Raw genomic sequence first — 56,714 nt, forward strand, 5'->3', positions numbered from 1 at the left:
TCGTGCTGTTGATGGCCGGGCTCGCTCACCGCGCCGAATTCGCGGCCGCCCCCGCCGAATAGCGCTTCAGCTCCTCATAGAGGAAATCCGCGACGCGGCGGATGCGCACGCTGGTGCGCACGTCGCGATGCATGGCCAGCCACACCGGCAGGCTGGGCAGTGGCAGGCCGGGCAGCAGTTTCTCCAGCGACGGGTCGCTGTCCGTCAGCGGCTCCTGGCCAAGACCGACGCCGTTTCCCGCCCGCAGCGCTTCCCACAGAACGATCTGGTTATCGGTCCTGAAGCGGAAACTGCTTCGGGTGACGGGGATGCCGGCCTGGGTAAAGCCCCGGATCATCTCGTCGCTGCGGTCGAAGCCGATCAGCGGATGGTCGAGAAGGTCGGCGGGCTTGAGCGGGCGTCCGTGCCTGTCGAGATAGGATTTCGCCGCGCAGCAGCAGAGCTTGATATCGCAGACCTTGCGCGCCGTCAGCTCGTTCTGCGCCGGCTTGACCATGCGGATGGCGATGTCGGCATCCCTTCGCAGCAGGTTCTCGACCTGGTTCGAGGCGACGATCTCGACCTCGATGCCGGGCTCCTCGATGCCGAGCCGCGCCGTCATCCTCGGCAGCACATAGGCCGCCACCACCTCGCTGGCCGCAATGCGCACCGTGCCTTCGATCGCCTCGACCGAGCCCAATGCCAATAGTGAGAACGCGCTCGCCTGCTCGCTCACCGCTCTGCCGCGTTCGAACAGCGTGGCGCCTGCTTCCGTCAGCGCATAGCCGCGCCGCCCGCGCCGGAACAAGGTGACGCCCAACGCCTGTTCGAGCTCACCGATGTGACGCCCGAGCGTCGGTTGGCTGGCCGACAGTTTGCGCGCCGCGGCCGACAGGCTGCCGGTCTCCGCCACGGTGACGAAACTCTTGATCAGGTTCCAGTCGATATCTTCCATTCAATTATGAATAACAAAGCTGCATCCCTAGTCAATTTTCATTCGCATATGGAGGCATCATATTCGCCGTGCAAACACAAACACGGAGAAGAAAATGACCAAGATCGCAATTCTAGGCGCCAATGGCCGGCTCGGCCGCGTGGTTGGCAAGGCCTTCATCGACGCCGGTTTCGACGTCCGCGCCGTCACCCGCAGCGGCAAGGTCCCAGCCGAACTCAAGGGCGCCACCGCCGTCGCCGGCGATGCGCTCGACCGCGAGGCGCTGATCCGCGCCACGCAAGGCGTCGACATCATCTTCAACGGCCTCAACCCGATCTACACCGACTGGGGCAAGTGTCTGCCGATGGCGGAGAACGTCATGGCCGCCTGCCATGCCAATGGCGCGCTGCATCTTTTCCCCGGCACTGTCTACAATTACGGCTCGCCGATGCCTGAGGTGGTCACCGAAGACACGCCATTCCGTCCGACCACCGAGAAGGGCCGCATCCGCTGCGCCATGGAAGCGCTGTTTCGCCGCGAGGCCGATGCCGGCCGCGTCCGCACCATCATCCTGCGCGCCGGCGATTTCTTCGGCGGCACCGGCAGCGGATCATGGTTCGACCTCGTCGTCGCCGCCAAGATGAGCAAGGGCGTCTACACCGCGCCTGGCCCTGCCAACCTCGTGCACGAATGGGCCTATTTGCCGGACTTCGGCATCGGCTTCGTCGGCCTGGCGCGTAATCAGGGCAAGCTCGGCTTCTTTGAGGCGCTCAACTTCCCCGGCCACGCCGTCACCGACATGGACATAAAGGCCGCGGCCGAGAAAGCGTTGGGACGTCCGCTGAAACTGACCTTCATGCCTTGGTGGGTGCTGCGCGCCGGCAGCCCGTTCGTGGCGATGTGGCGCGAGATCGTCTCGATGTCCTATCTGCGCTTCGAACCGCACCGGCTCGTGTCCGACCGGCTGGAAGGCATCATCGGCGAAGTCCCGCACACCCCGCTGGACGAGGCCGTGGCCGAGGCCTTGAAGGACATCGGCATCAGCCTCGACCGTGCAAAAGACGCCGCTTAAATGCATGTCGCCCAGAAGTGTGCGCGGTTCTGGGACAACGACATGCATCAAAACAAAGACTTTAGACAAAAATCTCTCTCGCGGTGCTGGCCCAATCGCTGGAAATCAGCAACCGGATGGTCATTATGAGGAGACTGTTTATAACGGTCGGCGAGATCACCATCACCAAGGGGAGACGATGCGTTACATACGTCCGCTTTCAATCGAAGACGCCGTTGGCCTGCTGGCCGACGCTTCCGGCACATCAGCCATTCTCGCTGGAGGCAGTGACCTCCTCGTTCGGATGAAGGGCGGGTTTGTCGATCCCGACCTGATCGTCGACATCAAGGCGATCGAGGGCTTGAGCGAGATCAGGGAGACGGCCGACGGCTTCAGCATCGGCGCCACCGTCCCCTGCGCCGTCCTGGGCGAGAGCTCGGTTCTGAAGAAGGCCTGGCCCGGTGTCGTCGAAGCGTCGAAGCTGATCGGCTCGAAACAGGTCCAGGGCCGCTGCACCATCGTTGGCAATCTGTGCAACGCCTCGCCGGCCGCCGACAGCGTCCCGGCCTTGGTGGCCGCCGCCGCAAAGGCCGTGGTTGCCGGTCCCTCGGGCAAGCGCACCATTCCTGTCGAGGCCGTGCCGATCGGGCCCGGCAAGACCTCGCTCACCAAGGGTGAGATCGTCGAGGCGATCCTGCTCGGCAAGCGGGAGCCGCGTTCGGGCGACGCCTATCTCAGGTTCATTCCGCGCACCGAGATGGACATCGCCGTGGTCAGCGCCGGCGTGAAGCTGTCGCTCGACGAGCATGGCGTCATCACGGCCGCGCGCGTCGCGCTGGGCGCCGCGGCCCCGACCGTGCTTCTGGTGGAAGAAGCAGCCGAGGCTCTCATCGGCAGGAAGCTGGATGAGGCGGCACTTGAGCGGCTCGCCAAGGTCTGCGCCGGGGCCTGCCGCCCCATCGATGACAAGCGCGGAACGATCGAGTTCAGACGAAAAGTTGCGGGCGTGCTGGCCGGACGGGCCGCGACGACCGCCTACGCACGCGCAGGAGGCAAATGATGGCCGGTGTAGCAGTTTCAACGACAATCAACGGCGATCACGTCGAATACCTTTGCCAGCCCGACGAGACGTTGCTCGACGTCCTGCGCGATCGCCTCGGGCTGACCGGCGCCAAGGAAGGCTGCGGCACGGGCGACTGCGGCGCCTGCTCGATCATCCTCGACAACCGGCTGGTCTGCTCGTGCCTGGTGCTCGGCGCTGAAGCCGAAGGCCGGCATATCGAGACCGTCGAGGGCATGGCGCATGGCGATCAGTTACATCCGCTGCAGCAGAAATTCCTTGAGCATGCAGCGCTGCAATGCGGCATCTGCACGCCGGGCTTCCTGATCGCGGCGAAGGACCTTTTGGCCAAGAACCCCGATCCGACCGAGGAAGAAATCCGCTTCGGCCTCGCCGGCAACCTCTGCCGCTGCACCGGCTACGACAAGATCGTGCGCGCGGTCCAGGACGCGGCCAATGTGATGAAGGGAGCGCACGCATGAACTTCGATCCACGCTTTTCGGGCCGCAAATTCTCCTCCGTCGGCACGCGGCCTATCCGTCCCGACGGCGTCGACAAGGTGACGGGCCGCGCCCGCTACGGCGCCGACTTCAACATGGCGGGACAGCTGGTCGGGCGTGTCCTGCGCAGCCCACATGCGCATGCCAGGATCCTCAAGATCGACACTTCGAAAGCGGAAAAGCTCGCCGGCGTGAAAGCGGTGATCACCGCCGCCGACCTGCCCGATCTCACCGATGGCGACGCCGCCATGTACGACGTCCTCGACAATTGCATGGCGCGCGGCAAGGCGCTCTATGACGGCCACGCCGTGGCCGCGGTCGCCGCCGTCGATGCCCGCACGGCCAGGCAGGCGCTGAAGCTGATCGAGGTCGAGTACGAGCTGTTGCCGCATGTCACCGATGTCGACGAGGCGATGAAGCACACCGCGCCGTTGATCAACGACACGATCTTCACCGAGGGTCTCGAGGAAAAGCCGGCAAAGCCGTCCAACGTCACCAAGCGCAGCCAGTTTGGCCATGGCGATGTCCATCAGGGCTTTGGCCACGCCGATGTCATTGTCGAGCGCTCCTTCAAGACCGAGCAGACGCATCAGGGCTATATCGAGCCGCATGCCTGCGTGGCGAGCGTCTCGTCCGACGGCACCGCCGACCTCTGGGTCTGCACGCAGGGCCATTTCGTCTACCGCCAGCATTGTGCGCAACTGCTCGGGCTGGAAGCCTCCAAGCTGCGCGTCACCTCCTCGGAGATCGGCGGCGGCTTCGGCGGCAAGACCCATGTCTGGGCCGAGCCGGTGGCACTCGCTCTGTCGCGCAAGGCAGGACGGCCGGTGAAGCTGGTGATGACCCGCGACGAGGTGTTCCGCGCCTCGGGTCCGACCAGCGCCACCTCGATCGACGTCAAGATCGGCGCCCGCAAGGACGGCACCATCACCGCCGCCGAAGCGACGCTGCGCTACACCAGCGGCCCCTATGCCGGCACATGGGCCGAGATCGGCGCCATGACGGCCTTCGCCTGCTACAAGCTCGATAACGTCAAGACGGTCGGCTTCGAAGTGCTGGTCAACCGGCCGAAGACCGCGGCCTATCGCGCACCCTCCGCACCGATGGCGGCGTTCGCGGTGGAAAGCGCTGTGGATGAGCTGGCCAAGGAACTCGGCATGGATCCGGTCGAGTTCCGCATCAAGAACGCCGCGCAGGAAGGCACCCGCTCCTCCTACGGTCCGGTCTACGGCCCGATCGGCATCGGCCCGACGCTGGAGGCGGCCAAGCACCATCCGCACATGAAGGCCCCGCTGGGCAAGAACCAGGGCCGCGGCATGGCCTGTGGCTTCTGGTTCAACTTCGGCGGTCAGACCTGCGTGGACCTGAACATCGGCATGGACGGCTCGGTGTCGCTGGCCGTCGGCACGGTGGACGTCGGCGGTTCGCGCGCCTCGCTGTCGCTGGTGGCGGCGGAGGAGCTCGGCATCGACTATGCCCAGCTCAAGGCGGTGGTCGCCGACACCTCCTCGCTTGGCTACAACGACATGACCGACGGCAGCCGCGGCACCTTCTCGTCCTCGATGGCGACGATCTCGGCCGCCCGCAACGCCATCAAGATCCTGCGTGAGCGCGCGGCGCAGACGTGGGACATCCCCGTCGACGACGTGGTCTGGGAAAACGGCCACGCCATCGCCAAGGGCGAGAAATACGGCAATCTTGCAGCCCTGTCGCTGAAGGAGATCGCCGCGGCTTCCGGCAAGACCGGCGGCCCGATCGCCGGCCACAGCGAGCTCGTCGCCGACGGCGCCGGCGTCTCCTTCGCCACCCATATATGCGACATCGAGGTCGACCCCGATACCGGCTCGACCAGGGTGATCCGCTACACGGTGATCCAGGATGCCGGCAAGGCGGTGCACCCGACCTATGTCGAGGGCCAGTACCAGGGCGGTGCCGCGCAAGGCATCGGCTGGGCGCTCAACGAGGAGTATATCTACGGCAAGGATGGGCGTCTCCAGAACGCCGGCTTCCTCGACTACCGCATCCCGGTCTGCTCGGACCTGCCGATGATCGACACGCAGATCCTCGAGATCCCCAACCCCAACCACCCCTATGGCGTGCGCGGCGTCGGCGAAACCTCGATCGTGCCGCCGCTGGCAGCGATCGCCAACGCAGTGTCGAACGCAGCCGGTGTGCGCATGACCCACATCCCGATGTCGCCGCCAAGGGTCCTCGCCGCGATCGAGGCGGAACGGGGAGCATGAGGGGGCTAAAGTGCGCAGCGGTTTCGGACACGCTCCAATGAGGCTCTGATGGTCGAAGTCACGCTCTGGGGCGCGCTCGGCCAGCTCGCCGGCGGCCAGAGCAAGGTCGAGGTCGAAGCCAAGGACATAAGGGAGCTGTTCAGGAAATTGGCTGAACAGTATCCCGGCATCGAGCCCTGGATCGAGAAGGGCATCGCGGTGGCGATCGACGGGACCATCTATCGCGATACGTGGTCGAAGGAACTGCCGCAGGGGGCGGAGATTTTTCTGCTGCCGCGGTTGGCTGGGGGGTGACGGGGGGTGTCGCCCTACGTCCCAGAGCGGACCGGCATCCTCGGTCTGCGAACTTCAAGTGCAATGTCGGTCCTCGCCTAGATGCCAGTTTTGCTGACCGCGTCTTATCGGCGGCGGGTTGGCCAACAATCCAGAGAACCTGATCCGCTGGATTACTATCGACAAGGGACATCAGTCCGCACACGGCTCTGAAGTGACTCGAGCGGGTCACCGTTTGACGGACAACACCGGCCCCTTTCTGGAGAGGCCGGCTATCGTTGATCCAGGATCATCAAGCTAGGTTTGGCGCTGAGACGTATCGGAAATTCGTTCGCGCACGGCATGCTCGGTCTTGTCTGCTGTGGACTTCACGATCTCGCCGAGCTGATCGGCTATCGTGTCTGCTTCCATATCTTGCCGGCCAGCTTCCTGCTTGATGGTCTCATAGGCGTCGGCGGCGACCTGCTTGGCCTCATCGAGGCCCCTGTCGAGCAAAGTTTCGGCGGAATCGCGAAGCTTGTCGCCATAGGCGCCTAGTTGCTCGTCCTCCGTTGCGGTATGGGGCAGCATTGCACCTATAGCGGCGCCGATGGCGAGACCGACGGCCGCTACGGCCAAGGGTTGATCCTCCAACAGATCTTGCGCGGAGCGGCTGGCTTTCGCCGCCATGTCCCCAGTCGTCGAGCTTGCATTGGCAGCGCTTCCCGTCAGACCCGCCGCAGCGGCTCTTGCGGTGCTCGATATGGTGTCGCCGACGCTGGCAGCGCTCGAGGAGAGCGATTCCGCGGCGTCGGAGAGCGTGCCGCCCAAGCCGCCGCGCTCCCCTGCTACATCATGTCGTCCTGGCGCTGAAGGCAATGGATAGCCAGCCGAACGGTGGGCGGTGTTTGAGGTACCGCTGCCGAACATCAGCCAGGCCAGACCTGCGCCCACCATGGTGACCGGCAAAGGATTATCTCGGACCTGCGTTCTGAGATTGCTGAGCATGGCCGCGCTCTCCCCTCCCGAGAACAGCCCGGTGAACTCATCCAGCAATTGTCCAGGCGTCATCTTGCCTCGAATGGATTCGGCGGTCTCCATCACCCGAGCGCGAGCAGCCTCGGCCTCGCGTTCAAGTTCGGCTGCGGATTTCTCGTTCATCTCACCTGTTCCTTAATCGCGCTCGCGTCGCGCTTGAGCTGTCCCTGGGTCCGGTCGGGGGTAAGTTCCGAAGGCGCCATGCTGGCCGTCCCGGTCCGCAGCAGGATGACGCCGAGGACCGCCACGACCACACCGACCAGCAGGGAAGACCACCCCGCGCCAAGCCCTGCCCGCGTCAGCGCGATAATGAGCGCCTGCAGCAACACCAAGAGCGCGGCGAGCAGGCAAATCGCGCCGCCCAGCACTTCCGCGGCACCTGCTCCGGCTTTGGTAAGCTTTTCAGAGAGCTCGGCCCGAAACAGCCTCGCCTCGGTTTGCACCAGAGTGGTGACATTCTGGGCCAAATCGGTGACTAGCCCGGCAAGGCTGGGATTGTCCTGGTTGTTCATCTGTCCTGCTCCGCGATCTGCGTGGCCCCATCATCGCCGACCACGCCAAAATCTTGTGGACGATCAGCGGACCAACCCTGTGGCTGATCGGTGTGTGATCTGAGGCCTCCCGGAGCGGCCTCAGAATCGGGCGTTGCCGGCGGAGAAGCCTTGATGAACCGCCCGAGAGCCAATCCGGCCAACACCGATCCCGCAAGCAGGACACCGGGATTTTGCCGGCCGAAGGACTGCACGTCATCAAGGACTTGGCTAAAGGGCTTCTGTTTCAAGGACGATGAAAGCCGCTCAAGGCCACTGGCAGCATCCAAAGCGAACTTCGATGCGTTCCTTTCATCGTTGCTGGCAAGGTGATCGCTGGCCGCTCGCAGTGCACCACCCAACGCCGCCAAGCTCGATCCGATGTCGCGCTGCGCCTCCTCCGCCTTGTCGGAGATGACCTGCGTGGCTTCAGATGCATAGTCGCCAGCCTTACGGGTCACCTCGTCCCGCGCGTCGTGAAGCAACTCGCTGGCACGCTCATTTTCCTGGCGAAGTCTTTCGGAGACGTCGCTTTGCGCCTTGTCGAATTCGGTGGGCTGTCCGCCCTGATCCTTCTCATGCTGCATGAGGCCACCTAGTGAAAACCGAGGAAGGAGAGGACCGCGAGCACGACGACGATAAGGCCGATAAGATAGATTACACTGTTCATGTGCACGTCCTCCGTAGCTTTCCAACTTCGACGAACCTGCGATGTTCCGTAAGTGAGAGCATTTATCTCAGCCGAAACGAAGAGCTTCGTCAGGCACGCACCCAGTCACCAGTGAGTTGCCCTGTCCCTCGTGCGGAGCGCCAGTTGCTCCGTCCGAACGGGTGCGCCCGACCCTGCGGGAACGAGTGCCGGCTGCCTCCTCTATTGCAATCTTTGCCTATTCGGCGACCCCGCCTCGGCGTACCGGCGACCAAGGAGAACTCTCCCTTGCCATCAATTGACGGTCCGTCGCTCCAACGGCCCCGCGCTGGTTCGGCACCTTCAACGAAGCAATGATGAAGGCATAGGATACGGCTTGAGGGGCAAAGCGGCTTGTCATGCATGCCTGAGCTAGGCTACTGGCGAACGCGTCTCCAAGGCCAAGTCTCTACTTTGCAGAACGCCTCCCTACGCCCCCAGCGTCGGCTCCGTGTTCACCTCCAGCGCCTCTTCCGCTTCATCCTCTTCACCCAGCACCTCGCCATGAACCCCCAGCGGCCGCCCGATCCAGATCGGATCGACCAGATGGTCGCGCTTGGGGTTGGTGGTGTTGGGGTGGATGAGGATGCTCAGGCCGCCATGGTTCAGCATCAGCCAGGGGACGAGTGTGGCGAAAATCTCGGTGGCGAAGGAGACTTGGTACATGGCCTGTTCGTGCGGGCCGACCGGCTCGTCGCGCCAGTTGCCCAGGCGCACGCGGAAGCGTTCGCCGATGCGCAGGCGCAGCCATTCGGCGTGCTGCCGCTCGGCTTGCCCGTCATAGTAGATGTGGGCGTGATAGCTGGCGATCTCGGCGAGAGGCCTTGGCGGGCTGGCGGTGTTCACCTTGATGGCTCCCTCGGTGATTGTCGTGCGGGCAGCGTATACGCAAGGGTGCGGGGTGGCCAAGGGGGCACAGCGTGTGCTCGTCATCTCGATTTCGGGCCAATCGCATATGGCGCTCCCGCACTCCGTCTCGGCTTCGCCGAGCCACCTCTACCCCCACATTCGTGGGGGAGAGGAAATGCTAACCGCCGAGGTCGCTGCCTTGAAAAGCTTGGCATTTCCTCTCCCCCATGGACATGGGGAGAGGTGGCCGCGCAGCGGCCGGAGTGGGGGTTGGCACCGCCGTGTGCTTATTGCCAGCGCTTCATCGGGAGAGGAAACGCTGATCGCAGAGGTCTCCTGCCACGATCAAACCCTGCCCATCAGCACCAGGATCAGCAGCACCACAAGCACAACGCCGACTATTCCGGACGGCCCATAACCCCAGGAGCGCGAATGCGGCCAGGCCGGTACGGCGCCGATCAGGATCAGGATCAGAACTATGATGAGAATGGTGCTGACGGTCATAAGAGTCCCTCGCTTTGCTCTTCAGATGCGAGGGGACAATGCAAAAGGCCGCCCGGTTGTTCCGGACGGCCTTTTGTCTGCCTGGGGAAAGCTGGGCTATTCCGCGGCTTTGGGGAAGGCGATTGCCGGCTCGTCGAGCGGACCCGGTCTTGGCCCTGCGGGCGCACTCGGCTTCTTGTCGCGTCCGAACAGCCGGCGGAAAAAGGCGTAGAAGCGGCTGTTCTTGCTGCGCGTGAAGATCATCAGCATGGACGGCGTCACCACCAGCGTCAGCAGCGTGGCGAAGGACAGGCCGAAGACGATGGCCGAGGACAGCGAAATCCACCATTGCGTCGACGGCGCGTTGATCGTCGTCTCGTGATGGAAGATTTCAAGGCCGAGGCCAAAGGCGATCGGCAGCACGCCAAGGATGGCCGAGACCGCCGTCAGCACCACCGGACGGGCACGTTCGCGGCAGGTCTGCAGCACCGCCTCCATCTTGTCCCAGCCCTCTTCGCGCAGCCGGTCATAGGTGTCGATCAAGACGATGTTGTTGTTCACCACCACGCCGGCCAGCGCGATGACGCCGATGCCCGACATGACGATGCCGAAGGCTTCGCCGGTCAGCAGCAGCCCCAGGAACACACCGATCGTCGCCATGACCACGCAGGACAGCACCAGAAGCACGCTGGTGAACTTGTTGAACTGCATCAGCAGCACCAGGAAGATCAGGAAGATCGCCGCGCCGAAGGCCTTGCCGAGGAAGGCGCTGGCTTCGGCGCTGTCCTCGTTCGACCCCGCCAGCTTCCAGCGTATGCCGCTGTCGAGCTTCATGTCGGTGACCGCCTTGGTCACCTCCGCCTGCACCGCCGCAACCTGGTTACCGGCGGCGACGTTGGCCTGGACGACCACTGTGCGGGCGCCGTCGATGCGGTTGAGGATGCCGACGGTCGGCTCCGGCTTGCGCACGACGAAGTTCGAGATCGGCACCGAGCCTTGCGCGGTCTGCACCCGGAGCTCGTCGAGCGTCGATAGCGTGCGCCGGTCTTCGGGCAGGCGCAGGCGGATATCGACGGCATCGTCGGCGCCGGCCGGCCGGTACTCGGACAGCTTCAACCCATTGGTCACCAATTGCACCACGGTGCCGACGGCGGTCGGGCTGATGCCGTACTGCGCCGCCTTGGCGCGGTCGACCTCGAGCGCCCAGTCCACGCCGGGCGGCGGCAGGCCGTCGGAAACGTCGATGACACCGGGCACCTTGGCGATGCGCGCCGCGACCGCACGGGCCTGGTCGTCGAGCCCTTTGGGATCGATGGCCGAAAGCCGGAGCTGCACCGCCTTGCCCGTGGGAGGACCGGCCTCCGGCACGCGCACCTCGACATCGACGCCGGGAATGCCGGCCATGACGGTGCGCAGCTCATCCAGGATATGGTTCGCCGATTTGCGCTCGCGCCAGTCGATGAACTCATACTGGATGACGCCGACGACATCTTCCGGCACGTCCTGGCCGCCGCCTTGCGTCTTGCCGACGCGGGTGTAGACCGATTTGACGCCGGGCCAGCCGAGCAGCCGGTTTTCGGCGATCCTGGTCGCCGTATCCATTTCGGCCAGCGAGAGATTGCCGCGGGCATGCACATAGAGCAGGCCGTAATCGGGCTCGACGCTGGGGAAGAACTCGACGCCGGCGCCATACTTCGAATAGGCGAAGCCGACGCCGGTGAGCAGCACGGCTGTGAGCACCAGCACAGTGATGGGGAAGCGCACCGCCTGCTTGACCAGCGCCATGTACCAGCCGTCGCGATTGTGTTCCTCGTGATGCTCCGGCGCCTTGGCGAAAAGCGCGCCCAGCGTCGGCGCGAACACCAGCGCATAAAGCATCGAGGCCGACAGCGTGACGATCAGCGTGATCGGCATGTATTTCATGAAGTCGCCGATGATGCCGGGCCAGAACAGCAGCGGCGAAAACGCCGCGATGCGGGTCATGGTCGCGGCGATGACCGGACCGGCCATGCGCTTGGCGGCCAGCGTGAAGGCTTCCGCCTTCGGCATGCCTTCGCCCATGCGCCGTTCGGCAAATTCGGTGACGATGATGGCGTCGTCGACCAGCATGCCGACCGCCAGGATAAGGCTGAACAGCACGATCATGTTGATCGTGTAGCCCATCATCGCAAGCAGCAGGATGCCGATCAGGAAGGATGACGGAATGGCAAGCCCGATCAGCAGCGAGGCGCGGCCCGACAGCGCATAGAGGATGACGATGAACACCAGGATGACGGCGATCATCACGTGGTTCTGCAGGTCGCCCAGCAGCTGGTTGACGAAGACAGACTTGTCCTGCGTGTAGGTGATGTTCATGCCTTCCGGCATGGTCTTGACGTAGGCGTCGGACACTTCCCGCACCTTGGCCAGCGTGTCGATCAGATTGGCGCCGATGCGCTTCTTGACTTCAATGGCGATGGCCGGCTTGCCGTTGAGGCGGGTGATGGTCGTGGCATCGGCAAAGGTCGACCGGATCGTGGCGATGTCCTTGGCCTGGACGACGGCATTGGGTCCGGCAACCACCGGCAGCGACGCCACATCCTCTGGTGTTTCGATCAGCGACGGCACCTTGACCGCGTATTTGCCTTCCGAACCCTCGATATTGCCGGCGGCGACCAGGCTGTTGGAAGCGCCGACCGCGCCGATCAACTGGTCGAGCTGCAGGCCGTAGGAGGACAGCTTCATCGGGTCGATGACGACTTCGACAAGATCGTCGCGCGCGCCTTGTATGGTGCCCTCAAGAACGCCCGGTACTTCCTCGATGCGGTCGCGCAGTTCGCGCGCCGCCGCCGTAAGCACACGCTCGGGCACATCGCCGGACAGCGTGACGACCAGGACGGGAAACTCGGAAATGTTGACCTCGGTAACAACCGGTTCTTCTGCCGCTTGGGGCAGGTCAGCCTTCGCGTCCTGAACCTTCGAGCGTGTATCTGTCACCGCGGTGTCGACTTTTATAGACGGCAGAAACTCAAGAAAGACAAAGGCGCCGCCCTGATAGGCGGATGATTTCATCTCCTTTAACCCCTTAAGACTCTTAAGCTTTGCCTCCAGCGGCCTAAGCAGAAGTCTTTCAGCGTCTTCGGGCGCAATGCCTTGATAGGCGACATTTATATAAACATAAGGGGTAGGAACGTCGGGTTCCGCTTCCTTCGGTGTCGACTGATAGGCGACCCAGCCCGCCAGCAGCAGGAAGACCAGCACCGCAATGGTCAGCCGGGCATTGTTGATCGCGAGTTTGACGATATCCATGGCCTGTTCTCAAGATTTCAGGAGCCGCATTGCGGCGGGGACGGCTCCGGCCGGGGCCGCTCCGGCGCTACTGCGTTGTCGCTTCGCCCAACAGTTTCTGGATGGTCGCCTGGTCGGCCTCGACCGGCTTGACGACGTCGCCTTCCTTGACCAATTCCTGGCCGGCGACGATGACGCGGGCATCGGCGGGAATGCCGCCAAGCACGAGCCCCTTCGGCGAGTCGTCGACCAGGTCGATCGGGAAGAACACCACCTTGTTGTCCTTGTCGACGGCACGGATGCCGAGGTCGCCCTTGTCGCCCAGCGTCACCACGGAGCGCGGCAACATGACGGCATCGGTCGGCTGCGCGCTGAGCGAAATCTCGGCCGTCATGCCCGCCGGCACGGAGCCATCGGCATTGGGGACGGCGATCTCGACGCGGAAGGTTCGGGTGGCCGACGAGGCGTCGCGGCTGATGTAGCGCACGGTGCCTTCGACGGTCTGGCCGCTGACCAGCCGCACAGCAGCCTTGTCGCCGAGCTTGAGATAGCCGAGGTCGCGTTCGCTGACTTCACCGCGCGCAATCACCGGATCGAGCTTGAGGATGGTTGCCACCTCGCCGCCCTGCATGATGGAACTGCCGAGCTCCACCGGCACCCGGTCGATGACGCCGTCGAAGGGCGCCTTGACCTGATTGCGGTCGAGTTCGGCCTGCGCCGTTTCCAGCTGCGACTGCGCAGCGGTCAGGTTCGAACGCGCCGTGTCGAGCTGCAGCTTGGGCAGATTGCCGGTCTTCATGAGCCGCAGCGATGCGTCGAGTTCAGCCTGGCGCTGCGCGACGAGCTGCTTGGCACTGTCGACCATCGAGATCTTTTCTTCGGCCGCCAGCATCAGCACCAGGTCGCCGGTCTTGACGTGATCGCCCTGCTTGACCGGCAGCTTTTCGATGACGCCGGCGACGCGCGTCGCCAGCACGGCGCGCTTGTCGGCCTCGGTCAGCCCGGAAATGCGGATGGCGCGGGCATAGGTCTTGCGCGGCGGCGTCACCACAGCGACGGTCCGCAGCGGCGCCTTCGGTTCGGCCTCGGCCGCCTTGGCTGCATCCGGCGCCTTGGCCTGATCGCCCGGCTTGGCCTGATCGCCTGCCTTGCCAGCACCTTCGACAGCGGCGCTGCCGACCGACGAGAACGCGCCTGTTCCCATCCAGGCGGCGAAGCCGATGAGCACGACAATAGCGGCAAGCTTGTGAAACCTGATCTTCGGCATCATTGTTTTTCCACTGCGGGGTTCGGCCAAGTCGTTATCCAACAGGAGTCCGTCGTCTAACAGCTACCGTGTCTTCCAACTCGGGCGCGTCGCCGATATGGGTGCGCGCCAGGCCGTGTTCAATTTGCCGTGAACGGCGAAGCCGCGCTTCTACATCAAAGTTGCATCGCAATACAGTCGAAAAGTTGCAGGAACAGTGTGCCAGGCGATGTAGTGTGGCCAACGGGAAACGGTTTTGTCAGCGCCCCGTCAGGCGGCGGAACCACAGCCCCGGCGCCGCACGGATGCTGGAGCCGACTTGTTTTCAAGGCGTTACGAGCGCTGACATCACCCTGTGCCCCCACTAGTTTTTGACGCTCAAATGTGGGCGCGACCTGCGTAGCCACTCAGTGAATGGCAGCAGGCGTCAGTATGATTTTGTATACCGTCACACGCAACGGTTGTTCCGGGACGGAAAGTCATCGGCGCTACTCCGATTTGCCGAACACTTCGCTGATCGTCTTGATCGATCCGGGCGGACTCAGGCCCGCCGGCGTTCCGCCTCCGGCTTCTTGCGGGCGGCGAGGAATTCCTTCACCCGCCGTCCCGGTGCCGGCCCGCGCACCGGTTTGAAGCCGTCATCGAGTTCGCCGGAAAGATCGAGCGTCGGCCGCTTGCCGACGGCGTCGTAATTCTCCTCCAGCCAGTCGCTCGCCGCTATGCGGCCAAGGTCGCGCAAATAGGTCAAAAAAGCCCATTCGGCGTTGACCTTGGATGACGCCGACAGATCCTTGAACGCTTCGTCGGCATCGATGCGGTGCATGCGGATGTCGCGGTATTCGCCAGGCGGCAGCCGGCCGGCGGCGATCAGCTCCTTGACGAAGGCGATCGAGCGGAATTCGTTCAGCAGCCCGGCATTGAAGGTGATCTCGTCGATGCGGTTCTGGATTTCGTTGGCGCTTTTCGGCGTGCCCTCGCGCACCACCGGATTGATCTGCACCAAAAGCACATCCTCGGTCGCCGCCGTCTTGAAGAACGGAAACAGCGCCGGATTGCCGCCATAGCCGCCATCCCAATAGGGCACGCCCTTGATCTCGACGGCGCGGAACAATTGCGGCAGGCAGGCCGAGGCCATCACCGTGTCGAGGTCGATCTCGCCATCGGAAAAGACGCGCAGCTGGCCGGTCTCGACATTGGTCGCCGAAATGAACAGCTCCATCGACTTGCAGGCGTGAACATTTTTGAAATCGATCTCCTGCTCGACCACGTCGCGCAGCGGGTTCAAGCCCAGCGGATTGGCGACATAGGGCGAAAACACTCGGGACATGGTGTCGAAGAAGAAATAGCCGGGCGTGTTCTCGATCGACCAGTTGCCCCAGGCGACGTCCCACGGCATGCGCTGCACCGGGCTGAAGCGGCCCTTGGCCGCCACCGCGCGCCAGAAGTCGTCGAGCTTTTGCCGTGCACCCTCGACGCCGCCGCGCACAAAACCATCGGCCAGCGCCACCGCATTCATCGCGCCGGCGCTGGTGCCGGACACGGCTGAAATGTCGAGCCTGCCATCCTCCAGCAGCCGGTCGAGTACGCCCCAGGAGAAAGCCCCGTGCGAGCCGCCTCCCTGCAGCGCAATGTTGATCTTCTTCGTTTCCTCCGCCTTGCCGTTTTTGGTCATGGCGTTCCTGTTCAGTTTGGTCGCTGCTGCCTCATTCCGCCCGGAAATCGGGCGGGTTCGACGGCAGCGGACTTATATTGCAGTGCAGCATATAAGGGATGACCAAGGCAAGAACACGAACACGGTCGCGTGATCACATGAAATTTTGGTCATGGGGAATGGTCCTCCACGCCCAGGTCTTCGCCCTACGAATACCCCCACCCTTGATCCCTCCCCACAAGGGGGAGGGAGACTTGGTAGACGCTGATCTCAGCAAACCACCGACGTTTCGGCGGCGCGCGCCAGCTGCCCTCCCCTTGTGGGGGTCCGAAGGACGGGCGAGATTCGTGGCTCGCCCCGGCAAGCTAGGGTGGGGTCCTCTTCGCAACAATCTGAACTTGGAACCTCAGGCCACGAGGTCCGGCACCGGCCCGACATAGCGCGACTGTGGACGGATCAGCCGCCCCGTCGTCTGCTGTTCGCGCGCATGGGCGATCCAGCCGGCGACACGTCCGGCGGCAAAGACATTGCTGAACGCCTGTGGCGGAAAGCCAGCCGCCTCAAGCACAAGCGCTGTGTAAAACTCGACATTGGTCTGCAGCGAGCGCTGCGGCTTGGCGATCCGCAGCACTTCGAGCGCCGTGTGCTCGACCTGTTCGGCGAAGGCCAGGCGGCGGCCGGCTTCGCCCTCGCTGCCGAGCTGCCGCACGACGGCTTTCAGTACATCGGCGCGCGGATCGCGCACGCGGTAGATACGATGGCCGAAACCCATGATGCGCTCGCCATGCGCGACCTTCTCGCGCAGCCAACCGGCCGCGTCGCCATGCGCCTGGATTGCATCGAGCATCTCGATCACCGGGCCGGGCGCGCCGCCGTGCAGGGGCCCCTTGAGCGCGCCGAGCCCGGCCAGCACCGACGATGTCAGACCGGCCAGCGTCGATGCGACGACGCGGGTGGCGAAGGTCGAGGCGTTGAGGCCGTGATCGCAGACGGTCACCAGATAGGTGTCGAGTGCCCTTGCCAGCGCCGGCGACGGGACGGATCCCTCGAGCATCCTCAGCATGTCGGCGGCATGATCGGCCTTCGCGTCAGGTGCGATCGGCTGCTCGCCACGCGCCACGCGCAGCAGAGCCGGCGTCAGCACGGCGGGCGCCGCGATCAGCCGCAAGGCGTCCGTCGGTGTCTCGCCATCCGGCAGCAGCGCCATGCCGGCGCGCATGGCGCTATAGATCTCAAGCGGTGCGAGCAGCGGCAGCGAGGGCGCAAGCCGCTCGAACACCTCGACGCGAGCCTTGCCCAGCCTCGCTGCCAGTTCGGCATCGCCGGGAAGGCCGTCGAAGAAGCCGTCGAGCAACAGGCGAACCACTTGCGCATAGCGCCAGCGTCCCGCCAATTCCGGCAGCGAATGACCGCGGATCGTCAGGCGGCCGCCAAGGCCATCGACATCGGAGAGCACGGTCTCCGCCGCCACCACATCATCGAGCCCGTTCGCCATATCTCATCTCCTTGCAGCTTTTCTGCATGGGAGATAAGGGTTAGGCTGCGCCTCGATCAATCTTGATCAATATAATCAATGTATGGGCTGAAAATGTCCGAATGGCTGTCGCGGGAAGAGGCGCTGGAAAGGCTCAAGGTCCGGCCGCAGACGCTCTACGCCTATGTCAGCCGTGGCCGCATCGGCATGCGGCCGGATGAGAGCGACCCGCGCCGCAGCCAGTACCGCGCCGACGACATCGCGGCATTGGCGACCCGCCGGGCGCGCGGCCGCAGTCCCTCGGCCATCGCCGAGAGTGCGATCGCCTGGGGCGAACCCTCGATCGCAACAGCAATTTCAACCGTTCTGCACGGGCGCCTCATCTACCGAGGGCAAGACGCCGTTGCGCTTTCCAAAGCGGCGACGCTGGAGGAAACCGCTGCTGTGCTCTGGGCCTCGCCTGAACCGGTGGCTTTCAAAGCTCCGTCATCTGAAGCGCCTCATCCAGTCGGCCGCGCCTCGGCCTTTGCGCAGCTTGCCATGCTTGCAGGCCACGGGCGGCCTTCGCTCGGACGCAGCGCCGCCTCGCTGTGCACCGAGGCCGCGCGCACAGTCGGAGCGCTGGCGCAGTCGCTGGGCGCTGAAGCCGGCACAGCGCCCGTCCATAAGCGCCTGGCGCAGGGCTGGTCGGTGGATGATGCCGGCGCGGAAGCGATCCGCTGCGCCCTCGTCCTGCTCGCCGATCATGAACTCAACGCATCGACCTTTGCCGCCCGCGTCGCAGCGTCCACAGGCGCCTCGCCTGCCGCATGCCTGCTGGCCGGCTTGGCAACGCTGTCCGGCCCGCGCCACGGTGGCGCCGGCGAAGCGGCGATGCAACTGGCTGAAGATGCAGCAGCCCACGGCGCGGATGCGGCGATCCGGCGCTGGCTCGGCCATGACCGGCCCTTGCCGGCGTTCGGCCATCCGCTCTATCCCGACGGCGATCCCCGTGCCACCGCACTTCTGGAAGTCATCCCTGTCGACGAGACGCTGCAACAGCTGCAAAAAGCCGCCATGGCGGCGACCGGCGCGCACCCCAACATCGACTTCGCCTTGGCCGCTCTGACGCGCGGCCTTGGCTTGCCGCGCGATGCACCGTTCCAGCTGTTTGCGCTCGGACGCAGTGTCGGCTGGGCCGCGCATATGGTCGAACAGATCATTAGCGGCAGCATCATCAGGCCGCGTGGCCGCTATGAGGGACGCGTGACTTAAGCCGACCTGGCCGTGTTCCCGAACCGCGCACGGTACGCGACGGGCGTCGTGGCGAATTGCCGGCGGAAGTGATGCCGCAACGTGCCTGCCGCGCCAAAGCCGGCGGTCTCGGCAATCCGTTCGATCGGCATGGCGGTGTCTTCCAGCAGCGTGCGCGCCCGCGAAAGCCGTTCCGACAGCAGCCAGCGCGCCGGCGTGACGCCGGTCGCGGCCGCGAACCGGCGCAGGAACGTCCGCTCGCTCATCCCGGCAAGCTCGGCCAAGATGGCGACGGGATAGTCGGCAGAAATATCGGCGCGCATCCTGTCGATCAACGGTCCAAGCCGGCTGCGCTCATGTGGCTCGGGTACGGAACTCTCGACATACTGCGCCTGGCCGCCGTCGCGATGCGGCGGCACGACCAGACGGCGCGCCACCATGTTTGCAGCCTTGGTGCCGAAGTCGCGCCGAACCAGATGCAGGCAAAGATCGATGCCCGCGGCACTGCCTGCCGATGTCAGCACATTGCCCTCATCGATGTACAAAACGTCCGGAATCACGGTGATGTCGGGGTACATCTCCGTCAGCTTCTCGCTGTAGCGCCAATGCGTGGTCGCTCTTTTGCCCGCCAGCAGGCCGGCGGCGGCAAGCACGAACACGCCCGAACAGATCGAAAGAATGCGAGAGCCGCGCTCGTGTGCCTTTCGAAGCGCCTCGATCAGCGCCGGCGGCACCGGAGCCTCCGTTCCGCGCCATCCCGGTACGATCACCGTGCCGGCCTGGCCGATCAGATCGATCCCGCCGTCGGCAACAATACGCACGCCGCCCAGCGCGCGCATTTCACCGGTATCAATACCGGCAACCGCAAAACGGTACCAATCCTCACCCATTTCCGGCCGGGGCAAGGCGAAGATCTCAACCGCCACGCCAAACTCGAACGTGCACAGCCCGTCATAGGCAACGGCAACGACAAGAGGGTTGGCAGGGCGCGGATTCGCAGAGGATGGCATGATCTTGACGATATATGGCAAAGCTGCCAGCTGCAATCGCCCTGCTTCCTGTCTTATCTATCCGTCGCATCAGCAATGGAGATACGAGGATGAGCCACGTGACAGACATTCCGGCGGCATCGCCGGATATCGCCCGCGACCATTTTCTGCGCCGGCTTTCCGTCGAGACCGACTGTTCCGACGTCGCCGCCGCACTGCGTGCCGGAGAGCCGGACTTTGTTCTCCTGCATGTGGTCGGTTCGCCGGAAGCCTATGGACGCCGCCATGTGCCGGGCGCGCTGCATCTGCCCCACCGCGAAATATCGGCCGGGCGGATGGTGCAATGGCCCGAAAGGACGCTGTTCGTCGTCTATTGCGCGGGACCGCATTGCAATGGCGCGGATCAGGCGGCCTTCAAGCTGGCCAGCCTCGGTCGTCCCGTGAAGATCATGATCGGCGGCATAACCGGTTGGCAGGACGAGGACCTTCCTTTCGCTTCAGGCAAGGAGCCCGGTGTCTTGCACGCGTGAGGCCACGCGATATGGTCGGCCTTGAAGACTGAGCAAGCATGCAGAAGGCGATGGTTAGAATTCGTCCATTCGAGCGCCAGGATGTCGGTGCGGTGCTCGCCCTCATGCGGGCGCTAGCTGTCTTCGAGGGTTATGACGACAAGCTTCGCGTCACCGAAGCGAACCTCATCGAGCACGGGCTGGGGCCATCGCCCCGGTTCGGCGTGTTGGTGGCGGAGCGAGAGGGCGTGATCGTCGGCATCGCCGTCCACTACCTCATCCCCTGGACCTACGACCTGAAGCCGGTTGTCTGGCTGAAGGAACTCTACGTCACTGAAGCGACGCGCGGCATGGGGGTCGGCCATGCGCTTGTTGAACAGCTTCGCCAACACGCTTTGAGCATTGGCGCCTCCGCCATCAAATGGACGGTGCTGAAATCCAACTCGCCGGCCAAAGCCTTCTACCGCTCGCTCGACGGCCAGCCCGACGATATCTGGGAACCGTGGCAGCTGAAAATCGACCCGTGACGGCCGCCTCGACCAACTGAGGGCGGTCGACCATGCGGCGGTCGCTTACGACATGGTGTCGAGCTTGCGCTGCATGGCGGCGATCTGTTGCTTCAGTTCCTGAAGGTCGTCGCCGCTCTTTTCCGGGACATCCTTGCGGGCCGGCTCGGGTGCAGCCGCGGCCGCAGCATTTGTGGCGGCGGTCGGGAAGGGCGTGAACAGGCGCATCGCGTTCTGGAACATTTCCATGTTGCGGCGTGTCTGCTCTTCCAGCGCCTTGATCGGCGTGGCGATCTTCATCACATCCAGCGGCGACTTGCCGATCGCGCCCTTCATCTGCTCGCGGAACCGCTCCTGTTCCTTGGAGAAGGCCATCATCGACTGTTCGAGGAAGCTCGGCACGATCTGCTGCATCTGGTCGCCATAGAAAGCGATCAACTGGCGCAGGAACGGGATCGGCAGCATGTTCTGCCCATCCTTGTTCTCCAGTTCGAAGATGATCTGCGTCAGCACCGGATGGGTAATGTCGTCACCGGTCTTGGCGTCCTGGACGGTGAACTCCTCGCCCTTCTTGACCATCTCGGCCAGATCCTCGAGCGTCACATAGGTGCTGGTGCCGGTATTGTAGAGCCGGCGATTGGCATATTTCTTGATAATGATAGGGTCGTCTTTCGCGGCCATCAGCATCCTCCCGGGACACCGGCGCGCCTGAGTAAGCCGCCGGTAACGATTGCGCCATTTTTAAGGATATGCGCAAAAGCTCTATAATTCCAAGCGCTTTGTGCAGTGCGGCATCATTTATTGCTGCATGGCCGGCCAATTATGCTGCGCAGCAAAGGTTGGGCGATCGCGCCGGCCGCTCGCGCCCTGCTTGCGGCGCTTGGCCGGCATGCCCATTTCCGGTTTGACTTGGGGTGTGGAACGGGCAAGAAAAGTCCCAACAAGCCCCCAAGAACACGACACCTCGAAGTCTGGAGAGAAAAATGTCCGCTTCCAATTCAATCGTCGTTGCCAGCGCCGCACGCACGGCTGTCGGCTCCTTCAACGGCGCCTTCGCCGCCACCCCGGCGCATGAACTTGGCGCCGTCGTCATCAGGGAGCTTTTGGCGCGCGCCGGCGTCGAGCCGGGCGAAGTCGACGAGGTCATTCTCGGCCAGGTGCTGACCGCCGCGCAGGGCCAGAACCCCGCCCGCCAGGCGTCGATCAATGCCGGCCTGCCCAAGGAGACCACCGCCTGGGGGCTCAACCAGGTTTGCGGCTCTGGCCTGCGCGCCATCGCGCTCGGCATGCAGCAGATCGCCGCCGGCGACGCCACTGTGATCATCGCCGGCGGCCAGGAATCGATGTCGCTGTCGCCGCACGCCGAGCACCTGCGCGCCGGCGTCAAGATGGGCGACTACAAGATGATCGACACCATGATCAAGGACGGGTTGTGGGACGCCTTCAACGGCTACCACATGGGCAACACCGCCGAGAACGTCGCCCGCCAGTTCCAGATCACCCGCGACGACCAGGACCAGTTTGCGCTCGCCTCGCAAAACAAGGCCGAGGCCGCGCAGAAGGCCGGCAAGTTCAAGGACGAGATCGTCGCCTTCACGATCAAGGGCAGGAAGGGCGACACTGTCGTCGACCAGGACGAGTACATCCGCCACGGCGCCACCATCGACGCCATGTCCAAGCTGAAGCCGGCTTTCGACAAGGACGGCACCGTGACCGCCGCCAACGCGTCGGGCATCAATGACGGCGCCGCCGGCGCGCTGCTGATGAGCGAGGCTGAAGCCACAAGGCGCGGCATCACCCCGCTGGTGCGCATCGCATCCTGGGCGACGGCTGGCGTCGATCCGGCAATCATGGGCACCGGACCTATACCCGCGTCGAAGCGGGCGCTCGAGAAGGCCGGCTGGTCGGTCAAGGACCTCGACCTTGTCGAGGCCAATGAAGCCTTCGCCGCGCAGGCCTGCGCCGTCAACAAGGGCATGGGCTGGGATACGTCGATCGTCAACGTCAATGGCGGCGCCATCGCCATCGGCCATCCGATCGGCGCGTCGGGCGCCCGCGTCTTCAACACGCTGGTTTTCGAGATGCGCCGCCGCGGCGCCAAGAAAGGCCTTGCCACGCTGTGCATCGGCGGCGGCATGGGCGTCGCTCTGTGCGTGGAAGCGCTGTGAAAGAGAAGTGAGTAGTGAATAGGGAGTAGTGAATGGGGAAGAAGGAGCAGCGCGGCGGGATATCGATCCCTACTCGCTACTCCCTATTCCCTATTCCCTTCTTCCGACCAAAGGGAGGAAGAACTTTCAATGACCAAAGTAGCGCTCGTCACCGGTGGATCGCGCGGCATCGGCGCCGCCATATCGATCGGCCTGAAGAATGCCGGTTACACCGTTGCAGCCAACTATGCCGGCAATGACGAGGCAGCGGGGAAGTTCAGCGCACAAACCGGCATCAAGGCCTACAAATGGTCGGTCGCCGACTACGACGCCTGTGCCGCCGGAATCAAACAGGTCGAGGCCGATCTCGGCCCGGTCTCGGTGCTGGTCAACAATGCCGGCATTACCCGTGACGCCATGTTCCACAAGCTGACGCGCGAGCAGTGGAAGGAAGTCATCGACACCAATCTGTCTGGCGTCTTCAACATGACGCATCCGCTGTGGGGCGGCATGCGCGACCGCAAATTCGGCCGCGTCATCACCATTTCCTCCATCAACGGCCAGAAAGGCCAGGCCGGCCAGGTCAACTATTCCGCCGCAAAGGCCGGCGACATCGGCTTCTCGAAGGCGCTGGCGCAGGAGGGCGCGCGCGCGGGCATCACAGTCAATGTCATCTGCCCCGGCTACATCGCCACCGAGATGGTCAAGGCGATCGACGAGAAGGTGCTGAATGAACGCATCATCCCGCAGATTCCGGTCGGCCGCCTCGGCGAACCGGAAGAGATCGCGCGTTGCGTCGTCTTCCTCGCTTCCGAAGACGCCGGCTTCATCACCGGTTCGACCATCACAGCCAATGGCGGCCAGTATTTCGCCTGAACGACAGCATTTCGCCCGGTAGGACGGGCCGGCTTATGGCCCGTTTTTTCATCGCCGGCCGGCGATGTTCCCGGGCTGCGCGCTAGACATTGACCCGTTCCGGCACGCAAAGATTAACGATTTCCAGGCGCCCTGTGCAAAACCCGGTTCGCAAGCTGTGAATTCTCGGTGGACAAGCTGTGGATAACACAACATGTTGGGGTGAACAAACCAGGAAAATCCCGCCATCGCTGATTCATAGCCGATTCGTTCCGGCTTTGAGCGCAACGTTAACGACCAAGGCCGAAAATCACCGGCAAATGGTTAAGGCCGATTAAGAAAATTCAACAATTTCATAATGTTGGCCGAGGCGTATCGGATCACGACGATGCCCCGCCGGCAAAGGTTAACGCCAATGGTCGCCTTGCAGGAATCGGGCCAGTTTCCGCGATTCAGCATATGGTGAGACTCAGGCTCGCAAAATCCACATGTAGCCGTGAACAAAAGCTGAATCTACCGGAGTCACTGATTCGTCGCCGATTCGTTCCAGACTCGTTCCAACTGTTAATTGAGACCTCAAAGACGAACCGTGGGATTGCCGGCCGGAACATTCCGCTTTCGCTTCGCGCCTGAAATCCCTATGTGTCGCCTGTCATACGCGCCACGCGAGGCGCGCTCCCGACAACACGATGCAGAAAGCCTCATCTCCAGGCCGATGAACATCCAGCCGAAACACACCGAGCCGCTGATCCTGTCGGGCCGCGACGTGACTGCCGTGCTGGGTCCGACCAACACCGGCAAGACCCATCTCGCCATCGAGCGCATGGTGGCGCATGAGAGCGGCATTATCGGCCTGCCGCTCCGCCTTCTGGCGCGCGAGGTCTATGCCCGCGTCTGCGAAAAGGTCGGCGCCCACAAGGTGGCGCTCATCACCGGCGAGGAAAAAATCCAGCCGCCCGGCGCGAAATATTCGGTCTGCACCGTCGAAGCCATGCCGCGCGAGACCGACGTTGCCTTCGTCGCCATCGACGAGGTGCAGCTCGCCGGCGACCTCGAGCGCGGCCACATCTTCACCGACCGTATCCTGCACCTACGCGGCCGCCAGGAAACGCTGCTGCTCGGCGCGGCCACCATGCATGGCATCCTGCAAAAGCTGCTGAGAGGCGTCTCGGTGGTGACGCGCCCTCGCCTGTCGCACCTGGCCTATGCCGGTTCGAAGAAATTGACCCGCCTGCCGCGGCGTACGGCCATCGTCGCCTTCTCCGCCGACGAGGTCTATGCCATCGCTGAGCTGATCCGCCGCCAGCAAGGAGGAGCGGCGGTCGTGCTCGGCGCGCTGTCGCCCCGCACCCGCAACGCCCAGGTGGCAATGTTCCAGGCAGGCGACGTCGACTATCTCGTCGCCACCGACGCCATCGGCATGGGCCTCAACCTTGATCTCGATCATGTCGCCTTCGCCCAGAACCGCAAATTCGACGGCTACCAGTACCGCAACCTGACGGCGGCCGAGCTCGGCCAGATCGCCGGCCGCGCCGGCCGGCATCTGCGCGACGGCACCTTCGGCGTCACCGGCCAGGTCGATCCGCTGGACGAGGAACTGGTCAAGCGCATCGAGGGGCACGAGTTCGATCCGGTGAAGGTGCTGCAATGGCGCACCGCGCATTTCGACTTCGCCAGCCTCGACGCGCTGAAGCGCTCGATCGAAACCAACGCGCCGGTCGAAGGCCTGACGCGCGCGCTGCCGGCGGTCGATGCGCAGGCGCTCGAACATCTCTCCCGCGACGAGGACATCCGCGCGCTGGCTACCAATGCCAAGCGCGTGGCGCTGCTGTGGGAAGCCTGCGCGTTGCCGGACTACCGCAAGATCGCGCCGGCCCAGCACTCCGACCTGATCGCTTCTATCTACACCGACCTCGCCAAACACGGCCATGTCGACGAGAACTACATGGCCGAGCAGGTGCGCCGCGCCGATACGACCGAGGGGGACATCGACACGCTGTCGCACCGCATTGCGCAGATCCGCACCTGGACATTCGTGTCCAACCGGCCGGGCTGGCTGGCCGATCAGGCACACTGGCGGGAAAAGACGCGCGAAATCGAAGACAGATTGTCGGATGCGCTGCATGAGCGGTTGACGAAACGGTTTGTAGACCGCAGGACTTCCGTCCTCATGCGGCGCCTTAGAGAAAATACAATGCCTGAAGCCGAAATCAGTCCTACCGGAACCGTCCTTGTCGAAGGCCATCATGTCGGCGAGTTGCAAGGGTTCCGCTTCACCGCCGACCAGAGCGCCGGCGGCGAAGACGCCAAGGCCGTGCGTACGGCAGCGCAAAAAGCGCTGGCCGCCGAGTTCGAGGCGCGTGCCGAACGCTTCGGCGCCTGCGCCAATGGCGACCTTGCGCTCGGCTCCGACGGCACGCTGCGCTGGATCGGCGCGCCGATCGGCACGCTGGTTGCCGGCGAGGACGCGCTGAAGCCGCGCCTGGTGCTTTTGGCCGACGAGCAGTTGACCGGCCCCGCCCGAGACAAGGTCGCCGCGCGCGCCGAGCGTTTCGTCAATTTCCAGATCGAGTCGCTGCTGAAGCCGCTGGTCGACTTGAAGAATGCCGAGCAGATCGCCGGCATCGGCCGTGGCATCGCCTTCCAGCTCGTCGAGCATTTCGGCCTCATCAACCGCCGCGACATCGCCGAGGAAATGAAGTCGCTCGACCAGGAGGGTCGCGCCGCCTTGCGTCGGCTCGGTGTGCGCTTCGGCGCCTACCACGTCTTCGTGCCGGCGCTGATCAAGCCGGCGCCCGCCGGACTGATTACGCTGTTGTGGGCGCTGAAGAACGACGGCAAGGACAAGCCGGGCTTTGGCGACGTGGTGCACGCACTGGCTTCCGGCCGCACCTCGGTGGTCATCGATCCTGCTTTCGACAAGAGCTTCTACAAGCTTGCCGGCTACCGCAATCTCGGCCGCCGCGCCGTGCGCATCGACATTCTGGAACGGCTGGCCGACCTGATCCGGCCTGCGACCAACTGGAAGCCCGGTCTGGGACAGCGCCCGGACGGCGCCTATGACGGCCAGTCCTTCATGGTGACGCCGCCGATGATGTCCATCCTCGGCGCCACCGCCGACGACATGGAAGAGATTCTGAAGGGCCTCGGCTATCGCGCCGAGCCGAAACCACCGGCAGAGGTGAAGGCGCGGCTCGAAGCGCAGGACAATGCCGCGCGGGAAGCGGCTGCGGCAAAACTGGCGGAAGCGGCAGCGAAGGCCGAGCAGGCCCAGACGGCGGAAGCCGCTGCAGGCGAAGCTGTCGCTGAAGCGCCGACCGACAGTTCGGAGCCGGATGCGGCTTCCGCCACTGAGGTTGCGGCTGAGGAGCCCGTTGCCGAAGTCGCATCGGAGGCTGTTGCAGACGCTCAGCCGGAAGCGCCTGCCGAGGGTTCGGAGCCAGCTGCGGCCGTTGAAGCTACCGCCGAGGTCCCAGCCATCGACGAAACAACTGCAGAGCCTGCAGCGCAAGAACACGCTCCGGCCGTTGCAGAGGCTGACGACACTGTCACCGAAAGCGCCGACGCTTTTACCTCCCCCTCGATGGGGGAGGTCGCGGCGCGAAGCGACGCGGGTGGGGGTGACAGCGCTGACGAAACCGATAGTGCAGACCGCGTAGCCGATGCAGGTGCAACCACCGACGCCGGCGCTGCCCCCACCCCGGCGCTGCGCGCCGACCCTCCCCACGAGGGGGAGGGTGGAAGCGCCGAGGCCGAAGCGCCAAAGCCCATCTTGCTGTGGCGGCAGGGTCGTTTCGAGCAGCGCCCGCGCCATCGTCAAGGCCGGGACAATCGCCCGCGTAACGGCCAGGCTGCCCGCGCCGATGCGCCGGCCGACGCTGCCGGCGGACAGCCGGCAACGGGCGAGCGGCCGGCCTATCAGGGCCGGCGCGACCAGCGCGACGGTGCCGCCAAGCCACGTTTCGACCGTTCGAAGTTCAAGCCCAAGCCGCAGGCCGAGGGCGAACAGCGCCGCGACGGCAAGCCGCAAGGCGAGCGTCCGCGCGAGGGCCGGCCTGACTGGAAAGGCGGCAGGCCGGAAGGCAAAGGCGGACCGCAAGGCGCCAAGCCGGCCTTCCAGGCCAAGCCACGCGAAGAACGGCCGGTGCGCTTCGATCCGGACTCGCCCTTCGCCAAGCTCGCCGCCTTGCGCGACCAGCTGAAGAAGTAAGCTCTGAGCATGATCCCGAAAAGTGGAACCGGTTTTCGGACAAGATCATGCTCCAACAAGAAATAACTCGCTGCGATGGTTGCTGAAGGTCGTCAGCGCATCGACAAGTGGCTGTTCTTTTCGCGCGCGATAAAATCGCGCTCGCTGGCGGCCAAGCTGGTTGTCGCCGGACGCGTCCGCATCAACAGCGACAAAGCAGCGCAGGCCTCCGATCTGGTCAAGCCTGGCGACGTTTTGACCATTACGCACGAGCGCCGCATCTTCGTTTGGAAGGTGCTTGGCACCGGCGTGCGGCGCGGTCCGGCCGAGGAAGCGCGCACGCTCTACGAGGACATGTCCCCGCCGCCGGCCCCAAAAGGCGAGGCTGTTGCCGATGCCATTCCGGCGCTGCGCGACGCCGGCAGCGGCCGGCCGACCAAGAAAGAGCGCAGGCAAACCGACCGGCTGTTCGGCGAAGACTGAAGCCTTGGCCGTCTGCGCCATGCCGGCGGTCTGGAATTTCATTCCGGACACGCGGGCCCCGCCTGCAATGGCTGCCCTTGCAAGCGGCAGGCAAAGGCGTTACCTCACCAAAAAAGCCGCCGCATCGGCCCGAAAATCGGAAATCGATTTTTCGGAAGGCACGATGCGCAGATTCAAAGTGTCAGAGCGTACTTTGTGCGTCCAATTGGACGCACGTCGCTCTAGCAAGAACGGGACGTCCCGGAGCCGACCAATGACCTATGTCGTGACCGACAACTGCATCAAATGCAAGTACATGGACTGCATCGAGGTCTGTCCGGTCGACTGCTTCTACGAGGGCGAGAACATGCTTGTCATACATCCCGACGAGTGCATCGACTGCGGCGTCTGCGAACCGGAATGCCCGGCCGATGCAATCAAGCCCGACACCGAGCCGGGCCTCGACAAATGGCTGCAGGTCAACACCGAATACGCCGAGAAATGGCCCAACATCACCGCCAAGAAGGAGCCTCCGGCAGATGCCAAGAGCTTCGACGGCGAAGCCGGCAAGTTCGAGAAATATTTCTCCGCCGAGCCCGGCGAAGGCGACTGAGCACATGACGCTGGAATCGGAATCGATTTCGGAAAGGGTGATGCGCAAAGCAAAAAAGTGCGGCCTATTGGATCGTCATAACGCTGCGTAACGCGCATCATACATTAACTGCCTTGACAGGCGGCGATGGCGCTCGACCTTCGTTTGCAGCAAAACCTTGATTCTTCCGACTTTTTGTGCTACACCAGTTGAAACATGCCGGTGACACAACGTCGATTTATGGCGCAAGCGCCCCAAATCACTGAAAGGTGAAATCCCCAATCGGACCAGAGCGATCTGGGCCAGGCAGTCGCTATGTATGCGGTTTGCCGGTCCCGGCTTTTTCCGATGGGTTCATCTGTTGTGCGGCTAACGATCGGTGTCCCCGGTCGCATGCGTTCGGACCGGCAGGCCGCCGGTGCCACAACAAGGAGTTCAGGGCGTAATGGCAACGATCACCCCGCAGAAGAAGTCCACCTCGGCACGCCACGGTTTCAAGACCGGCGAGTACATCGTCTATCCGGCACACGGCGTCGGCCAGATCGTCTCGATCGACGAGCAGGAAGTTGCGGGCCACAAGCTGGAACTGTTCGTCATCGACTTCCAGAAGGACAAGATGCGCCTGAAGGTTCCGGTCGCCAAGGCGACCTCCATCGGCATGCGCAAGCTGTCGGAAGAGGATTATGTCGAGCGCGCGCTGAAGGTCGTGCAGGGCCGCGCCCGCGTCAAGCGCACCATGTGGTCGCGCCGTGCGCAGGAATATGATGCCAAGATCAATTCGGGCGACCTGATCTCGATCTCGGAAGTCGTGCGCGACCTCTACCGTGCCGACAACCAGCCGGAACAGTCCTATTCCGAGCGTCAGCTCTATGAGGCGGCACTCGACCGCATGGCGCGCGAGATCGCGGCAGTCAACCGCATGTCGGAAACCGAAGCCGTGCGCCTGATCGAGGTCAACCTCAACAAGGGCCCGAAGCGCGGCGCCAAGGCCGACAATGAGGAAGCCGAGCAGGAAGAAGCTGCCTGATCGCTTTCACCGTCGAAATCATGAAAAACCCGGCCTTGTGCCGGGTTTTTGTTTTTACCCCCTTGTGGGGTTCCAAGGACGGGCGGGACCCGTGGCTCGCCCAGGCAGGGTCGCTGCGAAGCAGCGAGGATGGGGACGACCCCAGACCGCACCCGGACCTTCCGTCCGACCTCCCCACAAGGGGGAGGTAGAAGGCTCAGCCGCCGGCTTCCTTCTCCGCCTCCTGCTTCAGCGTCGCAATAAAACGCTTCGTCCGTTCACGCTCCGGATTGCTGAACACCACGGTGGACGGCCCCTTCTCGACGACGACGCCAGCATCGAGGAACACCACCTCCTGCGCGATCTTGGAGGCAAGGCGAAGGTCGTGCGTGGCCATCACCATGGTGGTGCCTTCGCTGGCGAGTTTTCCGAGCACGTCGACCACTTCCTGCGCCAGTTCCGGATCGAGCGCCGAGGTCGGCTCGTCGCAAAGCAGCACTTTCGGCGACGGCGCCAAGGCGCGGGCGATCGCCACACGCTGCTGCTGGCCGCCCGACAGCGTTGCCGGCCAATCGTCCGCCTTGTGCGCCATGCCGACCTTCTCGAGCAGCGCCAGTGCCCGCTCGCGCGCCTTTGCCGTCGGCCATTTCAGCACCGTCACCAGGCCTTCCATGACGTTCTCGATCGCGGTGCGATGCGGGACAGCTGGAAATTCTGGAACACCATGCCGGTCTGCAGCCGCAGGCGCTGGATGTCGCGGCTGGGGATCTTGATGCCGGGACGGAATTCCAGCGTCTCGTCGCCGATGCGCACCATGCCCGAGGTCGGGATCTCCAACAGGTTGATGCAGCGCAGCAGTGTGCTCTTGCCGCCGCCGGACGGGCCGACGAGCGCGGTGACGCTGCCTTCGGCAATGGTGACCGTCACGCCCTTCAGCACCAGATTGTCGCCGAAGCGCTTTTCGATGTCGGTGAGGCCGATCATGAGCGCGCCTCCAGGAAGCCGCCATAGCGGTTGAGCCGCTCCTCCAGCCGCGTCTGCAAGGCCGAAAGCACCGAGCTCATCGCCAGATAAAGGATCGCCGCCTCGACATAGAGGATCAGCGGCTCATAGGTGGTGGCGACGATGCGCTGCGCCGCTTGGAACATCTCCGGCACGGTGATGGCGGCGGCGAGCGACGTATCCTTGACCAGCGAGATGAAGGTGTTGGACAGCGGCGGCACGGCGACGCGGCCGGCTTGCGGCAGGATGGTGCGCCGCATCGCCTGGCTCCAGGTCATGCCGATCGAATAGGCCGCCTCCCACTGGCCCTTCGGCACCGAGCCGATCACGGCGCGGATAATTTCCGAACTGTAGGCGCCTATGTTGAGGGTGAAGCCAATCAGCGCCGCCGGAAAAGCGTCCAGCAATATGCCGACCGAAGGCAGGCCGTAAAAGATCAGGAACAGCTGCACCAGAAGCGGCGTGCCGCGAAAGATCCAGACATAGAAGCGGGCCACGGCAACCAGAGGCTTGGGACCGAACAGCCGCACCAGGGCGACAACCAGGCCGACGAACAGGCCGAGTGCGAACGATAGCAATGTCAGCGGTACGGTGAAGATCAACGCCGCCCACAGCAGTGTCGGCAACGAGTCCAGCATCAGGTGTAGCCAGTGCGGCACGAACGGCTCCTCCTTCACAGACCGCCGCGGTGACGGCAGTGCGATTGTGTGCTTCTCATATCATGCGAAAAACGGCGAGCCGTCAAAGACGGCCCGCCGCTATTGGTCATTGCCGGCAAACCGCCGGGAGATGGTCTTTACTGCGAGACATCCTGGCCGAAATAGGTATCGGCGATCCTCTTGTAGGTGCCGTCGGCCTTGATGTCGGCCAGCGCCTTGTTGATCGCCGCGACCAGCTCCGGATCACCCTTGCGCACGATGACGCCGGAATAGTCGGCGTTCTCTTCCTGCGCGGCGATCTTCACATTGGCGTCCGGCTTGTGCTTCTTGAAGTCGAGGAAAGACAGGCTGTCATTGATGGTGGCGTCGGCGCGGCCGGTGAGCAGCAGCTGGATCGACTGGTCGAAGCCGTCGGTGCCGACGAGTTCGGCGCCGTTGGTCTCGGCGAGCTTGCCAAAATTCGATGTCAACGACTGTGCCGACTTCTTACCCTTGAGGTCGGCGAAGGTCTTGATGTCGGTGTTGTCGCCGCGCACGATCAGCACGGCCTTGGAGGCGATGTAAGGATCGGAGAAATCGTACTTGGCCTTGCGCGCGTCGGTAATGCCGACCTCGTTGATCACGGCGTCGTAGCGGTTGGCGTCGAGGCCGGCGATCAGCCCGTCCCATTTGCCTTCGAGGAACTCGACCTTGACGCCGAGCTTGTCGCCGATCGCCTTGGCGATCTCGACGTCGAAGCCGACCAGCGCGCCGGAAACATCATGATAGGTGAAGGGCGCATAGGTGCCTTCGGTGCCGACTTTGAGGGTGCCGGCCTGCTTGATCTGGTCAAGATTGGCGCCGGCATGGCCTGATGTAACAGCCAGAACCTGAAGCGTTCCGGCGACGATGAGCGAATTGAGCCATTTCATTTCTATGTGATCCCGTCCTTGGCCGGTGTCCGGCGCTTGTGAGAGCCGGAAACTGACAGATACAGCGCAGCAAAATAAGGAACCAGATTTCAAAAAAACGGCGATCCAGAAATCAGATTCTCAAAGCAGCTCGGATCGGTGCCAATAGTCCCGATCTGCGGTGTCGATGCGCCCTGTCGGACCGCACAAAACAACCGCCATCGGCGGCGGAACCAATCCCCGGTGTGGCACGTTCATGGCTTGTTGTAGGGCGCCGCGTTTCCATTTCAAGAACCCTTGGCTGCGCTAGGCCCGAAGCAATTCCAGGAAAGTGGGAAAGCGGTTTCCTTCGGAATTGCGTCAAACAGAGATAACGGCCGCCAGGCCGTCCGAAAATGTCCGGGAGCAGGAGCGCGGCATGATCGAAGACACGGCAGGACGGACCATGGTCCGCACGGCAATGAAAGCCCCTTACCTCGAGCGCGATGAGGAACATGTTCTCGCCTTGCGCTGGAAGGAAGACCAGGATCAGCAGGCGCTGCATCAGATTACCGTCGCCCATATGCGGCTGGTCATCTCCATGGCTTCGAAATTCCGACATTACGGCCTGCCGCTCGGCGATCTGGTCCAGGAGGGCCATGTCGGGCTGCTGGAAGCAGCCGCGCGTTTCGAGCCGGAGCGCGAGGTGCGCTTCTCGACCTATGCGACATGGTGGATCCGCGCTTCGATGCAGGACTACATCCTGCGCAACTGGTCGATCGTTCGCGGCGGCACCTCTTCGGCGCAAAAGGCGCTGTTCTTCAACCTGCGGCGCCTGCGCGCCCGTCTTGCCAATGGCGCCGAGCCGATCTCCAACGCCACGCTCTACCGCGAAGTCTCGGTAGCCCTCGGCGTCTCCGAGGCCGATGTCGAGAAGATGGATTCCAGGCTTTCAGCACCTGACTCTTCGCTCAACGCACCGCTCGCCGATGAGGCCGGTACCACCGAGCGGATGGACTTCCTGATTTCGGACGATCCATTGCCTGACGAGGTCGCCGGCGACACCATCGACGTCGAACGGCGCCTGATGTGGCTGAAGACGGCGCTCCGCGCGCTCAATGCCCGCGAACTCAGGATCATCGAGGAGCGTCGGCTGACAGACGAAGGTGCGACGCTTGAGGCGCTCGGCGAGACGCTCGGCATTTCCAAGGAGCGTGTCCGCCAGATCGAGGCCCGCGCCATGGAAAAGCTCAAGCTCGCGCTGGTCAAGCAGAACCCCGAATTCATGGCAGCGTGAGATTGCCAGGAACAGGGGTACCGCCCCGAGTTATCTCAGAAAAGTTATCTCAGAAAAAAGCACTACGAAGGCTGGGGTTTCTGACGAAGACCGGCGCTATCTGTCCGCGACGATCTTGACCTTGTCGCCGGCCGAAACCGAGGCGCCCGGCGACATCGCGTTGAGTACTCGGAACAGATCGAGCTTGCGGTCGACACCGACCATCTGCGCCGAAAGTGTGCCCATCGTCTGCCCGGCCTGTACCGTGACGACGCGGATATGCAGCGGCTTCAGTGCCGCTTTCTCGGCGGGGCTGAGCACGCGGAACGAACCGCTGACCGAGCGTGCCACCGGATCGAGTGTCGTGCTGGCCGAGGGGGCAGCCGTCAGCAGGCGATAGACCTGGCCGCCGGCGCGGATCACTGCAATGTCGAACTGCCAGCCATCGGCGCCGGCGTGCGCTGTCGCCGCCTCGTTGCCGTCGATCGTCTCCTGGCGCACACTGGTCTCGTCGAGACCGGCCACCCAGCCGCTTCTGATATAGTCGGTCAGCGCACGATCCTTGTCGATCGACACACCGTCGAAGCGGATCGCCATGTCGCCGGGGCCGGTCGCCGTCACCGCCGCTGCCGAATTGTCGATGATGAAGCCGTCGGGCACCGTGAACGATACGCCGAGGCCCGGATGCAGGAAGGTCTGGCCGCGCACATAGCCCTCTTCCGGCGTGTCGCCATAGAGCAGGCCGTCTATCCCGGCCAGGAAGGAATCGCGGTCGCGGGTGCCGATGCCCGGCGCGCCGAACTGGCGGGCGTGGCGCTGCGCCAGATCAATTCGCTGCGGCGTGTTGGGGTGCGTGGCCAGGAAGTCGAGGCTGGCGTCGGTGGCGCCGCTGATCGAGCGGAAATCGGTATAGGCCGACATCGACTGCAGGAAACGCCCGGCGGCATAGGGATCGTAACCGGCCTCGCCGATCGACTTGATGCCGATGGCGTCTGCCTCCAGCTCCTGGTTGCGCGAGAACTGCGCCAGCCTCAGCTTGCCGCGGATCAATGCCTGCTTGGCGGTCGGGCTGTCGCCCAGCACATCGGAGACCACCTTGGTCGCCAGGCCTTCCTCGGCCTCGAGCTGCTGGCGCTGCAAGCCGTGATTGGCGGTGACGTGGCCCATCTCATGCGCGATGACGGCGGCGAGTTCAGCCGAATCATTGGCCAGCGCCAGCAGGCCGCGGGTGACGTAGAGATAGCCGCCCGGCAGCGCGAAAGCGTTGACGTTGGGCGAATTGAGGATGGTGATGCGATAGGTCTGGGTCGGATTGGCCGACACCACGGTCAGGCTGCCGACAACCTTGGCCACCATGCGCTCGAGCTTGGGATCGGAATATTCGCCGCCATAGGTGGCAAGGATGCGCGGATGTTGCGCCTTCGCCAGTTCGGCAAGCTTGCTGTTGGCGGCGACATTGTCGACCGTGATCGGCTTGTCGGAAGGCTGGAAGCCGGATTCCTGCACTTCGGGAGGCGTGAACATCTGGCAGCTGGCCAGCGCCACGGCAAGGCCGGCCAGCGCGAGGAAGCGCACCAGCGGTCTGCGTTTCAAAGTGTCAGTGCCGGTCGGCAGCACGGCGTTCCTTCAGCTCTCGGCGCATGATTTGGACCGGGGTCCGCGCCAGCGAAAAATCGGTTTCGTTGGCAATCCTGCACACATCAAAAAACCTACAGCGTTTACGCATCCGGCCGGGTGCGGCGCTGTAGGGGCAAATCACGGCTCGTTCCGGACCAGTACTAAGCGGACCTAGCCACATCGACTGGACCATGGCAAGCAAGCGTCACATCACCTGTAGCCGGTTTGGTCGTAAATTATGTCCGCTTCCGGGCAATATCGCGTGATCCGCCCGAACTTGCGCCGATATAGCGCCGAAACGCTTCAGGGCCAGTGCCGTGGAAAAAATCGCCGGCAGGTCCCGTCGCGGCAACCCTGCCATTGTCCAGAAAAACCATCTGCTCGCCGATACGGCGAGCGTCTTCCGGCTGATGCGTGACGAACAGCACCGTCATCGCCCGCTCGGCATGAACGCCGGCCACCAGGTCGAGCATGTCGTCGCGCAGTGCTGGCCCGAGCGAAGCGAACGGCTCGTCGAGCAGCAGCACCGGCCGGTCGCGCACCAGAACGCGGGCGAGCGCCACGCGCTGCCTTTCGCCGCCGGAGAGTTCGCGCGGCAGGCGCATTTCCTTGCCGGCCAGGCCGACGCGGTCAAGCGCCTCGGCGATTGCGGCGCGATCGGCGTCGGTCAGGTTGAGCGATGGCGAGCGGCCGAGCCCGACATTCTTCTCCACCGAGAGATGAGCAAACAGATTGTTTTCCTGGAATACCATCGACACCGGCCGCGCCGAAGGCGGCTTGGCGCCGACATCGGCGGCGCCGATCAGCACACGACCGGACTCCGGCGTCTCGAAACCAGCCACCAGATTGAGCAAGGTCGATTTGCCCGAACCACTTGCCCCCATGATGGCGGTGATCTTAGATGTATGGAATTCGACATCGAACAGGAATGACGTTTCGCCATAGCTGAACGAGACCTTGTCCAGCCGGACAGTCGTGCCTTTCTCCACAGCGGACGTCACGATCTCTCTCCCCGTCCCAGCCAGTCTGCCGCGACCACCAATGCAAGGCAGACCGCCCCGAGCAGCAAAGCCAGCCCGGCAGCATCGGCCGTGCGATAGCTGCCCATGCGCGCCAGCAGGAGATAGGGCAAGGTCTGCACCGAATCGCTGCCGAACAGCGCGATGACGCCGAGATCGCCGAGCGACAGCGCCATGGCGAAGGCAAAGCCGGTGGCCAGCGGCCGCCGGAGCGATGGCCAGTCGACCAGAAGCAGCCGGTTCCAGCCCGCAATGCCGAGCTGCGCGCACAGCTTTTCGTGGCGCTCGCTCGCCGCATCATAGGCCGGGCGCATCGCGCGGATGGCAAAGGGCATCGCCATCACCGCATTGACGGTGACGACCATGACCGGCGCGATGGCAAAGACATCGCTGACCGTGCGCAGCAGGAGAAACCAGCCGGCGCCGATGACAATGGGCGGCACGACGAGGACGAAGCCGGCGCCGGTGTCGGTGGCATGTTCGAGCAATGAACGGGCACTGGACCGGCGGCGCAGCGACAGTGCCCGCCGAGCCATGATCAGCGACAGCGACAGCGCCACCGAAAGTAGCGCCGCCGAGAGGGCGAGACCGGCGCTGGTCAGGGTCGCCTGACGCACGGCACTCTCGCCCGCCAGCCGGCCGAGATCGGCGCCGAGGCCGGACGCGACGGTGGCCGCCATTGGTCCGGCGACGAACAGCAAGGCGAGCACGATCAGGACGGCGTTGAACGCTGTTTCTGCTTTGCCGGCCAAGTGATAGCGGCGCGGCGCGACAGGCAAATTGGCGTCGCCGGTCACATTGGCGCCGAGCCGCGTCAGCGCCAGCATGACGGCAAAAGTCAGCGCGATCTGCAGCACCGTCAGCGTCACCGCTCGCGCCGGATCGAAGTCGAAACGCAGTGCCTGATAGATGGCGACTTCCAGCGTCGTCGCTGCCGGCCCGCCGCCGAGGATCAGGACGATGGTGAAGGAGGTGATGCAAAGCATGAAGACAAGCCCGGCGACGCCCGGCAGCGCGGCGCGCATCACCGGCCACTCGATCAGCCGGAAGGCTGGCCTCGCTCCCATGCCGAGCTGGCTCGCCAGCCGCCATTGATCGGCCGGCACCGTGCCCAGCGCTTCGAGGAACAGCCGGGTGGCCAGCGGCAGGTTGAAGAAGACGTGGGCAACGAGGATGCCCGGCAGCCCATAGATGTCGGGCCAGCTCTGGCCACCGATCGCGGCGAAATAACCGGCGCGGCCATAGAGCGCCAGTATGCCCAGCGCTCCGACAATTGCCGGCAAGGCAAGGGGCACAGTGAACAGCTGCAGGATGAAGCCGCGTCCGAAGAAGCGCGGATGCCGCGACAGCGCGCGGGCGACGAAGAGCGCCGGTACGGCGGAAAGCAGGGTCGAGAGCGCAGCCTGCCAGAGCGTGAAGCGGACAACGCGCAGGAGATAGAGGTCAAAGGCGGACGCGGCGCCGGAAAGGTCGTGCGCGCCTTCCCGGATAAGGCCGGCGAAGGCGCCACCGATCAGCAGCGCGATTGCCGCAAGCGCGACAATGCCGGCCGTGATGCGGGGGTCAGAGCGTTGCACTCTTTACCGGGCGTCGCGTTCCTTCGCGCCCCCCTCTGTCCTGCCGGACATCTCCCCCACGAGGGGGGAGATTGGCGGTTTTAGCGCTCCGCTCATTCCTGCAGCTTCGGAGATTGGCGAAAGTCAACGTAAAGGCCAATCTCCCCCCTCGTGGGGGAGATGTCCGGCAGGACAGAGGGGGGCGCCGTAGAGCACTCATCTTTTGACTATACAGCCAAATCTACTTGCTCATCACCGCCAGCCATTCATCCACCCAGGCCTTGCGATTTGCCGCGACCTCTTCCGGGCTGAACAGCAAGGTCTTCGCCGGCTTGACCAGCCTATCAAAAGCCGGATTGAGCGGCTTGTCGGTTTTCCCGGCCGGGAACATCCAGTTGGTCTCCGGAATGACATCCTGGAATTTCGGCCCGGTCATGAAGGCCAGGAACTTCGCCGCCAGCGGATTCTTCGCGCCCGTGGTGGTGATGCCGGCGACCTCGATTTGCAGATACTCGCCTTCCTCGAACGAGGCCGCCTGGTAGCGCCCGGTGTTCTCGGCCACCATGTGGTAGGCCGGCGACGTCGTATAGGAAAGCACCATCGGCGCCTCGCCCTTGGTGAACAGGCCGTAGGCCTCGCTCCAGCCCGGCGTCACCGTCAGCACTTTGCCCTTGAGTTTCGCCCAGGCTTCCGGCGCCTTGTCGCCATAGACCGACTTGACCCACAGCAGCAGGCCGAGGCCCGGCGTCGACGTCCTCGGATCCTGGATGACGATCTTGTCGGCGGCATCGCCCTCGACCAGTTCCTTCAGGCTCTTCGGTGGGCTCTTCAGCTTTTCGGTGTCGTAGACGACGGCGAAATAACCATAATCATAGGGCACGAAAGTGTCGTCGCTCCAGCCGCCCGGCACGTTGTTTTCAGCCACCGCGCCATGTGGGACAAACAGGCCGGAAGCCTTGGCTTCCGCGGTGAGGTTGGTGTCGAGACCAAGCACGATATCGGCCTTGGTCGAGGCACCTTCGAGCTTGACGCGGTTGAGCAGCGCGACGCCGTCGGCCACCGAGACGAAGTCGACGCTGCAGCCGCACTCGGCCTCGAATTCCTTCTTCACCTGGGGCCCCGGACCCCAGTCGGCAGTGAAACTCTCATAGGTATAGATCGTGAGTTTTTCCTGCGCGGACGCAGAGCTTGCCAGCAGCGAAACAGCAAGCCCCAGCGCTGGGACAAGACGGGACAAAAACATGCGCATCGGCGCCTCCTTCATTCGTGTTGAAAGGAATTGAGGCGTCGGGCTGTCCGAAGCGTCTAATCCCTCCGCCGGTACAAACCGGATCAGGTTCAGCGGGTTGGCGAGACTGCCTCTCAGCCGGTCCGCGAAGATCGCGTCCGGCACCCCGTTAGAGCGTTTCGACACATAGGCCCGGCCAAGGTGCCACGCAAGTGGAAGTTTGCCCGAGCATGATCCCGGAAAGTGGAATCCGTTTCCGGAAAAAGATCATGCTCCAACAAAGAGTGATGGTGCCGCTCGGCCTTCCGTTTCGTCGGCGGGGCTGGTAAGGGCCAGCGGATATGAGCACATTCACCATCCTGCTTGGCGGCGATCTCGTCCGCACGCCGCGGCTCGACCGCCAGGTCGCGGGCACGCGCGTCATCGCCGCCGACGCCGGCATCGATCATGCCCGCCTGCTCGGCGTGATGCCGGAGCTGTGGGTCGGCGATTTCGATTCCGTGCCGGCGGACCTGCCTGCCGATCTCGCCGCCGTGCCGCGGGAGGTGTTTCCTCCCGAAAAGGACAAGACCGATGGCGAACTGGCGATCGCGGCGGCATTGGAACGCGGCGCCACCAGCCTGGTGCTGGCCGGCGCTTTCGGCGGCAAGCGCGCCGACCACGCCTTCCTCCATCTGGCGCTCAGCCTGCGGCTGGCCGAGGCCGGGACAAAAGTGCTGTTGACCAGCGGAGCGCAGGAAGGCGCCCCTCTGCTGCCTGGCAAGGCCGGCTTCGACTATGCCGACGGAACGCTGTTTTCGGTGCTCGGCTTTTCCGATCTTTCGGGCCTCACCGTGTCCGGCGCGAAGTGGCCGCTCGACCATGTCGAGGTCGTGTTCGGCTCGTCGCTGACCATCTCGAACGAGGTCAAGTCCAACACGACCGGGGGAGGCCTCGAAATCGCGCTCGGCCATGGCCGCGCGCTGCTGCTCGCCCACCCCTACCCCTTGCCTGAAAGCTGACATGGCCCCGCCCCTTCTCAACCTCGACGGCATAAGACTGACCTTTGGCGGCACGCCGCTGCTCGATGGCGCCGAACTGACGGCGTCCGCCGGTGACAAGATCGCGCTCGTCGGCCGCAACGGCTCCGGCAAGTCGACGCTCCTGAAGATTGCTGCTGGTCTGATCGAGCCGCAAGACGGCGAGGTCTTCCGCCAGCCTTCGGCAACGGTGCGCTATCTCCCGCAAATGCCCGACATGGACGGCTTTGCCAATGTGCGCGCCTATGTCGAGGCCGGGCTTGGGCCTGCCGACGATCCCTACCGCGCCACATATCTGATGGAGCATCTCGGCCTCGCCGGCACGGAGAACCCCAACGATCTCTCCGGCGGCGAGGCGCGCCGCGCAGCACTTGCCCGCGTCATGGCGCCCGAACCCGATATTCTGCTGCTTGATGAGCCGACGAACCATCTCGATTTGTCGGTCATCGAATGGCTGGAAGAAGAGCTTGTCCGGACGTCTTCGGCGCTGATCGTCATCTCGCACGACCGTCGCTTCCTCGAACGCGTCTCGCGCGCCACCGTCTGGCTCGACCGTGGCCAGACCCGCCGCCTCGACAAGGGCTTTGGCCATTTCGAGGAATGGCGCGACCTTGTGCTGGAAGAGGAAGAGCGCGAACAGCACAAGCTCGGCCGCCAGATCGTGCGCGAGGAGCATTGGCTGCGCTATGGCGTGACGGCTCGCCGCAAACGCAACATGCGCCGCCTGGGCGAACTGCAGACCATGCGCCAGCGTTTTCGCGGCCATCGCGGCACCGAGGGCTCGGCGACCATGGTGGCCAGCGACGCCGCCGTATCCGGCAAGCTGGTGATCGAGGCCAAGAACATCGAGAAGAGTTTTGGCGACCTGACCGTGGTCAAGGGCTTCTCGACCCGCATTCAGCGCGGCGATCGCGTCGGCCTTGTCGGGCCGAACGGCGCCGGCAAGACGACGCTGTTGAAGATGCTTACCGGCGAGATGAAGCCCGACGCCGGCTCGGTGCGGCTCGGCACCAATCTGGAAATCGCCACGCTCGACCAGAAGCGCGAGGCGGTCGATCCGGCCGAGACCCTGGCGCAGTATCTCACGGACGGGCGCGGCGAAAACCTCGTCATCAATGGCGAGCAGCGCCATGTCGTGTCCTACATGAAGGATTTCCTGTTCAAGCCGGAACAGGCGCGCACCCCGGTGCGCGAGCTGTCCGGCGGCGAACGGGCGCGGCTGCTCCTGGCGCGTGTTCTGGCGCGGCCGGCCAACCTTCTGGTGCTCGACGAGCCGACCAACGATCTCGACATGGAGACGCTGGAACTGTTGCAGGAACTTGTCGCCGGCTTTGCCGGCACGGTCATCCTGGTCAGCCACGACCGCGACTTCCTCGACCGCACCGTCACCAGCATCATCGCCCCGGACGGAGGCGGCCGCTGGATCGAATATGCCGGTGGCTATTCCGACATGCTGGCGCAGCGCGGCGGCACCCGGCTCGACGACCGCAAGGCGCGCGCCAAGGCCGAAGCCAGCGATGCGCCGGCGCCGGGCAAGAGCGAGCCGGCAGCGCCAAAAGGGCCGTCTAAGAAACTGTCGTTCAAGCAGAAATTCGCTCTGGAATCCTTGCCCAAGAAGATCGAGGCGATAATGGCCTCGATCTCGCGGTTGGAAAACAACATTGCCGATCCCGCCTATTACGAGCGCGACCCGGCCTCGTTCCAAAAGACCATCGCCGCCCTCGACAAAGAACGCGCCACGCTGGCCGCACTCGAGGAAGAGTGGCTGGAGCTGGAAATGCTGCGTGAGGAGATGGAGGGGTAGCATTGCCTGCGGTCTTTTATGCGCGTATATTGTGCGCATGAAAGGAGGCATCTCCGTGCTTCAATCGACGCCAAAAACTCAGCGGACCTCTGTCAACACGTCCATTGACTCTCAGTTGATCAAGGACGCCAAAGCGTTGGGCATCAACATTTCCCGCGCTGCCGAAGCAGGGATCGCGAAAGCGATTGCGGCGGAGAAAACGCGTCGATGGCAAGAAGAAAACAGGGAAGCCATCGAAAGCTCCAACGAATATGTCCGAAAGAACGGACTGCCATTGGCTAAACACCGGCCGTTCTGATGGCGCGTTACGATTTCTATCGGCGTACCGAGAGCGACGGTTATCTTCTCGACGTGCAGTCAGATATGCTTGAAGGGCTGAGCACGAGGGTGGTCGTTCCTTTGATGCCGCCCGAGATTGCCCCGCTTCCTGGCCGCCGCCTGAACCCGACCTTCGCTATAAACGGCAAAGATCTTGTGATGGTCACACAGTTTGTGTCGGCCTTCAGCGCGTCCGAATTGCGGATGCCAGAGGGAAACCTTTCTAGACATCACGACGACATCGTCGCCGCGCTCGACATGCTGTTCCAGGGCTTCTGAGCGAAGGCAGCCGCTACTGCCGCCCGTCAACCTGCCGTCTTGGCCTGCCAGGCCTTCAGCGCCTCGTCGAACACCTTCTCGCCCGGAATGCCCTTTTCCATGGTCAGCAGCGCCCGGCGTCCGGTCTTGTAGACCACCGGCACGTCGATCCAGTCCTGGCCTCGAAGCAAGGTCATGTTGGCGTCCTCGTCGGCCTTGGTGTCGTTGAGCGCCACCAGGAAGAAGCCGTCGGCGATCTTGGCCGGAATCCCGATCAGCGGGCTGCCGGCATCCTGTTCCGAACTCTTCATGGCGACGCGCAGGATGTTGTCGACGCCACCGCCGTCAAAGCCCTCGGGCGTCAGGAAGATCATCTCGATGATGTGGCTGGCCGGCAGCGTCTGGTCGGTATTGCGGCGGATGGTCATGCGCAGCTGGATGTCCTTGCCGGGAATGGTCGCCTCGGCGCGGATCGCCGGCTCGGGAGGCAGGTCGCCGCCGGGCGATTCCTGCACCAGCGACCAGACGATGCTGCCGGGTTCGGCCGATCCTTGCGCGGTCGAGGTGCGTTCCTCGTAGAAGATCGCCTTCTGGCCGACCGCAACGGTGGGCTCGGAAGCGGCGGCCGCCGGCGCAGCGGGCGGCGTGCCGGTCGCGGGCGGCGTGGCGGCGGCATCAGCCGGTGCTGCCCCATTGGCCGGCGGAGCGGCGCCATCGGCGGGCGGCGTTGCCGGTGGCGTGGCGGGCGCCGGCGTGGCGGGCGCGCCCGTGGAAGCGGCGTCGCCGGCCGGCGGGGTCGCAGGCGCTGGCGCCGCCGCAGGCGCTGGAGCCGGGGGTGGCGGTGTGGTCAGCGCGGCGACGGACTCGCCCTCGCCGATGCCGCTTTGACCGGCCGCGGGACCGGGATCAGTCTCACCGCCTTCGGGCGACAGGCGCTGGGTGAACTTCGTTCCCTCGCCGGCAGCAGCCGGTGCGGGTGCATCGGCCGCGGGCCTGGCCGGCGCCGGCTTTACCAGCGGTTCGGTCGAGACCGTCTTGGTGTCGCCGCCGAGGCCCAGCATCGAGCCAAAGGCATCCTTGTTCAGCCAGATGCTATAGCCGCCGCCGGCGACCACCAGAAGCGCGACGACAGCCGCGATCAACCCGCCATAGCTGCGCCTGCGCTCGGCCGGGCGCAGGCGCTGGAACGTGTCCGCGACCGGCTGCTCGTCATTGGCGAACACATCGGCGCTGTCGTCGTCGGCGTCCAGCTCCACGGCTTGCTTGTTGATGGTTTCTGCACGCGCCGCAGGCGGCGGTGTCGGCGCCGGCCTCTGCCAGCTCGGCTCTGTCCTGGCGGTCGGCGCCGGCTGCACGGGTTTCGCCGGCTGCCAGGCCGGCGCAGGCGTGGCGGAAGGCTTTACATGACTGGACTGGTTCTTGTTGCGGTCGATGGAGGAGAAGATGTGCTCCAGCTCCGCCAGTGGGTCGGATGCGGGCAGTGCCCTGGCATAGTCGCGCTCGACGCTCGAGATGGCATCTTCCAGGGATCGCTTCTGCGTGCTTATGGCTTCGGCGGCCAGCGGCGGCGAATACTCCGCAAGCTTCTTCGCCAGCATGGTACGAACGCTGTCATAGATCCGCGTACGCTTTTCGGGCGTTTCGTCGCCGTGCTTGTCGAGCGCCTTTTTCAGAATAGCAACGAAATCTGCCATGCTTCAGTCGACCTGTATTTTGTTTCCGCGCCGGCCCCCGCAAATCGGCCGCGATGCCCGGAAAGGCTTCAGAAAACTAGTCTTGAAACGGATCGGTCACAAGTATCGTGTCGTCCCGTTCCGGGCTGGTGGAAAGGAGCGCGACGGGTGCGCCGATCAGCTCCTCGATGTAACGGACATATTTGACGGCCTGCGCCGGAAGGTCATTCCAGCTGCGCGCGCCGGCTGTGGTGCCTTTCCAGCCTTCGAGCGTCTCGTAGACCGGCTCGACACGCGCCTGCGCGCCCTGGCTGGCCGGCAGATAGTCGATCGTTTCGCCGTCGAGACGGTAGCCGGTGCAGACCTTGATCTCATCCAGCCCGTCGAGCACGTCGAGTTTGGTCAACGCGATGCCCTTGATACCGTTGACGGCGACGGCCTGGCGCACCAGCACGGCGTCGAACCAGCCGCAACGGCGTTTGCGCCCGGTGACGACGCCGAATTCGTGGCCACGCGTACCGAGAAATTCGCCGATCTCGTTCTTCTGCTCGGTCGGGAACGGGCCTTCGCCGACACGCGTCGTATAGGCCTTGGTGATGCCCAGGACATAGCCGATGGCGCCGGGGCCCACCCCCGAGCCGGCGGCTGCCTGGCCGGCAACGGTGTTGGACGAGGTGACGAACGGATAGGTGCCGTGGTCGATGTCGAGCAGCGTGCCTTGCGCGCCCTCGAACAGGATGCGTTCGCCGGCGCGGCGCTTGTCGTCGAGGATTTTCCAGACGCGGTCCATATAGGGCAGGATCTCATCGGCGACCGAGGTCAGCTCGGTCATGATCGCCTCATGCGTGACTTCGCCATGGCCAAGCCCGCGACGCAGCGCATTGTGATGCGTCAGCAGCCTGTCGACCTTGAGAGGCAGCGTTTCCAAATCCGCCAGATCCATCACCCGAACCGCGCGCCGGCCCACCTTGTCTTCATAGGCTGGGCCGATGCCACGACGCGTCGTGCCAATTTTCGTCCCGGAATTGGAGGCGGCGTCCTCGCGGAATCCGTCCAGCTCCCGGTGCAGCGACAGGATAAGCGCCGTGTTTTCGGCTATTTTCAGGCGGTCCGGCGTGACCTCGACGCCTTGCGCCTTGAGTTTTGCCACTTCCGCGACAAAGGCGTGCGGGTCGAAGACGACGCCATTGCCGATGATCGACAGCTTGCCTTGCCGCACCACGCCCGACGGCAGCAGCGACAGTTTGTAGACCTTGCCGTCGACGACCAGCGTATGGCCGGCATTGTGGCCGCCCTGGAAGCGCACGACCACGTCGGCGCGCTCCGACAACCAGTCGACGATCTTGCCCTTGCCTTCGTCGCCCCATTGCGAGCCGACGACCACCACATTGGCCATGTTTCTTTTCCCTTGAGATGCCGCCCTGGCGGCCTGGATATGGTTCGAAACGACAGGCCTCTATAGCGTCAAGACCTCGCAAGCGCGACCTTTCTTTGCCGCCGAAAATGCCCTGAGGCACAACAATTTTCGGCTTTGACATCATTTACTTGCGTCGGCGGGGGCAATAGGCCGGCAAACACAACTCCCCAAGCGGCCGGAATCCCGCATGCATCGACGCGCCTACCTGTTCCTGCTGCTGACCACCCTGCTGTGGGGCGGCAATTCCGTCGCCGGCAAGCTGGCGGTCGATCACGTCTCGCCGATGACGCTGGTCTTCCTGCGCTGGGTGCTGGCCGTCGCGATCCTGCTGCCGATCGGCTGGCGCACGATCAGGGAGGACTGGCAGGTGGTGCGCAAACACTGGTTCGTGCTGGCTGCACTTGGCGCCAGCGGCTTCACTCTGTTCAACACCATTTTTTACACCGCGCTCAACTACACGACCGCGATCAATGTCTCGATCGAACAGGCGGCGATGCCGGTCTTGATCATCATTGCCAATTTCTTCTTCTTCCGCCTGCGCGTGAGCTGGGCGCAGATTGCGGGCGTGGTGCTGACCATCTTCGGTGTCATATTGACTGCCTGCCACGGCGATCCGCGCCGACTGCTCACATTGGAACTCAATTTCGGCGACGCCATCATGCTGGTCGCGGTCGTCCTCTACAGCGGTTATTCGGTCGGGCTGCGGCTGAAGCCGGTGATGCGCTGGCAGAGCCTGATGTTGTCCCTGGCGATCGCTGCCCTCATCACCTCGCTGCCGTTCTTCCTGTGGGAGGTCGCCGCCGGCAAGGTTATCGTCCCCGATATCAGCGGCTGGGTGGTCATCGTCTATACCGCGATCGGCGCTTCGGTCATTTCGCAGATCACTTACATCAGGGGCAACGAACTGATCGGCGCCAACCGTGCCGGGCTGTTCATCAATCTGGTGCCGATCTTCGGCACGCTGCTGTCAGTGCTGATCGTCGGCGAGACATTCCAGCTCTACCAGGCGCTGGCGCTCGTCCTGGTGCTGGGCGGCATTTCGCTCGCCGAATACAGCGGGCGCAAGATGGCGGCACCGAACCGCCGCGGATAACATTTGGCTGCTGCCGCGCTGCGCCGCCGTCGCGATAACTGCTGCCGCGCGCCGACCTGGAACATTTTACCTCTGGCGGAGTTTGCTTGCGTGGGAGGCAACAAGATGAGCCATAACCCTCGCAGCACGGCAAGCATTGCCGGTCACCCCATTCATCCAATGCTGATTCCGTTTCCGATCGCCTTCTTTGTCGGCACCTTCGTTTGCGATCTGATTTTCTGGCAAACAGCCGATCCCGGGTGGGTCACCGGATCGCTTTGGCTTCTCGGCGCCGGCCTGATCATGGGCGCCTTGGCCGCTCTTACCGGCCTGACGGACGTTCTCGGCGATGTTCAGATCCGCAATCTCACGACGGCATGGCTCCATGCCGGCGGCAACGTGCTCGTCGTGCTGATCGAGCTTTATAACTGGTACTCGCGTTATGTCGGTGGAGCGGCGGCTGTGATCCCGACCGGCTTTATCTTATCGCTGATCGTGGTTCTGGTCCTGCTGTTTACAGGGTGGAAGGGCTGGGAACTGGTCTATCGGCATCGCGTGGGCGTCTCCGACGGCTCAGACGAATTGACCTGAACCGGCCTCTGCGATGGCCGCCCCAATGATGGGGGGAGGACCGCCGCATCCGCCACGCCGTCAACTACATTGCGTTGACGTCGAACTGCAGCCGCTTGGCCGAGTCGATGGACTTGTGCGCCTTGACCTGTTCCAGCACTTTCTCCGGGAACGGCGCGTCGAGATAGAGCAGCGCGATCGCGTCGCCGCCCGGCCGGTTGCGGCCGAGCTGGAAGTTGGCGATGTTGACGCCGTTCTCGCCGCACACCGTGCCGAGCAGGCCGATAATGCCGGGCGCATCGGCATTGGTTGTGTAGAGCATGTGCTGGCCGACCTCGGCGTCGAGATTGATGCCCTTGATCTGGATGAAGCGCGGCTTGCCGTCGGAGAAGCAGGTGCCGGCGATCGAGCGCGTCATGTGCTCGGTCTTCACCGTCAGCTTGATGTAGCCGTCGAACACGCCCGACTTGTCGCGCTTGACCTCGGCGACGATGATGCCGCGCTCCTTCACCATGATCGGCGCCGACACCATATTGACGTCGGCGACCTGCGGCCGGATCAGTCCGGCAAGCGCGGCACTGATCAGGGCACGCGTGTTCATCGTCGCGGTCGAGCCGTCGAACAGGATCTCGACCTCGTTGATCGGGTCCTCGGTGACTTGGCCGACAAAGGCGCCGAGCACTTCGGCGAGCTTGACGAACGGCTTCAGCCGCGGTGCTTCCTCGGCCGTGATCGAGGGCATGTTGATGGCATTCGAAACCGCGCCCTTGATCAGATAGTCGGCCATCTGCTCGGCCACCTGGAGCGCGACATTTTCCTGCGCTTCCGCTGTCGAGGCGCCGAGATGCGGCGTTGCCACCACATTCTCCATGCCGAACAGCGCGTTGTTCTCCGCCGGTTCGACCTCGAACACATCGACGCCAGCGCCCGCCACCTTGCCGCTCTTCAGCGCCGCGACCAGGTCGGCTTCGACGATGAGCCCGCCACGCGCGCAATTGATGATGCGCACGCCGTTCTTCATCTTGGCGATCGCCGCCGCGTCGATGATGTTGCGCGTCTTGTCGGTCAGCGGCGTGTGCAGCGTGATGAAATCGGCGCGGGCGAAAAGCTCGTCCAGCTCGACCTTGTCGACGCCGAGTTCCTCGGCGCGCTTGTCCGACAGGAACGGGTCGAAGGCAACGACATGCATCTTCAGGCCGACGCCGCGCGTGGCGACGATCGAGCCGATATTGCCGCACCCGATGACACCCAGCGTCTTGCCGGTGATCTCGACGCCCATGAAGCGGTTCTTTTCCCATTTGCCGGCATGGGTCGAGGCATTGGCCTCCGGGATCTGGCGTGCGAGTGCAAAGATCATGGCCACCGCATGCTCGGCCGTGGTGATCGAATTGCCGAAAGGCGTGTTCATCACGATGATGCCCTTGCGGCTCGCCGCCGGGATGTCGACATTGTCGACACCGATGCCGGCGCGGCCGACGACCTTGAGTCTTGTCGCGGCGTTGATCAGTTTTTCCGTGACCTTGGTCGCCGAGCGGATGGCAAGACCATCATACTGGTCGATGACTTCGAGCAGCTTTTCCTTGTCCTTGCCGAGATCGGGCAAATAGTCGACCTCGATGCCGCGGTCCTTGAATATCTGGACGGCGGTGGTGGAGAGTTTGTCAGAGACGAGAACGCGGGGCGCCATGGCGGCCTCCTTGAATTGGATTGTTGGGAAAGGGCGGCCCGCAGGCCACCACGAAATCTCAGGCTGCGGCCTTCAGCGAAGCCTTCTGTGTGGCGAAGGCCCAGTCGAGCCAAGGCAGCAGCGCTTCGAGATCGGAGGTCTCGACGGTGGCGCCGCACCAGATGCGCAGACCGGAAGGTGCGTCACGATAGGAGCCGATGTCGTACGCGACGCCCTCCTTGTCGAGCACAGAGACGATCGCCTTGGCGAAAGCCGCCTGCCCGTCGGCGTCGAGCGCCGCGACATCGGCGTCGGTGAAGGACAGACACACGGACGTGTTGGACCGTGTCGCCGCATCGACCGCGAGATGGCCGAGCCAGGACGACTTGTCGACAAAGCCATCGAGCACGGCGGCATTGGCATCGGCTCTGGCAATCAACGCATCGAGACCGCCGATCGACTTCGCCCAATGAAGCGCATCGAGATAGTCCTCGACGCACAGCATCGACGGCGTGTTGATGGTCTCGCCCTTGAAGATGCCTTCGATCAGCTTGCCGCCCGAGGTCAGGCGGAAGATTTTCGGCAGCGGCCACGCCGGCTTGTAGGTTTCCAGTCGCTCGACGGCGCGAGGCGACAGGATCAGCATGCCGTGTGCGCCCTCGCCGCCCAGCACTTTCTGCCAGGAGAAGGTGACGACATCGAGCTTCTGGAAATCGAGCTTTTGCGCGAATGCCGCTGAGGTGGCATCGCAGATGGTCAGGCCCTTGCGATCCGCCGGGATGAAATCGCCATTCGGCACGCGCACGCCTGAGGTCGTGCCGTTCCAGGTGAAGACCACATCGCGGTCGAAATCGATCTTGGTGAGATCCGGCAGTTCGCCATAGCCTGCCTCGACCTTTCTGATATCGGCGAGCTTCAGCTGCTTGACCACGTCGGTGACCCAGCCGGAGCCAAAGCTTTCCCATGCCACCATGTCGACACCGCGTTCACCGAGCAGCGACCACAGCGCCATCTCGACAGCACCCGTGTCCGACGCCGGCACGATGCCGATACGGTAATCGGCCGGAACCTGGAGAATCTCGCGCGTCAGCTCGATCGCCTGTTCGAGCTTGGTCTTGCCGATCTTGGCGCGGTGGGAACGGCCGAGCGCAGCATTCTTCAGTGCCTCGACCGACCAGCCGGGGCGTTTTGCGCAGGGACCTGAGGAGAAATTGGGGTTTGCCGGACGGAGTCCGGGCTTCGTATGCGTCGTCATCGTGGTCTATCCTTCCAGATAGTGGCCCCTCGTTGGGGAGGGGTGGCCCACGGACGGCGATATGCGTTCAGCCCTCAGGCGTCAAGAGGAAAGTTTTTGTCGCTGGCGGCATACCGGCGATACGGGATCAGCATGTCGTGGGCTAAAACGCAAACAGCGGATCGAAGAGATCCGCCGTTGGGCTTCCGAACAGCAAGCTTCCTACCAGAGGTCGTAGCGCAGGCCGAGCTTGACCTGATGATTGCTGATGCCCTTGCGGATCGGATAGGAGGTCAGGCTCTCGGCCGTGACATATTCGGCATCCGGCGCGGAGAAGTACTGGTAGCCGAGATCTACAGAAACATTCTTGGTCACCTGATAGGCCAGGCCCGCATCCAGCGTGTAGGCGAGGGAATACTGGGTCTTGTTGTCGTTCCGGACGAAATCATCCGTAGGGTCGACATTGTCGGTGAAGTAACTCGCCGACAGCTTGTATTTGCTCCGGACCAGCCCAATGCCGGCGCCGAGGTAGGGCGTGATCCCGACATAAGTGCCGAGATCGACATAGCCATTGACCATGCCCGACAGGGAATAATTCTGCAGCGATGCCGACGCGATGGTCGCACCACCCGGCGGCGGCGTCGCCGAATCGTCAAAGCCGACGCCGATCTTGTTGCCGGGCAGATAGCCAAGATTGACGTCGCCGCGCAGATAGTCGTTGAAGTGGTAGCCGAAGCCGATGCTGGCAAAGGCCGGATCCTGCTTCTCGCTGAAGCTCGCGGGGGCGAAGGTGAAATCCTGATCCTCGTAGCTCTTCTGCGCCAGATAAGAGACGTCGCCGCGCAGATACCAGCCCGAGCCGACCTCGACCGGTTGATAGTCCGGCGCCTGATCGACATAGATCGGCGGATCGTAGTCCGCGGCCTGCGCCGGCGTCAGCGGCACAAGGACGAGTGCGGCGAGCGCCGGCGCTGTCAGCGATTTGAAATTCATGGGTCCCCGGCTCCTGAAATTGGCGCCCGTCATTTTGATCGCAAGCGCCGTTTCACCAAGCATTGTTAACCATAGTGGTTAAGTCAGGGTTAAGGATAACGCGGCGTACCGAATTGATTTCGATTGGGTTTCTTCGGCACACGCGGCCGGTTGAAAACGCGCAAGCATCGGCAAACGAAAACCGCCCGGCAAGACCGGGCGGTTCGCGAATTCCTGGATTTCGAAGCGACTACTTGGTGTAGATCGGCTCCGGCTCTGGAACGTAGGGCTCCGGCGATGTGCAACCATTATTGCCGCCGAACTGATAGCGCAGACCGCCTCGTACCTCATGTGTGTTGATGCCATGGTCGAAGCCGGGCCCGGAACTGCTCACGTCGAAGTCGAACATGCGGCCCCCCTCAATGTGAGAGTAGCGATAGCCGGCATCCAGGATCACCCTGTCGGTAAGGCAATAGGACGCGCCGGCCATGAGCGCGTAGGCAAAGCGCCAATTCTTCGACCCGGGGTTGGTCTCGGTTGTGTTCGGGTCGTGGACGGTATCCCATTTGACGTGCGCGCCGCCGATGCCAGCGCCAACATAAGGCGTGATGCCGTGCCAGGTGCCGATATCGTAATAGGCGTTGGCCAAGAGCAGCAATGCGCTCATTTTCGACACTTCGACCGAGGTCGTAACGCCATCGTTGGTTGATCCGTTGAAGTCCGAAGCGAACCAATAGTCGGCTGTCAGGTCGGTACGGAAATGATCGTTGATCTTGTAGCCAATGCCGGCGCCGAGTGAGAAGCCGCCCTTAAGCTCGCCGGAATCGAAAACATTGCTGCCGGGAGGCGGCCCGTAGGTGATATAGTCGATGCCGCGCAAATCCGATTTATGATAGTCGATGTCGCCGCGGATGTACCAGCCGCCGAAATCGGCCGGCTGCTCGTAGGCGATCGGCGCCGGCGCCTCTTCGACCACCGGCGGCTCCGCCAGATCGGCGGCGAATACTGGCCCGGCCACACCTGCGAACAGCGCGGCAAGGAGGGCCTTTTTTGCTGTATTGAACATGTTTGTCACCCCTGAGAACCGTCGGGAAAGTCCAACTTGCCCGAATGTGATTGACCTCAGTTGTGGATAATGAATTGGAAAAGTTAAAAGGCGTTTAACCCTGTCGATTAACCACGAATTCTCGACATTTTAGCAAACAGTCTCCGCCGGCATAACGCTGGGACCAACCCTGGCCGAAACAAAAAGCCCGCCTGCAGGCGGGCTTGAAGTCTTGAGCCGGCAGTTCGCCCCTGCCGTTGGACGCAGCGCAATCAGGCGGCGCTGCGCGTTTCCGAAATAATGTCGACGATGTCGTTGACCACGGCCTCGACCAGCTGTGGGTCGTCGCCCTCGGCCATGACGCGGATCAGCGGCTCGGTGCCGGAGGGCCGTATGACCAGGCGGCCGGCCTTGCCGAGACGGTTGCGCGCGTCTTCGATCACCGCCTTGACCGTGGCTTCCTCAAGCGGCTTGCCGCCGGCGATGCGGACATTCTTCAACAGCTGCGGCACCGGCTCGAATTTCTTCGACAATTCGCTGACCGGCCGGTTCTGCCGCTTGATGCAGGCCAGCACCTGCAGAGCCGAGACCAGCCCGTCGCCAGTGGTCGAGAAATCGGACAGCACAATGTGGCCCGACTGCTCGCCGCCGACATTCAACCCGTGCGCGCGCATATGTTCCACGACATAGCGGTCGCCGACCTTGGTGCGATGCAGCTGCAGCTTCATGTCGCCAAGGAAGCGTTCGAGGCCGAGATTGGACATCACCGTCGAGACGACGCCGCCGCCGGCCAGTCGCCCGCTCTGGTGCCAGGACTCGGCGATCAGCGCCATGATCTGGTCACCGTCGACGATGGTGCCGTTCTCGTCGACGATGACGACACGGTCGGCATCGCCGTCGAGTGCGATGCCGATATCGGCGCGCACTTCATGCACCTTCTTCTGCAGGCCGGCCGGATGGGTCGAGCCGCATTCCTTGTTGATGTTAAAACCGTTCGGATCGACATTGATGGCAATGACCTCGGCGCCCAGTTCCCAAAGTGCTGCTGGCGCCACCTTGTAGGCCGCGCCGTTGGCGCAATCGACGACGATCCTGAGACCCGACAGCGACATTGAGCGCGGCAGCGTGCGCTTGGCGAATTCGATGTAGCGGTCATGCACGCCGTCGACGCGCTTGGCGCGGCCAAGTCCGTCGGAATCGGCGAGCGCCAGTTCGATATCCTTGTCGAGCATGCTCTCGATGCGCTCCTCGATCTCGTCGGAGAGCTTGTACCCGTCGGGACCGAACAGCTTGATGCCGTTGTCGTAATAGGGATTGTGCGAGGCCGAGATCATGACGCCGATATCGGCACGCAGCGAGCGTACCAGCATGGCGACCGCCGGTGTCGGGATCGGGCCGAGCAGGAACACATCCATGCCGGCCGCGCACAGGCCGGACACCATGGCGTTTTCGATCATGTAGCCGGACAGCCTGGTGTCCTTGCCGAGCACGACGCGGTGGCGATGGCTGCCGCGCTGGAACGAGAGGCCGGCGGCCATGCCGACCCGCATCGCGATCTCAGCCGTCATCGGAAACTTGTTGGCGCGCCCGCGAATGCCGTCGGTGCCAAAATAACGTCCTGCCATGCTTGCCAGAATCCCCGTCGGTTTTCAGCCGGCTCGTAATGCCACAATTGGTCCGAGCCCGACTATCACATTGTGTGATTGTATATTACCAATTCTTAGAAAATCATTGTAGCAGGCTGTTCGGAGCGTTGGCAGCGTATCATGACACGGTGTTGCCGCAATATAGCATTCACACTGGGCCACACTGCGCAGATTGGGCCGGTAAGCCGGACTGTTGGAGGGGCAGATCGCAAGGGTCCATCACCTTATCGGGAGAACGCCGTTTAGCATCTGGCGCAGCCTAGCGTTGAGAGCTATTGATTGACACAGATACAACCTATGGGCGCAGCAACGGGAGAACGCCATGCTCATCCACCGACTTGCAACTTTGACGGGTCTTGCCGTCGCAACCTTGTTCATGGCGGCGCCCGCCAGCGCGCTGACCATGGCCCAGTGTAGTACCAAGTATAATGCCGCCAAGGACGCCGGCACGCTGAACGGGCAGACCTGGAATCAGTATCGGAAGGCCGAGTGCGGCACCGACGCGGCGGCCACCACCGAGACCGCAAAGCCGGCGGCCAAGAAGGCCGCTGCGGCCAAGACGGACACGACCAAGGCCGCCGCCGCTGCTGATGACGGCGCCAAGGGTCTGACGGCCAAGGAATGCAGCGCTAAATACCAGACTGCCAAGGCCGCCGGTACGCTCAATGGCGCAAAGTGGAACGACTTCCGCAAGACCGAATGCGCCGCCGGCGCATCCGCCGCGGCAGAACCCGCCAAGGCCACGACCAAGGCCGCAGCCACAACCGACGATGGCGCCAAGGGCCTGACGGCCAAGGAATGCAGCACCAAGTACCAGGCGGCAAAGGCCGCCGGCACACTGAACGGCGTGAAGTGGAACGACTTCCGCAAGACCGAATGCGCCGCCGGGGCCTCGGCCGCGGCAGCACCCGCCAAGGCAACCACCAAGGCAGCTGCCGACAGCAGCGGCAAGGGCCTGAGCATGGCCGATTGCAGCGCCAAGTACCAGGCTGCCAAGTCTGCCAACACGCTGGGCGGCAAGAAGTGGAACGACTTCCGCAAGGCCGAATGCGGCGCCGGCGCAGATGACGACGACACCGTGCCGGCTCCGAGCGAGGCGACCTATACCAGCGAGCCCGAGAAGCCCTCGGTCAGCGCTCCCAAAGGTGTCAAGTTCCCGGCCGCGATCTCGAAGAAATACGCCGGCGAGACGCCGGCCAAGGGCCGCATGCATACCTGCCTCGAGGTGTATTATGCCAACAAGGACGCCAACACGCTCAATGGCCTGCGCTGGATCCAGAAGGGCGGCGGCTTCTACAGCCTCTGCAATGCCAAGCTGAAGAGCTGATCGCGTAGCCATGTTCTCCCGACAAGGGCTCGCGCATCGCAGCATGCGCGGGCCTTTTTATTGCGCTCGAACACACCCGGCGTTGATCGCGTCTACATATCGCGGAAGCTGTCGGCATCATCTATTCGCCCGCACTGCCCACCCCAGACATATCGGTGGTTCGCAAAGATTCCAATTGAACATATGCAGAACAAATGGTATACAAAAGGACATCGAACTTTTGTCAACCAGGAGGGTCTTATGTCCAGATTGAAATTGGCGGCATTGGCTGTGACGGCATGGATTGCGTGGAGCGTCGCCCCTGCAAGCGCACTGACGATGAAGGAATGCGGCGAGGCCTATCGCACAGCCAAGGAAGGCGGCACTCTGAACGGCATGGATTGGACCGCTTTCCGCACAGAGAAGTGTGCGACGTCAGCTGCGGAGCGTGCCAATGCGGATGCGGTCAAAACCGAGCCGCAGCCGCAGAAGGAAACCAGCGCGGCGGTCGCCCCCGCTGTAGCGCCGATGGGCGTGACATTCCCGACCACCCTCGCCGCCGAATTCAAGACCGAGAAGCCCTCGAAGGCGCGGATGAAGACCTGCCTGCAGGGCTACCACGGCAACAAGGACGCGGGTACGTTGAACGGCCTTCGCTGGATCCAGAAGGGCGGCGGCTATTACAGCCTCTGCAACGCCAAGCTGAAGAGCTGATCGACCAGCAGCGTTTGCAGATCGAAGGCCCCCAACCGCAAGGTTGGCGGGCCTTCTCTTGGGTCTTGCCCGTCAAGCGCCTTGTTTCGAGAGCTGGAGCAGTGCGACCAGGCTTGTAAGATCGGCATTGGCCTGGCCGGCAGCCACCCCGCGCTTCATCAGGCTTTGCATCGGCAAGACGAGTTCGGTGCTGACATCAGCCGACCTGCTGGCATCGATGAGATTGACGTAGGCATCAGCCTGCATGCCCAGGTTGGAAACGACATTGCTGGTGTGATCGCCACTGTCGATCTGTTCCGCCCATTTCGGCAGCAGGCCTTGCATCGACTGAAGCCAGGAGGCCAGCAGCGGCATGAACTCGCCGGCCGGGATCCCTGCTGCGCCCGTCAATGCCAACGCCTGCAGAACGCCCGCGAACATGCCGTACATGCCGCTCAGAAGCGAGATATCATAGAGCGGCGCGAGGCAAGCATCCTCGCCGAGGAATTTGCTGGTGCCGAGCGCTCCGAGCTGCCCCGAACAGGCATCGAACGCCTGGCGCGAACCGCTGTAGAGAATCAAGGCGTGCGGCCCGCCGATCATCGGCGGCACCGCCATGATGCCGCCGTCGATATAGCTGGCGCCCTGGCTCACCGCCCAGCCCGACATCGCCCGCGCCTGCTCGGGCGTGCCGTTGGTGAGATTGACCAATGTGCGGCCCGACAGCGCGTCTCGGCTTGGGCCGAGCACCTCACGAACGGTGTCATAGACAAGCAGGCACGGCACGATCAGTGGACTCCATCTGACGGCTTCCTCGACACTCTTGGCCACAATGGCGCCCTTGGCTGCCAAAGCCTCAGCCTTTGCCGGAGAACGGTTCCACACCGTCACCGCATGTCCCTGGTTCAGAAAGGCTTCGGCAAGCGCCGTGCCCATGGCGCCGAGACCGATTACTGTTATGTCGCTCATTCTGCTTCTCCTTGGTTTGGTTGCGCGGTTACGCCGGTGTCGGGCTCAGGTCCTGGCCAAGGCCACCGTCCACGGTCAGCCGCGCGCCCGTGG

At 63.6% G+C, this 56,714-nt stretch carries 51 protein-coding genes, 1 pseudogene and 1 riboswitch (2 of these 53 running past the window's edge); of the genes and pseudogenes, 24 read left to right on the top strand and 28 right to left on the bottom strand.

All coding sequences use genetic code 11. The features are described from left to right. Positions 1-62, top strand: partial view of an MFS transporter gene (locus tag ACYG9Z_RS11515; protein WP_023752875.1) — the final stretch only. Its footprint begins 1,114 nt before the window's first position; only the last 62 of its 1,176 coding nucleotides appear in the window; its start codon lies off the left edge, out of view; its stop codon occupies positions 60-62. On the opposite strand, the gene ACYG9Z_RS11520 is transcribed toward ACYG9Z_RS11515, so the two are convergent. Beyond that, a complete protein-coding gene (locus ACYG9Z_RS11520; RefSeq protein WP_023752874.1) occupies positions 26-934 on the bottom strand; it encodes a LysR family transcriptional regulator in 909 nt (302 codons plus the stop codon). The two genes, ACYG9Z_RS11515 and ACYG9Z_RS11520, sit on opposite strands and share 37 nt — an antisense overlap. Positions 935-1,028: 94 nt before the next feature. Between ACYG9Z_RS11520 and ACYG9Z_RS11525 the strand changes: the two genes are divergently transcribed. From ACYG9Z_RS11525 to ACYG9Z_RS11545, 5 genes are all read left to right on the top strand, one after another. Then, entirely contained in the window at positions 1,029-1,985 is a 957-nt protein-coding gene (locus tag ACYG9Z_RS11525; RefSeq protein WP_023715050.1) for an SDR family oxidoreductase, read from the top strand. Between the two features lie 178 nt (positions 1,986-2,163). Beyond that, positions 2,164-3,024, top strand: coding sequence for an FAD binding domain-containing protein (locus ACYG9Z_RS11530; RefSeq protein WP_023752873.1), 861 nt, complete (start codon positions 2,164-2,166; stop codon positions 3,022-3,024). Beyond that, positions 3,024-3,506, top strand: coding sequence for a (2Fe-2S)-binding protein (locus ACYG9Z_RS11535; RefSeq protein ID WP_023684040.1), 483 nt, complete (start codon positions 3,024-3,026; stop codon positions 3,504-3,506). The genes ACYG9Z_RS11530 and ACYG9Z_RS11535 overlap by 1 nt, the downstream gene beginning before the upstream one ends. Next, positions 3,503-5,767 carry a xanthine dehydrogenase family protein molybdopterin-binding subunit gene (locus ACYG9Z_RS11540; RefSeq protein WP_023752872.1) on the top strand — a complete coding sequence of 755 codons (2,265 nt, stop codon included), beginning with the start codon at positions 3,503-3,505 and terminating at the stop codon, positions 5,765-5,767. The genes ACYG9Z_RS11535 and ACYG9Z_RS11540 overlap by 4 nt, the downstream gene beginning before the upstream one ends. A gap of 48 nt (positions 5,768-5,815) precedes the next feature. Beyond that, on the top strand, positions 5,816-6,061 hold the full coding sequence (locus ACYG9Z_RS11545) for a MoaD/ThiS family protein (RefSeq protein ID WP_023712829.1): 246 nt from the start codon (positions 5,816-5,818) through the stop codon (positions 6,059-6,061). 276 nt (positions 6,062-6,337) lie between these two features. Here ACYG9Z_RS11545 and ACYG9Z_RS11550 read toward each other — a convergent pair whose 3' ends face one another. From ACYG9Z_RS11550 to ACYG9Z_RS11590, 9 genes are all read right to left on the bottom strand, one after another. Next, positions 6,338-7,180 carry a DUF3618 domain-containing protein gene (locus ACYG9Z_RS11550; protein WP_023752871.1) on the bottom strand — a complete coding sequence of 281 codons (843 nt, stop codon included), beginning with the start codon at positions 7,178-7,180 and terminating at the stop codon, positions 6,338-6,340. Further along, a complete protein-coding gene (locus ACYG9Z_RS11555; protein WP_023693628.1) occupies positions 7,177-7,569 on the bottom strand; it encodes a phage holin family protein in 393 nt (130 codons plus the stop codon). The genes ACYG9Z_RS11550 and ACYG9Z_RS11555 overlap by 4 nt, the downstream gene beginning before the upstream one ends. Then, positions 7,566-8,174 (bottom strand): hypothetical protein, encoded by a 609-nt coding sequence (locus tag ACYG9Z_RS11560; protein WP_023752870.1) that lies wholly within the window; start codon positions 8,172-8,174, stop codon positions 7,566-7,568. The genes ACYG9Z_RS11555 and ACYG9Z_RS11560 overlap by 4 nt, the downstream gene beginning before the upstream one ends. A gap of 530 nt (positions 8,175-8,704) precedes the next feature. Then, positions 8,705-9,121 carry a DOPA 4,5-dioxygenase family protein gene (locus ACYG9Z_RS11565; RefSeq protein WP_023712827.1) on the bottom strand — a complete coding sequence of 139 codons (417 nt, stop codon included), beginning with the start codon at positions 9,119-9,121 and terminating at the stop codon, positions 8,705-8,707. Positions 9,122-9,469: 348 nt separating this feature from the next. Further along, positions 9,470-9,628 carry a DUF3309 family protein gene (locus ACYG9Z_RS11570; protein WP_023702789.1) on the bottom strand — a complete coding sequence of 53 codons (159 nt, stop codon included), beginning with the start codon at positions 9,626-9,628 and terminating at the stop codon, positions 9,470-9,472. Between the two features lie 96 nt (positions 9,629-9,724). Continuing rightward, the gene (locus ACYG9Z_RS11575; RefSeq protein WP_023752869.1) at positions 9,725-12,895 is read right to left on the bottom strand and encodes an efflux RND transporter permease subunit; all 3,171 of its coding nucleotides are present in this window, start codon (positions 12,893-12,895) and stop codon (positions 9,725-9,727) included. A 67-nt stretch (positions 12,896-12,962) separates the two neighbouring features. Beyond that, complete coding sequence (locus ACYG9Z_RS11580) at positions 12,963-14,141, bottom strand: efflux RND transporter periplasmic adaptor subunit (RefSeq protein ID WP_023752868.1); 1,179 nt, start codon at positions 14,139-14,141, stop codon at positions 12,963-12,965. A gap of 520 nt (positions 14,142-14,661) precedes the next feature. After that, entirely contained in the window at positions 14,662-15,792 is a 1,131-nt protein-coding gene (locus ACYG9Z_RS11585) for a patatin-like phospholipase family protein (protein WP_023727617.1), read from the bottom strand. 385 nt (positions 15,793-16,177) lie between these two features. Further along, the gene (locus ACYG9Z_RS11590; RefSeq protein WP_023727618.1) at positions 16,178-17,266 is read right to left on the bottom strand and encodes a citrate synthase/methylcitrate synthase; all 1,089 of its coding nucleotides are present in this window, start codon (positions 17,264-17,266) and stop codon (positions 16,178-16,180) included. A 93-nt stretch (positions 17,267-17,359) separates the two neighbouring features. Between ACYG9Z_RS11590 and ACYG9Z_RS11595 the strand changes: the two genes are divergently transcribed. Continuing rightward, positions 17,360-18,499, top strand: coding sequence for a citrate synthase (locus tag ACYG9Z_RS11595; RefSeq protein WP_023752867.1), 1,140 nt, complete (start codon positions 17,360-17,362; stop codon positions 18,497-18,499). Here the strand turns inward: ACYG9Z_RS11595 and ftrA are convergent. Continuing rightward, positions 18,496-19,488: a transcriptional regulator FtrA gene (ftrA, locus tag ACYG9Z_RS11600; protein WP_023752866.1), complete on the bottom strand. Its 993-nt coding sequence runs from the start codon at positions 19,486-19,488 to the stop codon at positions 18,496-18,498. The two genes, ACYG9Z_RS11595 and ftrA, sit on opposite strands and share 4 nt — an antisense overlap. An 89-nt stretch (positions 19,489-19,577) precedes the next feature. Here ftrA and ACYG9Z_RS11605 point away from each other — a divergent pair, with 89 nt between their 5' ends. Together ACYG9Z_RS11605 and ACYG9Z_RS11610 are read left to right on the top strand one after the other, a co-directional pair. Continuing rightward, the gene (locus ACYG9Z_RS11605) at positions 19,578-19,997 is read left to right on the top strand and encodes a rhodanese-like domain-containing protein (protein ID WP_023702797.1); all 420 of its coding nucleotides are present in this window, start codon (positions 19,578-19,580) and stop codon (positions 19,995-19,997) included. 50 nt (positions 19,998-20,047) lie between these two features. Then, complete coding sequence (locus ACYG9Z_RS11610) at positions 20,048-20,503, top strand: GNAT family N-acetyltransferase (protein ID WP_031194243.1); 456 nt, start codon at positions 20,048-20,050, stop codon at positions 20,501-20,503. A 45-nt stretch (positions 20,504-20,548) separates the two neighbouring features. Here the strand turns inward: ACYG9Z_RS11610 and phaR are convergent, their stop codons facing one another. Next, the gene (gene phaR, locus ACYG9Z_RS11615) at positions 20,549-21,163 is read right to left on the bottom strand and encodes a polyhydroxyalkanoate synthesis repressor PhaR (RefSeq protein WP_023685813.1); all 615 of its coding nucleotides are present in this window, start codon (positions 21,161-21,163) and stop codon (positions 20,549-20,551) included. Positions 21,164-21,465: 302 nt separating this feature from the next. On the opposite strand from phaR, the gene ACYG9Z_RS11620 reads away from it, so the two are divergent. From ACYG9Z_RS11620 to ACYG9Z_RS11645, 6 genes are all read left to right on the top strand, one after another. After that, positions 21,466-22,650: an acetyl-CoA C-acetyltransferase gene (locus ACYG9Z_RS11620; protein WP_023673832.1), complete on the top strand. Its 1,185-nt coding sequence runs from the start codon at positions 21,466-21,468 to the stop codon at positions 22,648-22,650. A 129-nt stretch (positions 22,651-22,779) separates the two neighbouring features. Next, positions 22,780-23,505, top strand: coding sequence for an acetoacetyl-CoA reductase (gene phbB, locus ACYG9Z_RS11625; RefSeq protein WP_023698448.1), 726 nt, complete (start codon positions 22,780-22,782; stop codon positions 23,503-23,505). Between the two features lie 694 nt (positions 23,506-24,199). Then, positions 24,200-27,694 (top strand): helicase-related protein, encoded by a 3,495-nt coding sequence (locus ACYG9Z_RS11630; RefSeq protein WP_460222899.1) that lies wholly within the window; start codon positions 24,200-24,202, stop codon positions 27,692-27,694. 75 nt (positions 27,695-27,769) lie between these two features. Beyond that, positions 27,770-28,156: an RNA-binding S4 domain-containing protein gene (locus tag ACYG9Z_RS11635; RefSeq protein WP_023693611.1), complete on the top strand. Its 387-nt coding sequence runs from the start codon at positions 27,770-27,772 to the stop codon at positions 28,154-28,156. A gap of 253 nt (positions 28,157-28,409) precedes the next feature. After that, a complete protein-coding gene (fdxA, locus tag ACYG9Z_RS11640; RefSeq protein WP_013529180.1) occupies positions 28,410-28,748 on the top strand; it encodes a ferredoxin FdxA in 339 nt (112 codons plus the stop codon). A 424-nt stretch (positions 28,749-29,172) separates the two neighbouring features. Continuing rightward, positions 29,173-29,754, top strand: coding sequence for a CarD family transcriptional regulator (locus tag ACYG9Z_RS11645; protein WP_023673664.1), 582 nt, complete (start codon positions 29,173-29,175; stop codon positions 29,752-29,754). A gap of 196 nt (positions 29,755-29,950) precedes the next feature. Here the strand turns inward: ACYG9Z_RS11645 and ACYG9Z_RS11650 are convergent. The 3 genes and pseudogenes from ACYG9Z_RS11650 to ACYG9Z_RS11660 form a co-directional block, all read right to left on the bottom strand. Further along, positions 29,951-30,717, bottom strand: a pseudogene (locus tag ACYG9Z_RS11650) (amino acid ABC transporter ATP-binding protein). Beyond that, the gene (locus ACYG9Z_RS11655; RefSeq protein WP_023752863.1) at positions 30,714-31,394 is read right to left on the bottom strand and encodes an amino acid ABC transporter permease; all 681 of its coding nucleotides are present in this window, start codon (positions 31,392-31,394) and stop codon (positions 30,714-30,716) included. Before ACYG9Z_RS11655 ends, ACYG9Z_RS11650 begins: the two are co-directional and overlap by 4 nt. Before the next feature lie 137 nt (positions 31,395-31,531). Then, positions 31,532-32,305: an amino acid ABC transporter substrate-binding protein gene (locus tag ACYG9Z_RS11660; RefSeq protein ID WP_023752862.1), complete on the bottom strand. Its 774-nt coding sequence runs from the start codon at positions 32,303-32,305 to the stop codon at positions 31,532-31,534. 397 nt (positions 32,306-32,702) lie between these two features. Between ACYG9Z_RS11660 and ACYG9Z_RS11665 the strand changes: the two genes are divergently transcribed. Then, positions 32,703-33,560 carry an RNA polymerase factor sigma-32 gene (locus ACYG9Z_RS11665; protein WP_023693606.1) on the top strand — a complete coding sequence of 286 codons (858 nt, stop codon included), beginning with the start codon at positions 32,703-32,705 and terminating at the stop codon, positions 33,558-33,560. 96 nt (positions 33,561-33,656) lie between these two features. Here the strand turns inward: ACYG9Z_RS11665 and ACYG9Z_RS11670 are convergent, their stop codons facing one another. The 4 genes from ACYG9Z_RS11670 to thiB form a co-directional block, all read right to left on the bottom strand. Next, a complete protein-coding gene (locus ACYG9Z_RS11670) occupies positions 33,657-35,063 on the bottom strand; it encodes a M48 family metalloprotease (protein ID WP_245259967.1) in 1,407 nt (468 codons plus the stop codon). A gap of 329 nt (positions 35,064-35,392) precedes the next feature. Further along, positions 35,393-36,157, bottom strand: coding sequence for a thiamine ABC transporter ATP-binding protein (thiQ, locus tag ACYG9Z_RS11675; RefSeq protein ID WP_031244226.1), 765 nt, complete (start codon positions 36,155-36,157; stop codon positions 35,393-35,395). After that, complete coding sequence (thiP, locus tag ACYG9Z_RS11680; protein WP_023752859.1) at positions 36,154-37,752, bottom strand: thiamine/thiamine pyrophosphate ABC transporter permease; 1,599 nt, start codon at positions 37,750-37,752, stop codon at positions 36,154-36,156. The genes thiQ and thiP overlap by 4 nt, the downstream gene beginning before the upstream one ends. Positions 37,753-37,972: 220 nt before the next feature. Beyond that, a complete protein-coding gene (thiB, locus tag ACYG9Z_RS11685) occupies positions 37,973-38,980 on the bottom strand; it encodes a thiamine ABC transporter substrate binding subunit (protein ID WP_023752858.1) in 1,008 nt (335 codons plus the stop codon). A 43-nt stretch (positions 38,981-39,023) separates the two neighbouring features. Then, positions 39,024-39,138: riboswitch (TPP riboswitch) on the bottom strand. A 162-nt stretch (positions 39,139-39,300) separates the two neighbouring features. Here thiB and ACYG9Z_RS11690 point away from each other — a divergent pair. Genes ACYG9Z_RS11690 through ACYG9Z_RS11705 form a run of 4 tightly spaced genes read left to right on the top strand, consistent with a single transcriptional unit; the run spans position 39,301 to position 42,379 of the window. Next, on the top strand, positions 39,301-39,960 hold the full coding sequence (locus ACYG9Z_RS11690; protein WP_023752857.1) for a thiamine diphosphokinase: 660 nt from the start codon (positions 39,301-39,303) through the stop codon (positions 39,958-39,960). Position 39,961: 1 nt separating this feature from the next. Next, on the top strand, positions 39,962-41,782 hold the full coding sequence (locus tag ACYG9Z_RS11695) for an ABC-F family ATP-binding cassette domain-containing protein (RefSeq protein ID WP_023752856.1): 1,821 nt from the start codon (positions 39,962-39,964) through the stop codon (positions 41,780-41,782). Between the two features lie 55 nt (positions 41,783-41,837). Next, the gene (locus tag ACYG9Z_RS11700) at positions 41,838-42,080 is read left to right on the top strand and encodes a type II toxin-antitoxin system CcdA family antitoxin (protein WP_023693600.1); all 243 of its coding nucleotides are present in this window, start codon (positions 41,838-41,840) and stop codon (positions 42,078-42,080) included. Then, complete coding sequence (locus ACYG9Z_RS11705; RefSeq protein ID WP_023752855.1) at positions 42,080-42,379, top strand: CcdB family protein; 300 nt, start codon at positions 42,080-42,082, stop codon at positions 42,377-42,379. The genes ACYG9Z_RS11700 and ACYG9Z_RS11705 overlap by 1 nt, the downstream gene beginning before the upstream one ends. 26 nt (positions 42,380-42,405) lie before the next feature. Here ACYG9Z_RS11705 and ACYG9Z_RS11710 read toward each other — a convergent pair whose 3' ends face one another. Then, complete coding sequence (locus ACYG9Z_RS11710; RefSeq protein ID WP_460222816.1) at positions 42,406-44,052, bottom strand: hypothetical protein; 1,647 nt, start codon at positions 44,050-44,052, stop codon at positions 42,406-42,408. Positions 44,053-44,128: 76 nt separating this feature from the next. Continuing rightward, a complete protein-coding gene (locus ACYG9Z_RS11715) occupies positions 44,129-45,427 on the bottom strand; it encodes an adenylosuccinate synthase (protein WP_023684197.1) in 1,299 nt (432 codons plus the stop codon). A 208-nt stretch (positions 45,428-45,635) separates the two neighbouring features. On the opposite strand from ACYG9Z_RS11715, the gene ACYG9Z_RS11720 reads away from it, so the two are divergent. Together ACYG9Z_RS11720 and ACYG9Z_RS11725 are read left to right on the top strand one after the other, a co-directional pair. Further along, on the top strand, positions 45,636-46,541 hold the full coding sequence (locus ACYG9Z_RS11720) for a DMT family transporter (RefSeq protein ID WP_023684196.1): 906 nt from the start codon (positions 45,636-45,638) through the stop codon (positions 46,539-46,541). Positions 46,542-46,646: 105 nt separating this feature from the next. Further along, complete coding sequence (locus ACYG9Z_RS11725) at positions 46,647-47,111, top strand: DUF2231 domain-containing protein (protein ID WP_023684195.1); 465 nt, start codon at positions 46,647-46,649, stop codon at positions 47,109-47,111. 64 nt (positions 47,112-47,175) lie between these two features. Here ACYG9Z_RS11725 and serA read toward each other — a convergent pair whose 3' ends face one another. The 5 genes from serA to glmM form a co-directional block, all read right to left on the bottom strand. Next, a complete protein-coding gene (serA, locus tag ACYG9Z_RS11730; RefSeq protein WP_023688974.1) occupies positions 47,176-48,777 on the bottom strand; it encodes a phosphoglycerate dehydrogenase in 1,602 nt (533 codons plus the stop codon). Between the two features lie 58 nt (positions 48,778-48,835). Then, the gene (locus ACYG9Z_RS11735; protein WP_023684193.1) at positions 48,836-50,011 is read right to left on the bottom strand and encodes a phosphoserine transaminase; all 1,176 of its coding nucleotides are present in this window, start codon (positions 50,009-50,011) and stop codon (positions 48,836-48,838) included. Positions 50,012-50,212: 201 nt separating this feature from the next. Then, positions 50,213-50,983 (bottom strand): outer membrane protein, encoded by a 771-nt coding sequence (locus ACYG9Z_RS11740; RefSeq protein ID WP_023684192.1) that lies wholly within the window; start codon positions 50,981-50,983, stop codon positions 50,213-50,215. 229 nt (positions 50,984-51,212) lie between these two features. Further along, a complete protein-coding gene (locus ACYG9Z_RS11745; RefSeq protein WP_023684191.1) occupies positions 51,213-52,028 on the bottom strand; it encodes an outer membrane protein in 816 nt (271 codons plus the stop codon). Between the two features lie 251 nt (positions 52,029-52,279). Continuing rightward, entirely contained in the window at positions 52,280-53,632 is a 1,353-nt protein-coding gene (glmM, locus tag ACYG9Z_RS11750) for a phosphoglucosamine mutase (RefSeq protein WP_023673591.1), read from the bottom strand. A gap of 343 nt (positions 53,633-53,975) precedes the next feature. Here glmM and ACYG9Z_RS11755 point away from each other — a divergent pair, with 343 nt between their 5' ends. Both ACYG9Z_RS11755 and ACYG9Z_RS11760 read left to right on the top strand, forming a co-directional pair. Then, on the top strand, positions 53,976-54,980 hold the full coding sequence (locus ACYG9Z_RS11755; protein ID WP_023716084.1) for a hypothetical protein: 1,005 nt from the start codon (positions 53,976-53,978) through the stop codon (positions 54,978-54,980). Between the two features lie 240 nt (positions 54,981-55,220). After that, complete coding sequence (locus tag ACYG9Z_RS11760) at positions 55,221-55,673, top strand: hypothetical protein (protein WP_031198559.1); 453 nt, start codon at positions 55,221-55,223, stop codon at positions 55,671-55,673. A gap of 72 nt (positions 55,674-55,745) precedes the next feature. Here the strand turns inward: ACYG9Z_RS11760 and ACYG9Z_RS11765 are convergent, their stop codons facing one another. Next, entirely contained in the window at positions 55,746-56,621 is an 876-nt protein-coding gene (locus tag ACYG9Z_RS11765; RefSeq protein ID WP_023716082.1) for an NAD(P)-dependent oxidoreductase, read from the bottom strand. A 28-nt stretch (positions 56,622-56,649) separates the two neighbouring features. Continuing rightward, positions 56,650-56,714 carry the end of an SDR family oxidoreductase gene (locus tag ACYG9Z_RS11770; RefSeq protein ID WP_023753242.1) on the bottom strand. It continues 700 nt past the right edge of the window, so only the last 65 of its 765 coding nucleotides appear in the window; the start codon falls outside the window, past its right edge — the gene reads right to left on this strand; it ends in the stop codon at positions 56,650-56,652.

The sequence above is a fragment of the Mesorhizobium sp. RSR380A genome, from assembly GCF_054719385.1.

Excerpts from the sequence above, each read along its gene's own strand:
- ACYG9Z_RS11755 (WP_023716084.1), top strand. The coding sequence starts at position 53,976 with ATGCTCATCCACCGACTTGCAACTTTGACGGGTCTTGCCGTCGCAACC.
- ACYG9Z_RS11720 (WP_023684196.1), top strand. The coding sequence starts at position 45,636 with ATGCATCGACGCGCCTACCTGTTCCTGCTGCTGACCACCCTGCTGTGG.
- ACYG9Z_RS11670 (WP_245259967.1), bottom strand. The coding sequence starts at position 35,063 with ATGTTCACGCCTCCCGAAGTGCAGGAATCCGGCTTCCAGCCTTCCGAC.
- ACYG9Z_RS11535 (WP_023684040.1), top strand. The coding sequence starts at position 3,024 with ATGGCCGGTGTAGCAGTTTCAACGACAATCAACGGCGATCACGTCGAA.
- thiB (WP_023752858.1), bottom strand. The coding sequence starts at position 38,980 with ATGCGCATGTTTTTGTCCCGTCTTGTCCCAGCGCTGGGGCTTGCTGTT.
- serA (WP_023688974.1), bottom strand. The coding sequence starts at position 48,777 with ATGGCGCCCCGCGTTCTCGTCTCTGACAAACTCTCCACCACCGCCGTC.
- ACYG9Z_RS11595 (WP_023752867.1), top strand. The coding sequence starts at position 17,360 with ATGTCCGAATGGCTGTCGCGGGAAGAGGCGCTGGAAAGGCTCAAGGTC.
- ACYG9Z_RS11530 (WP_023752873.1), top strand. The coding sequence starts at position 2,164 with ATGCGTTACATACGTCCGCTTTCAATCGAAGACGCCGTTGGCCTGCTG.
- ACYG9Z_RS11570 (WP_023702789.1), bottom strand. The coding sequence starts at position 9,628 with ATGACCGTCAGCACCATTCTCATCATAGTTCTGATCCTGATCCTGATC.
- ACYG9Z_RS11705 (WP_023752855.1), top strand. The coding sequence starts at position 42,080 with ATGGCGCGTTACGATTTCTATCGGCGTACCGAGAGCGACGGTTATCTT.
- ACYG9Z_RS11620 (WP_023673832.1), top strand. The coding sequence starts at position 21,466 with ATGTCCGCTTCCAATTCAATCGTCGTTGCCAGCGCCGCACGCACGGCT.
- ACYG9Z_RS11690 (WP_023752857.1), top strand. The coding sequence starts at position 39,301 with ATGAGCACATTCACCATCCTGCTTGGCGGCGATCTCGTCCGCACGCCG.
- phbB (WP_023698448.1), top strand. The coding sequence starts at position 22,780 with ATGACCAAAGTAGCGCTCGTCACCGGTGGATCGCGCGGCATCGGCGCC.
- ACYG9Z_RS11550 (WP_023752871.1), bottom strand. The coding sequence starts at position 7,180 with ATGAACGAGAAATCCGCAGCCGAACTTGAACGCGAGGCCGAGGCTGCT.
- ACYG9Z_RS11560 (WP_023752870.1), bottom strand. The coding sequence starts at position 8,174 with ATGCAGCATGAGAAGGATCAGGGCGGACAGCCCACCGAATTCGACAAG.
- ftrA (WP_023752866.1), bottom strand. The coding sequence starts at position 19,488 with ATGCCATCCTCTGCGAATCCGCGCCCTGCCAACCCTCTTGTCGTTGCC.
- ACYG9Z_RS11665 (WP_023693606.1), top strand. The coding sequence starts at position 32,703 with ATGATCGAAGACACGGCAGGACGGACCATGGTCCGCACGGCAATGAAA.
- ACYG9Z_RS11605 (WP_023702797.1), top strand. The coding sequence starts at position 19,578 with ATGAGCCACGTGACAGACATTCCGGCGGCATCGCCGGATATCGCCCGC.
- ACYG9Z_RS11580 (WP_023752868.1), bottom strand. The coding sequence starts at position 14,141 with ATGCCGAAGATCAGGTTTCACAAGCTTGCCGCTATTGTCGTGCTCATC.
- ACYG9Z_RS11645 (WP_023673664.1), top strand. The coding sequence starts at position 29,173 with ATGGCAACGATCACCCCGCAGAAGAAGTCCACCTCGGCACGCCACGGT.
- ACYG9Z_RS11715 (WP_023684197.1), bottom strand. The coding sequence starts at position 45,427 with ATGGCCAATGTGGTGGTCGTCGGCTCGCAATGGGGCGACGAAGGCAAG.
- ACYG9Z_RS11520 (WP_023752874.1), bottom strand. The coding sequence starts at position 934 with ATGGAAGATATCGACTGGAACCTGATCAAGAGTTTCGTCACCGTGGCG.
- ACYG9Z_RS11545 (WP_023712829.1), top strand. The coding sequence starts at position 5,816 with ATGGTCGAAGTCACGCTCTGGGGCGCGCTCGGCCAGCTCGCCGGCGGC.
- ACYG9Z_RS11735 (WP_023684193.1), bottom strand. The coding sequence starts at position 50,011 with ATGACGACGCATACGAAGCCCGGACTCCGTCCGGCAAACCCCAATTTC.
- ACYG9Z_RS11555 (WP_023693628.1), bottom strand. The coding sequence starts at position 7,569 with ATGAACAACCAGGACAATCCCAGCCTTGCCGGGCTAGTCACCGATTTG.
- phaR (WP_023685813.1), bottom strand. The coding sequence starts at position 21,163 with ATGGCCGCGAAAGACGACCCTATCATTATCAAGAAATATGCCAATCGC.
- ACYG9Z_RS11725 (WP_023684195.1), top strand. The coding sequence starts at position 46,647 with ATGAGCCATAACCCTCGCAGCACGGCAAGCATTGCCGGTCACCCCATT.
- ACYG9Z_RS11575 (WP_023752869.1), bottom strand. The coding sequence starts at position 12,895 with ATGGATATCGTCAAACTCGCGATCAACAATGCCCGGCTGACCATTGCG.
- glmM (WP_023673591.1), bottom strand. The coding sequence starts at position 53,632 with ATGGCAGGACGTTATTTTGGCACCGACGGCATTCGCGGGCGCGCCAAC.
- ACYG9Z_RS11760 (WP_031198559.1), top strand. The coding sequence starts at position 55,221 with ATGTCCAGATTGAAATTGGCGGCATTGGCTGTGACGGCATGGATTGCG.
- ACYG9Z_RS11525 (WP_023715050.1), top strand. The coding sequence starts at position 1,029 with ATGACCAAGATCGCAATTCTAGGCGCCAATGGCCGGCTCGGCCGCGTG.
- ACYG9Z_RS11590 (WP_023727618.1), bottom strand. The coding sequence starts at position 17,266 with ATGGCGAACGGGCTCGATGATGTGGTGGCGGCGGAGACCGTGCTCTCC.
- ACYG9Z_RS11740 (WP_023684192.1), bottom strand. The coding sequence starts at position 50,983 with ATGAATTTCAAATCGCTGACAGCGCCGGCGCTCGCCGCACTCGTCCTT.
- ACYG9Z_RS11540 (WP_023752872.1), top strand. The coding sequence starts at position 3,503 with ATGAACTTCGATCCACGCTTTTCGGGCCGCAAATTCTCCTCCGTCGGC.
- ACYG9Z_RS11630 (WP_460222899.1), top strand. The coding sequence starts at position 24,200 with ATGAACATCCAGCCGAAACACACCGAGCCGCTGATCCTGTCGGGCCGC.
- ACYG9Z_RS11585 (WP_023727617.1), bottom strand. The coding sequence starts at position 15,792 with ATGACCAAAAACGGCAAGGCGGAGGAAACGAAGAAGATCAACATTGCG.
- ACYG9Z_RS11695 (WP_023752856.1), top strand. The coding sequence starts at position 39,962 with ATGGCCCCGCCCCTTCTCAACCTCGACGGCATAAGACTGACCTTTGGC.
- ACYG9Z_RS11660 (WP_023752862.1), bottom strand. The coding sequence starts at position 32,305 with ATGAAATGGCTCAATTCGCTCATCGTCGCCGGAACGCTTCAGGTTCTG.
- ACYG9Z_RS11710 (WP_460222816.1), bottom strand. The coding sequence starts at position 44,052 with ATGGCAGATTTCGTTGCTATTCTGAAAAAGGCGCTCGACAAGCACGGC.
- ACYG9Z_RS11610 (WP_031194243.1), top strand. The coding sequence starts at position 20,048 with ATGGTTAGAATTCGTCCATTCGAGCGCCAGGATGTCGGTGCGGTGCTC.
- ACYG9Z_RS11765 (WP_023716082.1), bottom strand. The coding sequence starts at position 56,621 with ATGAGCGACATAACAGTAATCGGTCTCGGCGCCATGGGCACGGCGCTT.
- fdxA (WP_013529180.1), top strand. The coding sequence starts at position 28,410 with ATGACCTATGTCGTGACCGACAACTGCATCAAATGCAAGTACATGGAC.
- ACYG9Z_RS11745 (WP_023684191.1), bottom strand. The coding sequence starts at position 52,028 with ATGTTCAATACAGCAAAAAAGGCCCTCCTTGCCGCGCTGTTCGCAGGT.
- ACYG9Z_RS11635 (WP_023693611.1), top strand. The coding sequence starts at position 27,770 with ATGGTTGCTGAAGGTCGTCAGCGCATCGACAAGTGGCTGTTCTTTTCG.